Annotated in this window: 49 protein-coding genes (1 of these 49 running past the window's edge); 18 read left to right on the forward strand and 31 right to left on the reverse strand. The window is 70.8% G+C overall.

What is annotated here, in order from left to right; genetic code table 11:
- Positions 1–257 precede the first annotated feature (257 nt).
- Complete coding sequence (locus ACIBVN_RS50485) at positions 258–563, reverse strand: hypothetical protein (RefSeq protein WP_397148320.1); 306 nt, start codon at positions 561–563, stop codon at positions 258–260.
- Positions 564–691: 128 nt separating this feature from the next.
- Here ACIBVN_RS50485 and ACIBVN_RS50490 point away from each other — a divergent pair, with 128 nt between their 5' ends.
- The 3 genes from ACIBVN_RS50490 (at position 692) to ACIBVN_RS50500 (ending at position 7923) form a co-directional block, all read left to right on the forward strand.
- Complete coding sequence (locus ACIBVN_RS50490) at positions 692–1099, forward strand: YbaB/EbfC family nucleoid-associated protein (RefSeq protein WP_397148322.1); 408 nt, start codon at positions 692–694, stop codon at positions 1097–1099.
- A gap of 49 nt (positions 1100–1148) precedes the next feature.
- Entirely contained in the window at positions 1149–7367 is a 6219-nt protein-coding gene (locus ACIBVN_RS50495) for an NUDIX domain-containing protein (RefSeq protein WP_397148324.1), read from the forward strand.
- 127 nt (positions 7368–7494) lie between these two features.
- On the forward strand, positions 7495–7923 hold the full coding sequence (locus ACIBVN_RS50500) for a hypothetical protein (RefSeq protein WP_397148326.1): 429 nt from the start codon (positions 7495–7497) through the stop codon (positions 7921–7923).
- A 124-nt stretch (positions 7924–8047) separates the two neighbouring features.
- Here ACIBVN_RS50500 and ACIBVN_RS50505 read toward each other — a convergent pair whose 3' ends face one another.
- The gene (locus ACIBVN_RS50505) at positions 8048–8254 is read right to left on the reverse strand and encodes a cold-shock protein (protein ID WP_349453914.1); all 207 of its coding nucleotides are present in this window, start codon (positions 8252–8254) and stop codon (positions 8048–8050) included.
- A gap of 425 nt (positions 8255–8679) precedes the next feature.
- Between ACIBVN_RS50505 and ACIBVN_RS50510 the strand changes: the two genes are divergently transcribed.
- Positions 8680–9552: an LLM class F420-dependent oxidoreductase gene (locus tag ACIBVN_RS50510; protein ID WP_397148329.1), complete on the forward strand. Its 873-nt coding sequence runs from the start codon at positions 8680–8682 to the stop codon at positions 9550–9552.
- Between the two features lie 45 nt (positions 9553–9597).
- On the opposite strand, the gene ACIBVN_RS50515 is transcribed toward ACIBVN_RS50510, so the two are convergent.
- Complete coding sequence (locus ACIBVN_RS50515; RefSeq protein WP_397148331.1) at positions 9598–10749, reverse strand: YeiH family protein; 1152 nt, start codon at positions 10747–10749, stop codon at positions 9598–9600.
- A gap of 70 nt (positions 10750–10819) precedes the next feature.
- On the opposite strand from ACIBVN_RS50515, the gene ACIBVN_RS50520 reads away from it, so the two are divergent.
- Positions 10820–11716: a LysR family transcriptional regulator gene (locus tag ACIBVN_RS50520; RefSeq protein WP_397148333.1), complete on the forward strand. Its 897-nt coding sequence runs from the start codon at positions 10820–10822 to the stop codon at positions 11714–11716.
- A gap of 195 nt (positions 11717–11911) precedes the next feature.
- On the opposite strand, the gene ACIBVN_RS50525 is transcribed toward ACIBVN_RS50520, so the two are convergent.
- The gene (locus ACIBVN_RS50525; protein ID WP_397148335.1) at positions 11912–13261 is read right to left on the reverse strand and encodes a mannitol dehydrogenase family protein; all 1350 of its coding nucleotides are present in this window, start codon (positions 13259–13261) and stop codon (positions 11912–11914) included.
- A gap of 158 nt (positions 13262–13419) precedes the next feature.
- Here ACIBVN_RS50525 and ACIBVN_RS50530 point away from each other — a divergent pair, with 158 nt between their 5' ends.
- Positions 13420–15438 (forward strand): GxGYxYP domain-containing protein, encoded by a 2019-nt coding sequence (locus ACIBVN_RS50530; RefSeq protein WP_397148337.1) that lies wholly within the window; start codon positions 13420–13422, stop codon positions 15436–15438.
- A gap of 68 nt (positions 15439–15506) precedes the next feature.
- Here the strand turns inward: ACIBVN_RS50530 and lanL are convergent, their stop codons facing one another.
- Positions 15507–18164, reverse strand: a complete 2658-nt coding sequence (gene lanL, locus ACIBVN_RS50535) for a class IV lanthionine synthetase LanL (RefSeq protein ID WP_397148339.1) — start codon at positions 18162–18164, stop codon at positions 15507–15509.
- Between the two features lie 125 nt (positions 18165–18289).
- Entirely contained in the window at positions 18290–18460 is a 171-nt protein-coding gene (locus ACIBVN_RS50540) for an SflA family class IV lanthipeptide (protein ID WP_165974944.1), read from the reverse strand.
- A 293-nt stretch (positions 18461–18753) separates the two neighbouring features.
- Between ACIBVN_RS50540 and ACIBVN_RS50545 the strand changes: the two genes are divergently transcribed.
- Positions 18754–20679: an ABC transporter ATP-binding protein gene (locus ACIBVN_RS50545; protein WP_397148341.1), complete on the forward strand. Its 1926-nt coding sequence runs from the start codon at positions 18754–18756 to the stop codon at positions 20677–20679.
- Positions 20676–21515 (forward strand): MauE/DoxX family redox-associated membrane protein, encoded by an 840-nt coding sequence (locus tag ACIBVN_RS50550; protein WP_397148343.1) that lies wholly within the window; start codon positions 20676–20678, stop codon positions 21513–21515. The genes ACIBVN_RS50545 and ACIBVN_RS50550 overlap by 4 nt, the downstream gene beginning before the upstream one ends.
- Before the next feature lie 78 nt (positions 21516–21593).
- Here the strand turns inward: ACIBVN_RS50550 and ACIBVN_RS50555 are convergent, their stop codons facing one another.
- Positions 21594–22619: a LacI family DNA-binding transcriptional regulator gene (locus ACIBVN_RS50555; RefSeq protein ID WP_397148345.1), complete on the reverse strand. Its 1026-nt coding sequence runs from the start codon at positions 22617–22619 to the stop codon at positions 21594–21596.
- Between the two features lie 253 nt (positions 22620–22872).
- On the opposite strand from ACIBVN_RS50555, the gene ACIBVN_RS50560 reads away from it, so the two are divergent.
- The 5 genes from ACIBVN_RS50560 (at position 22873) to ACIBVN_RS50580 (ending at position 28730) form a co-directional block, all read left to right on the forward strand.
- Positions 22873–24150, forward strand: coding sequence for an extracellular solute-binding protein (locus tag ACIBVN_RS50560; RefSeq protein ID WP_397148347.1), 1278 nt, complete (start codon positions 22873–22875; stop codon positions 24148–24150).
- A gap of 73 nt (positions 24151–24223) precedes the next feature.
- Entirely contained in the window at positions 24224–25105 is an 882-nt protein-coding gene (locus ACIBVN_RS50565; RefSeq protein WP_397148349.1) for a carbohydrate ABC transporter permease, read from the forward strand.
- Positions 25106–25125: 20 nt separating this feature from the next.
- The gene (locus ACIBVN_RS50570) at positions 25126–25932 is read left to right on the forward strand and encodes a carbohydrate ABC transporter permease (protein WP_397148351.1); all 807 of its coding nucleotides are present in this window, start codon (positions 25126–25128) and stop codon (positions 25930–25932) included.
- Positions 25933–25949: 17 nt separating this feature from the next.
- Complete coding sequence (locus tag ACIBVN_RS50575) at positions 25950–27614, forward strand: amylo-alpha-1,6-glucosidase (protein WP_397148353.1); 1665 nt, start codon at positions 25950–25952, stop codon at positions 27612–27614.
- A 195-nt stretch (positions 27615–27809) separates the two neighbouring features.
- The gene (locus tag ACIBVN_RS50580) at positions 27810–28730 is read left to right on the forward strand and encodes a VOC family protein (RefSeq protein WP_397148355.1); all 921 of its coding nucleotides are present in this window, start codon (positions 27810–27812) and stop codon (positions 28728–28730) included.
- A gap of 36 nt (positions 28731–28766) precedes the next feature.
- On the opposite strand, the gene ACIBVN_RS50585 is transcribed toward ACIBVN_RS50580, so the two are convergent.
- From ACIBVN_RS50585 to ACIBVN_RS50625, 9 genes are all read right to left on the reverse strand, one after another.
- Entirely contained in the window at positions 28767–30605 is a 1839-nt protein-coding gene (locus ACIBVN_RS50585; RefSeq protein WP_397148357.1) for an RICIN domain-containing protein, read from the reverse strand.
- Between the two features lie 275 nt (positions 30606–30880).
- Complete coding sequence (locus tag ACIBVN_RS50590; protein ID WP_397148359.1) at positions 30881–31315, reverse strand: cupin domain-containing protein; 435 nt, start codon at positions 31313–31315, stop codon at positions 30881–30883.
- Positions 31316–31344: 29 nt separating this feature from the next.
- Entirely contained in the window at positions 31345–31809 is a 465-nt protein-coding gene (locus tag ACIBVN_RS50595; RefSeq protein ID WP_397148361.1) for a cupin domain-containing protein, read from the reverse strand.
- A gap of 163 nt (positions 31810–31972) precedes the next feature.
- Positions 31973–32269, reverse strand: coding sequence for a zinc-binding dehydrogenase (locus ACIBVN_RS50600; RefSeq protein ID WP_397148363.1), 297 nt, complete (start codon positions 32267–32269; stop codon positions 31973–31975).
- Complete coding sequence (locus ACIBVN_RS50605) at positions 32257–32895, reverse strand: NADP-dependent oxidoreductase (RefSeq protein ID WP_397148365.1); 639 nt, start codon at positions 32893–32895, stop codon at positions 32257–32259. Before ACIBVN_RS50605 ends, ACIBVN_RS50600 begins: the two co-directional genes overlap by 13 nt.
- Before the next feature lie 107 nt (positions 32896–33002).
- Complete coding sequence (locus tag ACIBVN_RS50610) at positions 33003–33887, reverse strand: alpha/beta fold hydrolase (protein WP_397148367.1); 885 nt, start codon at positions 33885–33887, stop codon at positions 33003–33005.
- A 285-nt stretch (positions 33888–34172) separates the two neighbouring features.
- A complete protein-coding gene (locus ACIBVN_RS50615) occupies positions 34173–34403 on the reverse strand; it encodes a hypothetical protein (protein WP_397148369.1) in 231 nt (76 codons plus the stop codon).
- Positions 34400–35173 (reverse strand): hypothetical protein, encoded by a 774-nt coding sequence (locus ACIBVN_RS50620; RefSeq protein WP_397148371.1) that lies wholly within the window; start codon positions 35171–35173, stop codon positions 34400–34402. The genes ACIBVN_RS50615 and ACIBVN_RS50620 overlap by 4 nt, the downstream gene beginning before the upstream one ends.
- A gap of 117 nt (positions 35174–35290) precedes the next feature.
- The gene (locus tag ACIBVN_RS50625; protein WP_397148373.1) at positions 35291–35938 is read right to left on the reverse strand and encodes a TetR/AcrR family transcriptional regulator; all 648 of its coding nucleotides are present in this window, start codon (positions 35936–35938) and stop codon (positions 35291–35293) included.
- 129 nt (positions 35939–36067) lie between these two features.
- Between ACIBVN_RS50625 and ACIBVN_RS50630 the strand changes: the two genes are divergently transcribed.
- Complete coding sequence (locus tag ACIBVN_RS50630; protein WP_397148375.1) at positions 36068–37120, forward strand: aldo/keto reductase; 1053 nt, start codon at positions 36068–36070, stop codon at positions 37118–37120.
- Between the two features lie 21 nt (positions 37121–37141).
- Here ACIBVN_RS50630 and ACIBVN_RS50635 read toward each other — a convergent pair whose 3' ends face one another.
- From ACIBVN_RS50635 to ACIBVN_RS50645, 3 genes are read right to left on the reverse strand one after another with little or no spacing between them, the layout of a single operon-like run.
- Complete coding sequence (locus ACIBVN_RS50635; protein WP_397148377.1) at positions 37142–37654, reverse strand: hypothetical protein; 513 nt, start codon at positions 37652–37654, stop codon at positions 37142–37144.
- Positions 37651–39120: an ATP-binding protein gene (locus ACIBVN_RS50640; protein WP_397148379.1), complete on the reverse strand. Its 1470-nt coding sequence runs from the start codon at positions 39118–39120 to the stop codon at positions 37651–37653. The genes ACIBVN_RS50635 and ACIBVN_RS50640 overlap by 4 nt, the downstream gene beginning before the upstream one ends.
- A 7-nt stretch (positions 39121–39127) precedes the next feature.
- Positions 39128–39802, reverse strand: coding sequence for a response regulator (locus tag ACIBVN_RS50645; protein WP_397148381.1), 675 nt, complete (start codon positions 39800–39802; stop codon positions 39128–39130).
- A gap of 213 nt (positions 39803–40015) precedes the next feature.
- Between ACIBVN_RS50645 and vanY-N the strand changes: the two genes are divergently transcribed.
- The gene (vanY-N, locus tag ACIBVN_RS50650; RefSeq protein ID WP_397148382.1) at positions 40016–40588 is read left to right on the forward strand and encodes a D,D-peptidase/D,D-carboxypeptidase VanY-N; all 573 of its coding nucleotides are present in this window, start codon (positions 40016–40018) and stop codon (positions 40586–40588) included.
- 64 nt (positions 40589–40652) lie between these two features.
- On the opposite strand, the gene ACIBVN_RS50655 is transcribed toward vanY-N, so the two are convergent.
- The 7 genes from ACIBVN_RS50655 to ACIBVN_RS50685 form a co-directional block, all read right to left on the reverse strand.
- Positions 40653–41360 carry an FkbM family methyltransferase gene (locus tag ACIBVN_RS50655; protein WP_397148384.1) on the reverse strand — a complete coding sequence of 236 codons (708 nt, stop codon included), beginning with the start codon at positions 41358–41360 and terminating at the stop codon, positions 40653–40655.
- A gap of 42 nt (positions 41361–41402) precedes the next feature.
- Positions 41403–42098 (reverse strand): response regulator, encoded by a 696-nt coding sequence (locus ACIBVN_RS50660; protein WP_397148386.1) that lies wholly within the window; start codon positions 42096–42098, stop codon positions 41403–41405.
- Positions 42095–43237, reverse strand: coding sequence for a sensor histidine kinase (locus ACIBVN_RS50665; RefSeq protein ID WP_397148388.1), 1143 nt, complete (start codon positions 43235–43237; stop codon positions 42095–42097). Before ACIBVN_RS50665 ends, ACIBVN_RS50660 begins: the two co-directional genes overlap by 4 nt.
- A 285-nt stretch (positions 43238–43522) precedes the next feature.
- Positions 43523–43765 (reverse strand): hypothetical protein, encoded by a 243-nt coding sequence (locus tag ACIBVN_RS50670; RefSeq protein ID WP_397148390.1) that lies wholly within the window; start codon positions 43763–43765, stop codon positions 43523–43525.
- Positions 43766–43775: 10 nt separating this feature from the next.
- Entirely contained in the window at positions 43776–45953 is a 2178-nt protein-coding gene (locus ACIBVN_RS50675) for a hypothetical protein (RefSeq protein ID WP_397148392.1), read from the reverse strand.
- Positions 45950–47536, reverse strand: coding sequence for a peroxidase family protein (locus ACIBVN_RS50680; protein WP_397148394.1), 1587 nt, complete (start codon positions 47534–47536; stop codon positions 45950–45952). The genes ACIBVN_RS50675 and ACIBVN_RS50680 overlap by 4 nt, the downstream gene beginning before the upstream one ends.
- 2 nt (positions 47537–47538) lie before the next feature.
- On the reverse strand, positions 47539–48936 hold the full coding sequence (locus ACIBVN_RS50685) for a cytochrome P450 (protein ID WP_397148396.1): 1398 nt from the start codon (positions 48934–48936) through the stop codon (positions 47539–47541).
- Between the two features lie 187 nt (positions 48937–49123).
- Here ACIBVN_RS50685 and ACIBVN_RS50690 point away from each other — a divergent pair, with 187 nt between their 5' ends.
- Both ACIBVN_RS50690 and ACIBVN_RS50695 read left to right on the forward strand, forming a co-directional pair.
- Complete coding sequence (locus tag ACIBVN_RS50690) at positions 49124–50074, forward strand: acyl-CoA desaturase (protein WP_397148436.1); 951 nt, start codon at positions 49124–49126, stop codon at positions 50072–50074.
- Between the two features lie 665 nt (positions 50075–50739).
- Positions 50740–51933: a hypothetical protein gene (locus ACIBVN_RS50695; RefSeq protein ID WP_397148398.1), complete on the forward strand. Its 1194-nt coding sequence runs from the start codon at positions 50740–50742 to the stop codon at positions 51931–51933.
- Between the two features lie 181 nt (positions 51934–52114).
- Here the strand turns inward: ACIBVN_RS50695 and ACIBVN_RS50700 are convergent, their stop codons facing one another.
- The 5 genes from ACIBVN_RS50700 to ACIBVN_RS50720 all read right to left on the reverse strand — a co-directional run bounded on the left by ACIBVN_RS50700 (position 52115) and on the right by ACIBVN_RS50720 (position 57199).
- Positions 52115–53707 (reverse strand): ABC transporter permease, encoded by a 1593-nt coding sequence (locus ACIBVN_RS50700; RefSeq protein ID WP_397148400.1) that lies wholly within the window; start codon positions 53705–53707, stop codon positions 52115–52117.
- A gap of 35 nt (positions 53708–53742) precedes the next feature.
- Positions 53743–54627, reverse strand: coding sequence for an ATP-binding cassette domain-containing protein (locus tag ACIBVN_RS50705; protein ID WP_397148402.1), 885 nt, complete (start codon positions 54625–54627; stop codon positions 53743–53745).
- 114 nt (positions 54628–54741) lie between these two features.
- Positions 54742–55473 (reverse strand): glycosyltransferase, encoded by a 732-nt coding sequence (locus ACIBVN_RS50710; RefSeq protein ID WP_397148404.1) that lies wholly within the window; start codon positions 55471–55473, stop codon positions 54742–54744.
- Positions 55470–56759, reverse strand: coding sequence for an ArsB/NhaD family transporter (locus tag ACIBVN_RS50715; RefSeq protein ID WP_397148406.1), 1290 nt, complete (start codon positions 56757–56759; stop codon positions 55470–55472). Before ACIBVN_RS50715 ends, ACIBVN_RS50710 begins: the two co-directional genes overlap by 4 nt.
- The gene (locus tag ACIBVN_RS50720; RefSeq protein ID WP_397148408.1) at positions 56756–57199 is read right to left on the reverse strand and encodes a CBS domain-containing protein; all 444 of its coding nucleotides are present in this window, start codon (positions 57197–57199) and stop codon (positions 56756–56758) included. Before ACIBVN_RS50720 ends, ACIBVN_RS50715 begins: the two co-directional genes overlap by 4 nt.
- Before the next feature lie 227 nt (positions 57200–57426).
- Between ACIBVN_RS50720 and ACIBVN_RS50725 the strand changes: the two genes are divergently transcribed.
- On the forward strand, positions 57427–57671 hold the start of the coding sequence (locus ACIBVN_RS50725; RefSeq protein ID WP_397148410.1) for a cation:proton antiporter. The gene runs 1039 nt beyond the window's last position; the window shows 245 of its 1284 coding nt (coding positions 1–245); the start codon lies at positions 57427–57429; its stop codon lies beyond the right edge, outside the window.

The raw sequence follows: 57671 nt of genomic DNA on the forward strand, positions 1-57671 counted from the left end.
CGGGCCAGCTGCGCCTGCGCGATGACCGAGCCGGGCAGCAGCGTCCCGGACAGGATCAGCTCCTTGACGCGGAGGTACGCGAAGTCCGCCTTGGTCGTGTAGAGCTCGGCTGCTGATTCGCTCATCGCTGTCCTGTCGCGTCGCTGATCGGTTATAACCTACACCACTGCCCATCGCTGCCTATCTCGGCGGTGTCGACCGACGGATGGGTCGTAGGTTATAAGCAAGTGTCGCGCTCGCCGGAGCGCGACGTCGGCTCAGGTACGCAAGGTGCTGGCGTCATTGCCGGCCTTGTACGTCTTCGACGCCCGCTGAAGCTTGGCCGCCTCCTCCCGGAGCGCGGTCGCCAGCAGTTCGAGCCCGGCGCCGATGCTCTCCATCCGCCGGCCGTGTGTCTGCCAGTACATGCGGGCGTAGTCGTCGTCGCCGAGGGCGGCGCGGGCCCCGCCCGACGAGGTCTCGAACCGGATGTGGGCCGCTGACACGTCGTCGGCCATGCAGTCCGCCGTGTCCGAGAGCCGGTGAAGGTGGCCATGGCTGTAGGCGACGCCGTTGAGCTCCACGGCTGGGCAGCCTAGCGGGCACGCGTGGACATCGGCGCGCTCAATATCGATATTTCGGTAAGAATGTTGGACAGAATGGTGCTTCTGAGGCCTTTGATGCTGGATGCGATCAGATGTGAGGGACGGGGATGACGACGGACGAGCACTGGCGGCTGCTGGAGCAACTCGTCCAGGAGGTCAACCAGCAGACCGAACAGCTCAAGAAAATGCAGGAGAAGGTACGGGACCTGTCGGCGACGGTCACGTCGGAGGACGACATGGTGACCGTGACCGTCGGCCCACGCGGTGAGGTGCGGGGGATCGAGCTGGACCCCCGGGTTTACCGCAAGCTGTCCCCGTCTGAGCTGTCCGCCTCGATCGTGGCGCAGATCGGGCGGGCGACCCGCCAGGTTTCCGGTGAGATGAAGGAGTTGATGGAGCCCTTCGGCGTGCCGGATCTTCCGTTCGAGGACCTGTTCGGCGAGGGAACGAGCTTCGAGTCATTCCTGCCGCACCCCGGCACGCCGGAGCCGGGGGCTCCGCGGTCGCCGTCGTGATCAGCCCGTGCCGATCACGACGATCGACCGAGAGGGATGACACCGGCTGATGGGGCTTGATCTCAGCCTGGTGCCCGACCTGGTGAAGCCGATGGCGCTGCCGTTGACGGGAGGGGCCTTCCCCGAAGCCTTCGTCGGCGGGGTCATCGACGAAGCGCAGGCGCTGGAGAACGTGGCGGACTTCCTGGCCAAGCTCAATACGGACGACGCCTCCGCGATCGTGCGGTTGCTGCGCGGCCACGAATGGCAGGGCGCCGCCAAGGAGGCGTTCGAGCAGGTGTTCGCCGCGCTCGGCGGGCAGCCGGAAGGGGACGACCCCCACTCGGAGGGGACGCTGCTCGACCTGCTGGAGCGGGCGCTCCGGGACGAGGCGAAGTCTCTGCGCGAGCACGGCGTGCGGATGCAGCACACCGAGTGGATGATCTATGCCTCCCTGGCGCTGCTCGGCGCGGTGATCGTCAAGCTGCTGGTCTGGATCTACGTCAACGGCCCGGCCGTTCTCCGGCTGATCCAGCACAACACGCTGCTGACCCAGGTGAACATCCAGACGATGAAGCGGCTCGTCCTCGTCAGCATGCTGAAGTTCGCGGGCATCATGGGCGGCCTGGACTTCGGCGTGCAGGTGGCGCAGCAGATCTGGGGGGATCGCGAAGAGGGGGACTTCGACCTCGCCTCGCTGGCGATGTCGCTCGGCAGCGGCGCCCTGACCGGTGCCCTGTTCGCCGGTGCGAACGTGGGGCTTTCGCGCCTGCTGAGCCGGGAGATGGTGTACGTCGCCTCCGAGGCCGAACTGGCCGTGCGTGACAAGATCGTGGCGATCGGGCAGAGCATGTACGGCCAGGCGCTGCTGGGCGGTGTGGCGGGCACCGCCGGCGCCGTCCCCGGGCTGGCGCTCAGCGGGCAACTCGACGCCTCGCACCTGGCCTACACCTTCATCGCCGGCGTCGCCGGCGGCCTCGACGTCCCCGCCTCGGCGCGGGTGAGCTACATCCCGATCAGGGCGGTCGCAGAGATCGGCGACACCCCGTCCACCAAAATCCCACACGCCGACACCGACCCGCCGCGCCAGCCCCCGCCCTCTCTCACTGCCGCACCGCACGATCCATCCGGAGCGCAGCCTCCGCCTCCTCCCAGTGGCGTGCCGCACGATGCACCCGGGGAGCAGCCTCCGCCTCCTCCCAGTGCCGTGCCGCACGACCCATCCGGCGGCGACATGCTGCCGGCTGCGGGGCACGACACCGCTGCCCTGGCGTTCCACCTCCGGCCCGAACGCCACGCCGACGTCGACACCCTGATCAACCGGCAGCCGTCCGAACCGGGCGCCAACCCGCTCCAGCCGCACTCGGACCGGGTGATCGTGGGCGAGGTCATCCGGCGCCATGACACACTCCTGGACGGTCCGGCCGGGGACGGAGCCGAACAGGGCGGAGCACCCGTACGACCCCCGCAGAACCTCCCGGCCGAGCGAACCCCGAGCGGCGAGACCGCCCCCGCCGCTCCGCGGACCCAGGCCGTGGTTCCGGGTGACCTCCCCCGCGGCTCACTGCTCCCGGCCACCGTCCCGGCGATCGTCACCGCGCCCCCCGACGACGCAGGCACCCCCGAACACAACGCCGCACAGGCAAGCCGTCATGGCCAGGAGAACGCGGATCCCAAGACCGCCGAAACGCGGCCCGCGACGCCCGACGCGGCCGATCCGGCGTCCACCGGTCAGAGCAGGCCGGAACGGCCGCAGCAGTCCCACGCCGACGACTCCGCGCTCCCCGCGTCTCACCCGCCACGCGAGCACAGCACACCACCGGTGAGCGATCCGCAGACATCGACGCTCTCGAGGATCCCCCAGGACCGGACGGGGCCGGCCCTGGAGCCCGCGCCGGGCCCGGTGGCGGGCACGGCCGCCGCTCGCCCTGTGACGGGTCACGGTGACCGGCCTGCCGAGGCGATGCCCGCGGCTCCCGCGCCGATCGCCGATGCGGCGGCGTCCGCCCGTCCGCACTCCTCCGAGCGCGGTGAACGCCCTGCGGAGGGGCCTGGTTCAGGCGCCACGGCCGACACGCCGCGTACGGGCCTCCAGGGCGACGCGAGCGTGCCCGTCGCCCGGTCCAGCGCATTGCCCGAGAACCCTCGCGGGCTCGAGCCGGTGGTGAGGCGGGTGGCGGACCTGCTCAGCCGGGACGGCCAACACGACCCGATCAGCGCCGCCGGCTGGCAGGCCGCCCATGCCGCGACGGTGAAGATGCTGATGGACACGATGCTGTCCCCGACGAAGGACATGCTCGGCGTGGGGCGCAAGCGGAATCTGCGGCAGGCGCTCGGCAACCCCGAGTACGATCTCGTCCTGAGCGAGCTCCCCTTCATGGGCAGAACCATAAGGACCTGGCAGGCGGTCGAACGGAGCTCCATCGCGTCCTTCGTGGAAGGCTCCCGCAAGTACGCGGACGTGCCACGCCGGATAATCCGCCAGATACCGTTCGACTCGCCCGAAGCGCACGACATAGTGAGACGGCTGGCCGCCGAGGAGCTCCTGCGGACATGGGGATACGGCGCCAGTGAGATGCTGCCGGAGCGGCTGGCCATGCACATGGCCGCGCGCGAGGAGTTCGGGCTGACCGGGGTTCTCGACCTGGAGGCGTACGGTGATCCCAACCGCAACATGACCGCCAGGGACGTGCACGCCCGTAGCGGGGACATGCTGCGCGACTTCCTCCGGCAGCAGTACGCGCAGACGCAGCGCGAACTGGAAAGCCGCGGGATCGATGAGCTGGTGCTCTACCGGGGAATAGCGTTCGACCCACGGCATCCGGTCCCGAGCTTGGCGGACGCCGCCGACGGCGATGTCGTGCAGGCTCCGCCCGCACTGCCGCTGCAGTCCTGGAGCGCCATCCCCGGAGTCGCCAAGCGGTACACCGGTCTGGGGGACGGGGCGGTCATGGCAGGGGTCTTCCCCGCCTCCCAGGTGTTGTCCACTCCGTGGACCGGCATGGGCCAGCTACCCCTCAACGAGTTCGTCGTGCTCGCCACGCCCGGCGAGGTCACCGTGCTGCGACCGCCGCACATCGTTGTGACCGGTCCCGGCATGTCCGGAGCGCATCCCACCCTTCCACCCGGCTGGCAGGTCCGGAGGTCCACCGACGCATGGACACAGTGCGAGCAAGGGCACAGGCACTGGGGAACAGAAGGCGGGGCAGGTCTGCTGCTCTTCCACCGCCTTCCTGACGGTGAGGTTCGCGTCCTCATGCAACTCCGCTCCATGGAGACGCACCACGGAGGGACCTGGGGACCGCCCGGTGGCGCCCGCCACAGCGGCGAAGGCCCGATCGATGCCGGTCTGCGTGAACCCCGCGAGGAGAACAGGCTGAACACGGACGAGGTGAACGTGCGGGGAGTGCATCACGACGATCACGGCGGCTGGACGTTCGACACCGTCATCGGCGAGATGCCGTACCTGGCCGACGTGTGGCCCGCATCCCGCGAGTCCCTCGACAACGCATGGGTACCGCTGGAGGAGGTGTCGCGCCTCAATCTGCACCCCGACTTCGCCCGAGCGTGGCCCGAGGTACGCGCGGAGCTCGAACGCATCCTGGCGGACTCCGACACCGGTTCCCGCCCACCGGCGCCCCCGGCTCCGCCCACATCCCCGGCGGCGACGCACCAGGTGCCCGCCCCACCGAACACCGCAACCGGTCTGTCTTCTGTGGCGGACGCGCGGCCACGGAACTTCGCCGAGGCCGCGGCGATCTTCTACCGCTGGACGCCTGACAACGGGAACACTCCAGACCCGAACCGCCGAGACGCTTCCGGCTCGCCGCCGCCGGCCGTGCCGGACGCGGAGCTCCTGGCAGAAGGCCGGCGCCTGTCAGCCCAGCTGCGTGTCCTCGACCCCGGCGAGACGACAACCAGGGCTCTGGCATTGATGGCCCGGACCATCGGCGGAGCGAACCCGTCGGGCGAGATTTCCGAAGTGGCGGCCGCACTTGGCTTGCCCCACGACATCGATGCCCTGGTCGAAGTGTTCAACGACGCCCGGCGGTATGGCATGTCCCCAGACAGCGCGACCGACCGCGCAGCCCTGACCGACATCCTCAGGAGGTCCATGGAGGTAGACCCTTATCGCTGGACGGGGCACCGGTACCAAACCCTGGTCGGTCTCCTCGCCGCGAATGTCAGGCAAGCACGCGCGGTCGGGCTCATGGTGAAGATGATGGGGGACACTGTCACCTACAAGAAGGCTCGAGATCTCGTCAGACCCGTGCTCCAGCGGTACGGCATCAGCGACGTCCAGCAATTACTCCCGGTCATCCATGCGGCCCACCAGAATGGCTACTTCCCCAGCGGAGCGACCGGGGAGCCGGCATTCCGCGCGGGCCTGGATGAGTTCTGGCGGCAAGACGCGCACCTGTGGGCCGGCGTGCTGCTCGCCGAACAGCTTTCCCTGCCCGATCTCCGCGACTCGACAGCACGATTGGTCGCGCGCCTGTACGAGATCGTCACAGGACTGGCCCTGGACAGGTTCCGCACCGGCGAGCCGCTGGAGTACCTGGCCGGCGATGTCGGGCAAGGACGCTCCGTTGAGCAGTTCGTCCGCCTGGCCGAGGAGGCGCAGGCGCACGGTGCCGACCTCGCGCGGGCGCCCAGCCGTCAGGAGATCGTCGACCGCCTCATCGCCTACCGGGCGCGAGATCCGCATCTTTGGGACGGACTGCGGGTCGCGGCCGAGCGCGACGTCATGCGTCCAAGCGACGACGAGGCGCGAGCGCTTTCGCGCCTGGCTGAGATCACCAGCTCCGAGGCGCCATCCTCTCTGTGGGTGTTCGACCCGTTGCGCCGGCTGGCGGGAGAGGCGGGTCTCGACCATTCCGTCGAACGGCTGGCCCAGCGGGCGGTCGAGGTCCAGCGGGACGGCTTCGACCTCTTCGGGCCGGTCGACCGGCGGCAGGTGCTCGACGCCCTCACCCAGCACGCCGGCCGTCCCGTGACCGGCCGGCAGCCGGACACGCCGCACGTACCGCCGGGGCTGCACGATCTCGCCCCCTCGATCGTCCGGGACGCCCGGCAGGCCGCGATCCAGGAGCACGCCACGGCGCGGCAGGCGTATCGCCAGGCCCACCCTCCCCTGCGCCGCTCCCTGTCACGGCTCGCCGGCCCCGACCCGCTGGCCGTGGCGGAGCAGCAACGGGTCGCCTCGCTGGAGGCCCGGGTCCACGCGTGGCAGCGCTGGCCGGAGGTCCCTGAGGTGTCCTATGTGAAAGATTTCGCGGCGTTCCGGCGCGCGTACGACCAGGCGGTGGAACGCGCCGCCAGGGGAGAGGCGGTGATTCCCTACATGCGGAAGAACGCCACCGCATCCCTGGCGGCCCGTGACGGCGGGCGCGGGTTCGGGCTGGAGCTCGAGTTCGACCTGCCGATCGGCGACGCCCGCCCCCGAGCCATGCAGGCCATAGCCCGTGACCTGTACAGGGCAGGTCTGACCAGCGACCCCCAGGTGCACGACTACCACACCATGCAGGCGCAGGGCTACCGTTCGGGACGCAACGGCGGGCGCGGTCTCTGGAGGCTGGAGCAGGACGGCTCGGTCGCGGGCGAACTGGTCTCACCTATTCTGTACGACGAGCCTGCGACCTGGGAGAACCTCCAGCTCGCCTGCGAGATCATCCAAGCGTATGGCGGCACGGCCAGCGCCAGCACCGGCGGGCACATCCACGTGAGCACATACGACTACGACCACATCGTGGAGAACTACACCAGCGTGGTGGACTACGTGGACCATCACAGCGATACGTTCTTCAGACTCGGGCACAATCCGGAGCGGGAAAGCCACCGGGGCCTCAAGTATTGCCGCCCCAACCGGCGGCCCGCAGCGGGCTACAAGTCGATAGCCCCGGTGCGGGATCACAACAGCAGGGGCAGCGCCGACCACGGGTTCGCGGTGAACCTGGAGAGCATAACCGGATCTCCGGAGGACCATATCGAGTTCCGCCTGTATGACGGCTCGCTCTACGCCCCATTGATCCAGTCCCAGGTGAAGGTATCGGTCGCGGCGGTGGATGCGGCGTTCCGCAACGTGACGCTGGGCCAGCCTCCCAACCGGGGGCAGCGCGACCTGCTGGGCACCCACGCCGAGCTCCTCAAGCTGGATCCGGCGTTCGACCTCACCGAGCGGGGAAGCCTCTCCTTCCGCTGTCTGATGGACGAGCTGTTCTGGCGGGCCGCCGACAAGGAGCAGGTCACCGCCGTGTACGCCGCCACTCGCTGGTTGCTCACGGCATGACGACGCAGAACGACCTCACCACGAAACGGGATGCCATCCAGTGGCCGTGATCATCCGTAACACCTCAGCGACGGAGCCGCCTCCGGCCGCACCGATCAAAGGCGATGGCCGGCCGTACCGCTATGAGATGATCTATGCAGGCGGGACCTACCGTGGCTACGCCGACGATTTCGCCGAGCTGGTCGAGATGCTCGTCCCCGGCTACGCCTCGCTCGCCACCGACGGCGAGCGCGCGTCGGCGCGTGTCCGCCTCGCCATGGACATGCAGGTCAGGACGCAGGCTCAGCTCGCGGCCGGAGGGCAACTCGATGCGTGCAGCGAGGCCGAGCGGGTCGTGATCCTCGGCGGCCGGCACGAACCACCGGCCCCCGCTCGATGGGAGGCGCCGGTGCCCCTGGTCCTGGTCTCGACCTTCTATGAGCCCGCCGGGGTGCTGCCGAGACCGTCGGGGCCCGCAGACCTGCAGGTCTGGCTCGACCCGGCCGACGACAGGACATTGCTGACCAGCCTGCACATGGCCGGCGTGATCGTTGTGGGCACGCAGGACGGGGCGTGAGCTTCCCGGGGGATCCTGGTCGCGCCGGCTGTGACCGTCCTGCCGTCGCCGCGCCTGCCGGGGAAAGCGGACCGGGCCTGACCCCCGGTGAGGGGGCAGGCCCGGCCTTGTGACACGCCTGAGGTCAGGCGGGGACGATGTTCTCCGCCTGCGGGCCCTTCTGGCCCTGGACGATGTCGAAGGACACCTTCTGGCCCTCGGTCAGCTCACGGTAGCCGCCGTTGGAGACGATGTTGGAGTAGTGCGCGAAGACGTCGGCGCCGCCGCCGTCCTGCGCGATGAAGCCGAAGCCCTTTTCGGAGTTGAACCACTTCACGGTTCCGGTAGCCATGTCGATCTCCTTCAGATACGTGCAGGTAACGGAATTCGCGCCTTGCGAAATCCGTGTCGCCGCGATGAGCCCATCCGGAAATGACCGGCAAACAAAAACGCGCCCGAATTTTACTCTGGCAGGCGCGCGCAAAGTCTCTATGGGAACCATAACTGCAACACCCGACAGGCTAGCACACGCTTGCGGTGGTGCCGGTGACACGGCCGTTCACAGTGAGGCTTCCACCATAATCTGCGCTCCCGTCCGGTTTCGAATGCATGGCGGGAAACCTGAATGGAGGTGTCATATGACCCGGTATGTCGTTGATCGCAGAGGCGGCCGGGCAGGTACGGGGCGGTGATGCCCGGACCATGGATCTTGGCTCGTGACCGGCCGAGTGGCGCTCTGTAGGCTGGCCGGTGGATGCCGACGTTCAGGGAGCCGCTATGAAGCTCGGTCTGCACATTCCCGATTTCACCTGGCCGGGCGGGGCCGGCAGGCTCGGACCCGACCTCGCCGACGTGGTGAAGAGCGCCGAGGAGGCGGGCTTCGACCGGATCAGCGTCATGGACCACGTCTGGCAGATCGGGGTGGTCGGTCCGGCCGAGCACGAGATGCTGGAGGCCTACACCACGCTCGGTTTCCTGGCCGCGCACACCACCAGGGTCAAGCTGCTGACCCTCGTCACCGGCGTCGTCTACCGCGATCCCGGGCTGCTGGCCAAGATGGTGACCACGCTCGACGTGCTGTCCGGCGGCCGCGCCATGCTCGGCATCGGGGCGGCCTGGAACGAGGAAGAGGCCCGTGGACTGGGGCTCTTCTTCCCGCCCCTGGCCGAGCGGTTCGAGCGGCTGGAGGAGACGCTGCAGATCTGCCTGCAGATGTGGGCCGAGACCGAGCGGCCGTACGACGGAGAGCATTACCACCTCGGGCGCACGCTCAACTCGCCGCAGCCGATCTCCCGCCCGCATCCGCCGATCCTCATCGGCGGGTCCGGCGAGAAGAAGACGCTGCGCCTGGTGGCGAAGTACGCCCAGGCGTGCAACCTGTTCCCGGGCCCTGAGCTGGCTCGCAAGCTCGAGGTGTTGCGCGCGCACTGCGAGCGCGAGGGCACCGACTACGACGCGATCGAGAAGACCGTGCTGTTCAACTTCGACGTCGGCGAGAAGGGCGAGAACGTCCCGCAGATCATCGACTCGCTGGGATCCCTGGCCGGGCAGGGATTCAGCGTCGCGCACGGGCGGGTCGCCGGGGTCTCCGGGATCACTCCGCTGGAGATCATCGGCAGCGAGGTGGTCCCGGCGATCGCCAACCTCTAGCCTCGGCCGGAGACCGCCCGGCCGGCATCGCGGCACACGCCGGAGTCAGCCGAGCAGTGACACCCCCGCCAGCGAGATCGCTCCGATGAGCACGGTGGCGATGCCCCCGAGCAGCATGACCCGCCCGCCCTTGAGCAGGTTCCGCAGGTTGATACCGGTGCCGAGGGCGAACAGGGCGGCGGCCATCAGTACGTTCGTGACCGCGGGCACGTGCTCGGTCACCGCCGACGGCAGCAGCCCCGTGCTCCGCACCACCACCATCGCCAGGAACCCGGCCACGAACAGCGGCATGATCGCAGGCCTCTTCCGTCCGCCCGCCGCCGTGGGCGCGGCGGGCGGTGCCCCAGCGGGGGCGGCGGCTGGCGGTGCCGCAGAGGGGGCGGTGCCGCGCACGGACGCGGGCACCGTCGTACCGGCGGGCACAACCACGGGCATCCGGCCGGCGTCCGACGTGCCGGCAGGCGTCCTGGCGTCCGGCGCGCCGGCAGGTGGTGCCGCGCGGCGGCGCAGGGACGTGGTGACGGCGACGATGGGGGCGAGCAGGACGACCCGGCCCAGCTTCACCGTCACCGCCGTCACGAGGGTGCCCGAGGCGGCGCCGATCGCCGCCACCTGGGCGACCTCGTGCACGGCGGCTCCCGCCCACACCCCGAGCTGGTCGGGCGAGAGGCCCAGCCTGGACGCCAGCAGCGGCAGCACCACGATGGCAGCGCTGCCGTAGAGAACCACCACGGCGAGCGCGCCGGCAGCGTCATCGTCCGAACTGTCGGTGCTGTCGTGCATGGCCGCGATCGCCGACGCACCGCAGATCGACACGCCCGTGGCGACCAGCAGCGACGTCCCGGGCGGAAGGCCGAGGCGGCGGCCGGCCAGCGGGGTGAGGACGAACGTGAGCCCCGTGGCGGCGGCGACGACCGCGAGCGACTGCCATCCGAGCGCGAGGATCTGCGGCACCGCGATCTGCAGCCCGAGCAGTACGATCGCCGCGCGCAGCACCCGCCTGGAGACGAACAGGAGCCCGGGGCGCAGCCGCGCGTGGATCGCCCCGGCGGTGGCCAGTGCCGATCCCAAGGCCACGGCGGCGGTGGCGGGACTGAGCCCCGGCACGAACCGGTTGGCCACCAGAGAGGCCGCCACCGCCAGCGCGCACGCCGCGATGCCCGGCAGAAGGTGTGCCTTGGCGGGGGCGAGAATCATGATCCCAGTCTTCGGGGCCATCGAGAGGGCCGGTAGCCGCGCGTTGCCTGGGAGGTCATAGCCTACGGCTATGACCCCGTTGCCCGATCTCGACTCGCTCAAGCTCCTGGTGGACGTGGGCGAGCTCGGCAGCCTCGGCCAGGCGGCCAAGCTGGCGGGCATCGCGCAGCCGTCCGCGAGCAAGCGCATCGCCCAGTTGGAACGGCGTCTCGGCCTGCCGCTGCTGGAGCGGACGCCGCGCGGCTCCACACTCACCGCCGAGGGCAAGATGGTCGCGGGCTGGGCCACCCAGGTGCTCGCGGCCGCACAGGAACTCATGCGGGCCGCCGAAGCCGTCCGGCACAGCGAGGCGGCGCACCTGCGGGTGGCCGCCAGCATGACGGTGGCCGAGTACCTGGTGCCGCGCTGGCTCGGGGAGTTCCAGAGCCGCGAGCCCGGGGTCCAGGTCGGCCTGGACGTGCTGAACTCCGCCGACGTCGCGGCGCTGGTGTTGTCCGGGACCGGGGCCGTGGAGCTGGGGTTCGTGGAGGGGCCCAACGTGCCGGACGGGCTGGCCAGCCGAGTGGTGGGCACCGACAGGCTGGTCGTCGTGGTGGCCCCGGGACATCCCTGGGCACGCCGCCGCACGTTGCTCAGGGGCCCGGAGCTGGCCGCCACGCCGCTGGTCGTACGCGAGCAAGGCTCCGGCACCCGCGAGACCCTGGACGTCGCCTTCGCCGGGCACCACCGGGCCAGCCCGCGCCTGGAGCTCGGGTCGAACTCGGCCGTCAAGGGCGCCGCCCAGGCGGGCGCGGCCCCGGCGGTGCTCAGCTGGTACGCGGTGGAAGCCGAACTGGCCACCGGCCGCCTCGTCGAGGTGCCGCTGGCGGGCCTCAACCTGGTCAGGAACATGCGCGCGGTCTGGCGCCGTGGCCGCCCCCTCGCGGGCCCTGCCGCGACCCTCCTGGCCATCGCCAGCCGCCCCTGACCCGCGCCGACTGTCGCCAGCCGCCTCTGACCCGCGCCGACCTTCGCCCAACACCCAGAGCGTCACCCGCTCGGCCACGGTCACTGCCGGGTGCCTGCCGTATTCCGGGTGAACGTCCCACGGGCCGGTCAGCCGGAGCGTCTCGGCGGTGCTCGACCGGCGTCTCCCGCTCGCGGTCCGGTACGCCGGGATCCATCACGGCGGGCCGGCATCGAGTGCGCGGAGGGTGGCGGGGACGCCGTCGGCGTTGAGCCGCTCCAGGGAGTCGGTGACCAGTTCGCGGAAGACCCGGTTCTCCTTGAGGTCGGCGCCGAAGATCTCCTCGATCGCCAGCAGGCGGTTCACGGTCGCCGCGGCGGAGGCCGTCCCGTCTCCGCGCAGCCGCTCGGCCAGCGGGTCGTCCAGCTCGCGTGACGTGGTGACGTGCCGCATCCACCCGGCCACGGCCAGCGCGATCCACCGGGGTTCGTGCCTGTGGGCCAGCCGGTCGCGCGCCGGGTCCAGCAGGCGCTGCGGCAGCTTCTGCGAGCCGTCCACCGCGATCTGCGCGACGCGGTGCCGCAGGCCGGGATTGGCGAACCTGACCAGCAGCGAGTCCTTGTATCCCGCGAGGTCGAACCCGTCCAGCCCGTCCAAGGTGGGCGAGAGGTCGTCGTCCATCAGCCGGCGCAGGAACCCGGCGAACGCGGGTTCGCCCACGGCGTCGGACACGTGCGCCGCGCCCGACAGATAGGCGATGGCCGAATGGCTGCCGTTGAGCAGGCGCAGCTTCATGCGCTCGTACGGCCGGACGTCACCCACCAGGAGCGCGCCCGCCTTGTCCCAGGCCGGCCGGTCCCCGGCGAAGGAATCCTCGATCACCCACTGCGTGAACGGCTCGGTGACGACCGCGCCCAGATCGGTCACGCCGAGCCTGGCGGCCATGTCATCCACGTCGGCCCGCGTGGTCGCGGGGACGATCCGGTCCACCATGGACGCGGGGAAGCTGACGTTCTCCTCGACCCACGCGAGCAGCGGCGGTTCGCACAGCTCTGCCACGAGTCCGGCGAGAGTCGCGCCGTTGCCGGGGAGGTTGTCGCAGGAAACGACGCTGAGCGGGCCCGCGTCCGCGGCGGCACGGGCGCGCAGCCCGGCGACGAGCCTCCCGATCGCGCCGGGCAGCGCGTCGCGGCGGTACGCCTTCTCGGTGATGGTCAGCGTGACGACCGCGGTCTCCGGTGCGGCCAGCCGTACGGCGAGGTTGTCACCGGGGGCGAGCACCTCGCGCACCGATCCGACCACGCGGACCTCGTCGCCGGCGCGCACGCCGTAGAGGCAGTCCTGGGGGCGGAGCCGGTCGGCCACGTCGGCGCTGCGCTGGCTGGCTCCGCAGATGCCCCAGCGGTCGTCGCCGGTCGCGGCCATGGCGCGCTCGGTGTAGACGGCCTGGTGTGCCCGGTGGAAGGCGCCGATGCCCAGGTGCACGACGCCGGTGACGCGCGGTTCCGCGAGCGGGCGCGCGGCGGGCGCGACCCTGGACAGGGTGGCGCGGCTGAGCCTTGTCAATGGTGCTGCTCCCGTCTGTCAGCCGACGCCGTACTCGAGATCGAAGGGGTTCCCGACCGCGTCTTACAGCATGGACAACATCACGTCACGTTGTTACGTTCGAGGGCAGTTGACAGCGGTGTCAATCCTTGGCCCCCCACGAGGAGCGGAGATCGTTGATGGTGTCACGACGCAGTTTCCTGCGGGCGAACGGCGTGGTCCTCGCGGCCGGCGGCCTCGGCCTCACCCTACAGGCGCCCGCCGCCGCCGGAACTCGCCCCACCGCCCCCCTCCTTCCGAACTTCGGCCGTCCCACCCACCTCGACTTCGCCGACATCAGCACCCTCCACGGCGACGACCAGCTGCTCCTGACCACCCTCCAGGGCGTCGTCAACCGCCGCCGCCCGCGCCTCTACTTCAACTACGACGCCGCCGGCTACGACCGGCGCTGGTTATCCAGCACCGGCGCCGCGGTCACCCGCCACGACCGCCCCCTCGACCTGGTCGCCCGCTACCGCGCCGAGGTGCGCGGCGCGATCCTGCACGACCCGGACGTCCCCGACTCGGTCAACGTGGCCACCACCCTGGCCGGCCTGGAGAACGCCGTCGCCGCCACCGCCGAGCAGGCCGCCGCGCACGGCCTGCGGACCGTCGCGGACCTGCGCGGCCGCTTCGACCCCGGCGACGTCCTGGCCACGTACCGCTGGCAACTCGACCACCTGTTCCCCCGCTGCGGCCACGCCCTGCTCGCCGGGCTCCCGCCCACCAGGACGGTGCGGGTGGACGGCGTGCGGTGGCGCGAGCTCGCGCGAGAGACCGAGCGCGTGCGCGACTCCGCCAACCGGGCGGTGCACACGTTCGACCTGAGCCCGGAATTGCCGGCCGCCCAGGACGGCGTCTATCTGCGCTTCCAGGACTCGCTCGGCGACGACGGCTGGGGTGCGTCGGTGGGCTCGGTGAAGGTGACCGCGGACGGGACACAGATCGCGGCGTTCACCCCCGGCACGGACGCCGAGGCCCCCTACCTCTTCGACGGCCTCAACTCCGCCATCGGCGGCGACGGCAACCGCTTCGCCGACGGCGGCAACTACTTCATCTACCGCTTCACCGCCCCCGCCGGCGCCCGGCAACTGCTCGTCGAGGTGGACCTGTGGAACCAGTACCTGGTCACCGCCGCCACCACCGCCCCCACCAGGGTCGAGCCGTTCCCCTACTTCCGCGACTACGCGGTGGCGACCCGGGCCATGGTCTTCTGGCTGCCGCCCACCGGCGGGACCGGTGAGCTGCTCGACGAGATCTTCGGCCGGGTCGAGCCCACCACGCCGTACGCGGGCTGGTTCTCCAACGACGTGGCAGGAGAGTGGGGCGGCGTGGACCGGGCCTCCCAGCACGCCGTCGAGGTGGTCCCCGCCGACTACTACATGAACGCCACCGTCCACGCCGGGGTCTCCGCCAGGATCTCCGACCAGGTGCGCCCGCGACCGCCGGCCAGGCTGCGCAACCGCGTCTACCTCACGCTCACGGTCGGCGAGGGCGACAACATCCAGTACTGCCAGCGCCGGATGCGCGAGATCTGGGACGACCCCAAGCGCGGCGTCGCGCCGGTCAACTGGACGGTCAGCCCGCTGCTTGCCGACATCGGGCCCGCACTGCTGGCGTACTACCAGCGCACGGCCACCGCCAACGACCTGCTCGTCGCCGGCCCGTCCGGCGCCGGCTACACCTACCCGGGGTCGTGGCCGGCGGCGGATTGGGCCGCGTACACGCAGCTCACCGGCCGTTTCCTGCGCCGCACCGGGATGGACCTCGTCTACGCATACAACCACCGCAAGCCCGAGGGCGACGGCTGGGTGGCCTTCGACGAGCGCATCGTCGCCGCGTACCGGCGTGACACCCCGGTACGCGGCATCATCCAGTCGTGGGAGTCCGGCGACCTGCTGATCGACCCGGCGGGCCTGCCCGTGATCGGGAACTTCTCGCCGCAGGGCAAGGCGCAGGAGTACCGGGACACGCTGGTGCGGCGGATCGAGGGATGGGACGGGGGCGAGCCGCTGTTCATCGCCGGCGCGGTCAACGCCTGGAACTGGACGCCGGCCGACATCGCCGAGCTCGCCGGCCTCCTGCGGGACCCGTTCGAGCTCGTCCGCGGCGACACGTTCTTCGCGCTGCTGCGCGAACACCTGTCGGGCGCCGCGTAGAAGCCGGATCACCGGCGCGATCCCGATCCGGCGTCGCGCTGGTGATCCGGGCCGGCTGGTGATCCGGGCTATTCGGGCAGCCGCCAGCCGGCCGTCCACAGGCGCGTGCCCGAGCGGCGGTCGAGGCGGCGCAGGAACGACAGGACGCCCGCGCTGCCGGTGCTCCAGGTGTAGGCCGGCTTGTCGAGGTCGTTGCCGGGGAAGACCGGCTGCGCCGGCTCGCCGCCGGCCCGCACCAGCATCAGCTCGGCGATCTCCTCCGCGCCGCGCCAGTAGCCGCCGTCGCCCGTGACCATCGCCAGGTCGATCAGCGCCTCGCCGATGCCCGCCAGGCCGCAGCACTGCGAGACCACCCACGCCTGCGGCGCGACGACGAGGCACGCCCGCGCGCCCCGCTCGGCGAGGTCCAGGTAGCGGTCCTCGCCGTACGCGCGGGCCGCGTGCGCCAGCGCGCCGACGATGCCCGACATGCCCTGGCACCAGGACGCCCCCATCGCCCGCGCATCCGGGCCGTGCAGCTCGCCGATCAGCGCCTCGGCCCGTACGGCCAGCGCCGCGAACCGTTCCCTGGCCGCCTCGCCGGCCGCCGGGTCGCCGGTGGCCTCGTGGTAGGAGAGCAGGAAGTCCGCGCAGCCGGCGTCGCCGTGGGCGTACGCAGTGTCGACGGACACACCGGAGCCGGGCTGCGCGGGCGCCACGGCGTCCTCCGACCGCGTGACGTCACCGGAGACCAGCAGCCGGGCGCACTCGTCGGCGATGCTCAGGTGCCGGGCGTCGCCCGGTTCGGCGGCTGCCAGCGCCAGATGGCCCGAGCCGATGCCTGCCACGCCGTGCGCCTGGTCGGCCCGCTGCGGGCCGTCGAGGGTGACAGGGTCCGGCGCCGCCAGCTCCGGCACGGCGGTCAGGCGGGCCGCGGTCAGGAACAGCGTGGTGCCGGTACGGCCGAAGTACAGCGAGGGCGGGAGCTTGGCGGGTGGCATCACGCGGGCCGTCCACCGGGCCAGGTCGGCGGCGACGGCCTTGGCCTCAGGGTGGTGCAGCAGCTCCATGCCGACCCCGGCGCAGCCGCCGTAGACGTTCGTCACCGGCGGGCTCTCCCGGCGGGCGTCCTCGGGGGCGGCCATCAGCCGCTCGGCGAAGGCCGCGCACTCGCGCACGGTGTGGTCGAGCGCCTTGGACAGCAGTTCCCCGGTGAGCTTCGGCGTGGCGGGCAGGCTCCACCGCCCCGCCGGTGGGCGCTCGGCGGCGGGCCGCCCTTCGCCGGACCTGATCTCGGCGGCGGCCGCGGTGCGGTCGGCGGGGTCGAGGCTCAACAGGCCGGGCAGCAGGCCGACGACGCCCGTCGTGACGTCCGGGAACATCCGTGCCAGGCACATGAGCGTGCGCTCGACGTTACGGACCGGGTCCGGGCCGATCATGATCGGGTTCATCCCGGTGGCCGCGAAGAACAGCGTGGCGCCCATCGAGAAGTAGTCGTCGGCGGGCACGGACTCACGGTCGGTGTGCTGGTCGGGCACGCTGTAGCCGCGGCTCCAGCCGGGCAGCTGCAGTCCCTCGTACCTGCTGTTGCCGAAGTCGATGAGGGTGCAGCGGCCGTCCTCGCCGAGCACGACGTTCTTGGGCGAAAGGTCACGGATGACGACGCCGCGCGAGTGCACCGCGTCGATCACCTCCAGCAGCCGGGCGGCCAGCGCGCCGAGGTCGCGCTCGCCGTCGGCGGGCTCCGTGGTGAACAGGCCGTTCTCCGCGACGAACCGGTTGAGGTCGCGGCTGCCCTCGTCGGTCATGACGAGGAACTCGTCCTCGCCGTGCCGGAAGTGGTCGATCGGCTCCGGTATGCCCGTCACGCCCTTGAGCGCCTGGAGGATGCGCAGCTCGTTGCGGAGGTACATCCGCAGGTCCCAGCCCTCGACGTTCTCCCCGACGTACGCGCGGGCCTCCTTGACCACGACCCGCCGGCCGGCGGCGTCGGTGGCGCGGTAGACGTTGCCGCGCGGGCCACGCACGACGCCGGACGTCACCCGGTACCGGCCGCCGATGACCCGGCCGGTGCCCCGCTCGGCGGCTCGTCCCGCCGTCTCCGCGGGTGGCAGCGTTCCCAGTGACGGCCGTGCACCGGGCTGCTGCGCGTCCGGCGGGCGGGCCTCGGCGGGGTCCGCGGGGCGGAACGGGTCCGTCGCCCAGGGCGGGCAGGTGAACTCCGGGCCGGCCGCGCCCGGCAGTTGCTCGCCGTCCGGACCGATCACGATCAGCTCGAAGTCGCCGTTCTCGTCCACCCGGTATTGCGGGGCGAACGGGGCGTACCTGTAGTAGACCGGAGCGTCGGGGCGTACCCGGCGATCGCTGACGATGCGCGGGGCCGACAGCCCGGACAGGGCGTCGGCGAGGGCGTGGCCCAGCTCGACCACTGCGTCCTGCTCCGGGTAGACCGTCATGGCCTTGCCCACGGCTCCGGGGTCGACGTCGCCGGAGTTGAGCTCCATGAGCCTGTGGGCGGAGCGGGCGACCTTGAAGGCGCAGCCGGTGCCCGCCAGGATCGGCAACACGCGGTCAAGGGTGTCGGCGAGGGTGCCGGGACGTGCGGAAACGTGGATTTTCCAGCCCTGTAATGGAATGTCCGTGTGAGGGTCGTGAACGCTGATCCACGTGTCGTCCTCGTATAGTTCCCTACCATTCGAATCTGCAAATTGGGTAAGGCGGTCGAGCACATTACTATCCACGGTCACCCCTCAATAATGGAGCGCATGTTCTGATACGAGAAAAGGCCACCAGAACAGCACCGATGGCCTTTCCCCAGCGCTTTGCATCACCACGCGTCACCGCGTGACAACAGGCGCTTCACATACGGGCGTCACACGATGGACGGGCAGCACGGGAAGCTGCTGCACACCGTCCGCTTGCAGGTGTTGACGCAGGCCTGAGGGCCGTGGAGCAGCTTGTTCAGCTCGCCTTCGAAGTCGACGGCGAGGTCTTCGTACTCCAGGACTCCGGCGTCGCGGGGCTCAAGGGCGAGGACCGACATAAGGGCTCCTTCCTTGGCCGCCTTTGGGCGGCCGACGTGGGGATCCGAGCGTCGGGATAGCACCGGTAGGCGCCTTTCCCGTGCCCTGCCCACGACCGGCGAATCGTTTACACGTTCCCCCGTCGCGAGCAAACGGACGCATTATGTGCATATATCCAGAAGTCTGTCCAGGGGTGGCCGTTAACGGCCATAAATGTGTTGACATGCTCCTTTACAGCGGGAGTTCGATCTTCTAGATTGGCGTGCGTGATGGGGGGATCTTCGGCGTGCCTGCCACGAAACGGCGCCCTCGCGTGAAGCTCTGGCGGCGCCGGCGCGGTACGAGCGTCCCGGACGACAGGTCGGGGCTCGTGGTCGCGTACTGGGAGAGCCATGACGAGCACCTGCTGACCGCCACCCTCGGCACGATCGCCCGCAGGCTGCCGTCCCTGGTGGCCGCCGCGCTGCGGATGGCGTGGCAGGCCAGTCCCCGCGACACCGCCGTGGCCCTGGCGGGAAATCTCGCGGCGGGGGTCTTCACCGTCTTCGGCCTGGTGGCCACCTCCGATGTGCTGGCCTCGCTGTTCGCCGCCGGTCCGACGCCCGACCGGGTGTGGAGCGCGCTGCCCTCGCTGCTGCTCGTGGCCGCCGCCGCGGGGCTGCGCGGCGCGCTGCTGGCCGGCGCCGGGTGGGCGCAGGCGCGGCTCAAGCCGCAGGTCGAACGGCTGGCCGAGACCCGTCTGTTCGAGCTGACCACCCGGGTGGAGCTGGCCGCGTTCGACGACCACGACTTCCACAACGCGATGCGGCGGGCCCGCGACAGCGGCGTACCCGACACCGCCACCGTGGTGGAGATGACGATCGCCGTGGTCACCGGTGCGGTCGGCGTGCTCGCCTCAGCCGTGGCACTCGGCCTGCTGCACCCGCTGCTCATGCCGTTGCTGCTGGTCACCGCCGTGCCGGCGGGATGGGCCGCGGTGCGCATGGCCCGGCTGGGCTATCAGGCGTTCTACCGGCTGTCCGCCGCGCGGCGGCGCAAGTTCATGTTGTCGGACCTGATGGCCGAGCGGCAGCCCGCCGCCGAGGTGCGGGCGTTCACGCTGCGGGACTTCCTGCTCGGCGAGTACGGCAGGGTGGCCGACCTGGAGCAGGACGTTCAGCTCGACGTGGCACGGCGGCGGGCCGCGACCAAGGCGGGCGGCGACCTGCTGACCGGCGTGGCCACGGCCGGCGTGTACGTGGTGCTCGGTGTGCTGCTGGCCGCCGGCGTGATCCCGTTGTCGGTGGCCGGCGCGGCCGTGCTGGCGATCAGGACCGGGCAGATGTCGCTCACCGCCCTGATCCAGACCATGAACCGGCTCTACGAGGCCGGCCTCTACTTCGGTGACTACCTGACCTTCTGCGAACTCGCGCGGGAGCGCGTCCCCGCGCCGCCGACCGCGCTCCCGCCCGCCGCGCTCGCGCCCGCCGCTGAGCCGGCTCCGTTCAGCCTGCTCACTGCCGAGAACGTCACATTCACCTATCCCGGCGCTGACCGGCCCGCGCTGTCGGGCGTCAGTGTGAGCGTCGGCCGGGGCGAGGTCATCGCCCTGGTCGGCGAGAACGGCTCGGGCAAGACGACCCTGGCCAAGCTGCTGGCCGGGCTGTACCGGCCGCAGGAGGGCACGATCCGCTGGGACGGCGTCGATCTCGACGCGTTCGACGGTGACGCCCTGCGGCGGCAGATCTCCGTGATCGCCCAGGACCACACCCGCTGGCCGCTCACCGTCCGCGAGAACATCCTCATGGGACGCCCCCTGGAGGAGGACCGGCTCGCCGCCGCCTCCGCCGCGGCAGGCGCCGACGAGGTGGTGGCGAGGCTGTCCGACGGCTACGACGCGTTGCTCGACCGCCGCTTCCGCGGCGGCCACGACCTGTCGGGCGGCCAGTGGCAGCGCATCGCCGTGGCACGCGGGTTCTACCGCGACGCCGCGCTGGTCATCTTCGACGAGCCGACCTCGGCCCTGGACGCCCGCGCCGAGCACGCCCTGTTCGAACGGATCCGCGGCCACGCCGACGGCCGCACCATCGTCCTCATCACGCACCGGCTGGCCAGCGTCCGCTACGCCGACCGCATCTACGTGCTCGACGGCGGCACGGTCGCCGAGCAGGGCACGCACACCGAGCTGATGGAACGCGACGGCCTGTACGCCGGCCTGTACGAGCTGCAGGCCTCGGCCTTCCAGCAGACGGTGCCATGATCGTCGCCGAGTCGGCGTACCTCGCCGTGGCCGCGATGCTGCTGGTGGCGGCGCTGGGCAAGCTGCGCGACGTGCGCGGCTTCGCCGGGTCGGTGGCCGGCTACCGGCTGCTGCCTGGTCGGCTGGCCGGTCCGGCGGCGGTGGCCGTGCTCGCGGCCGAGCTCGTCGCCGCCGGGCTGCTGCTCGCGCCGGGCGGTCAGCGGTGGGGAGCGGTGGTGGCGGCGGCCCTGTTCGCCGCGTTCCTGGCGGCCATGGCGTCGGTGCTGCGGCGGGGGATGGCCGTGGACTGCGGTTGCTTCGGCGGCCGTGACCTCGTCGGTGCCGGCACGCTGCTGCGTACCGGCCTGCTGCTGGTCCTCGCGGTGACGGCGACCCTGACCGGGCCGGTCGCGTTCGCGCCCGTCCAGCTCCCGGTGGCGGCGGCCCTGCTCGGGCTGGCCTTCCTGCCCGCACGACTGCTGCGGGCCGAGAGACCCTCGGCCGGACCGCGTCCCGGCGCCCGCTTCGCGCTGGCCGGCGCGCCGGAGCCGGCCGGTGACCTGGTGATGTACGCGTTGGTCTCACCGGCGTGCGGGTTGTGCAAGACGATGCTGCCGGAGTTCGCCGCGACGGCCGCCCGCCTGGAGGTCGTGCTGGTCAGCGCGGTGGACGGGTACGGCGGCGCCGGGCTGCCCGTGGTCGTGGACCCGGACGTCTTCGACCGCAACGACATCCCGTGGCCGCCGTACGTGGTGGTGACCGACCGCGCCCGCACCGTCCTGGCGGCGGGCGGCGCGGCCGAGCCGGCACAGCTGGAGCAGGTCCTGTCCCGCGCCGGCGCGGCCGCTCCCAATTGAGAAATCGTCGATGCCGCTCGTAGCGAGGTGTCACTTGGCGAGCGGTGGCGAGTCGAATCGATTCGACTACATGATAGGTCAGATGGCGCGCCGGTGGCCGGGCGCGGGGCCGGTCGTGCTGCGGAGTGAGATCGGCGGGGCGGCCAGGAGGTGGCGGTGCGCCGTGGCCGGGTCGGCGATGCGCTGGATGAGCAGCTCGACGGCGCGGGCGCCCATCTCGTCGGCCGGGACGTCGGCGGCGGTGAGCGGCGGGTGCAGGTTCTCGGCCCAGTGCCGGGCCGCCACGCCCGCGATGGAGAAGTCCCCGGGCACGGTCAAGCCCGCCTCGGCCAGCGCGCGGTACATGCCGGACACCGCAGCCTCGTTGATCGTGGCGATGGCGGTCAACTCAGGGTGCTCGGCGAGGAGTTGCTGGAGGCAGGACTGTCCGGCCTGCGCGTCGTCGCCGCAGCAGACCTGCACGCCGCGCAGGCCGCGTTCGGCGATGGCGCGGTCGAAGCCGGCCTGCGCGCGGTGACCGGGGCCGTATCCGGCGGCGACCAGCTCGGCGTTGCGGTTGACCAGCGCCAGCTGCCGGTGGCCGAGGGCGGCCAGGTGGTGGACGCACTTGGCGATGAGCGCCTCATAGTCGACGTCCACCCAGGACATGTCCTCCGGGTGGCGGGTGCGGCCGATGCCGACGAACGGCAGGCCGCTCGCCTGCAGCCGGGCGACCCGGTCGTCCTCCAGGCGGATCTCCATGAGGATCACACCGTCCACCCGCCGCCCGGTGACGACGCGCTCGAAGGAGCGGTCATGCTCGCCGCCCGAGGGTGACAGCAGGACGTCCAGGTCGGCGCGGGCGGCGGCGTCGACCACGCTGGCCACGAAGCCGAGCTGCATGTCGGTCAGGCGCTGGCCGGCCGGCGGAATGACCAGGCCGATCGTGCGGGTGCGGCCCTCCTTCAGCGCTCTGGCGGCGGCGTTGGGCCGGTAGCCCAGCTCGTCGATGACCGCCAGGATGCGGCGCTTGGTCTCCTCCGACACCGGGCGCCTGCCGGTGAGCGCGTACGAGACGGTGCTGCGTGACACGCCCGCCCGCTTGGCGATCTCTCCGATGTTCACCCGTGCTCCTCGTCCGATCCGCCGGCCGGCGACCATCGTAGGTCGAACCGGTTCATGATGGGTACGCTGCCGGTTTCCGCGGCGACGACGTGCCGTGTGCCGCACATCGCGCGCGACGTTCCGGAAAACCGTACCGCACCGCCCATTGACGCCCAGGGTGGAGCGGGCCTATCTTCGGTCGAACCGATTCGCCGAATCGATTCGACATCGTTCGGAAACAGCCGCGTAACGCCTGTCAGCGGAGGTCAGCTCAATGAGATCAGCGGCAAGGAGCCGGCGTGCGGCCGGCGCGAGTCTGGCGGTCCTGGCCGCCGTGGGCGGGCTGGCGGCCTGCTCGTCATCGTCCGGCGGCGACGGCGGCGGTTCGGCGAGCGCGAGCCGGTCCGCCGGGGGCGGGACGTACACGATCTGGGACCCGTATCCGCAGTACGACAAGAGCTCGGAGTGGGTGCGCCTGCTGGAGAAGTGCGGCACCGACGCCGGGGTGAAGGTCGAGCGCACCGGTTACGACACCAGCGACCTGACGAACAAGGCGCTGCTGGCGGCTCAGCAGGGCAACTCGCCGGACGTGCTGATCGTCGACAATCCGGTCGTCTCCACGCTGGCCGAGGCGGGGGTGCTCACCACCACCGAGGAGAACAAGCTCGACGTCTCCGCGATCGCGCCGAACCTGCTGGCGGCAGGCCAGAGCGGCGGCAAGACCTACGGCGTCCCGATCGGCGCCAACACGCTCGCCCTGTACTACAACAAGGAGGTTCTGAAGGAGGCCGGGGTGGACATCGCCTCGGTGAAGGACTGGGCATCCCTGACGGCGGCGCTGGCGAAGGTGAAGGCGGCGGGCAAGAAGGGCATCACGTTCTCGGCGATCGGCACCGAGGAAGGCAGTTTCCAGTTCCTGCCCTGGTTCTGGGGCTCCGGCGCCGCTCTCACCAAGCTCGACTCGCCCGAGGGCGTCTCGGCCGTGGCGCTGTGGACCGACTGGCTGAAGAAGGGGTACGCCCCGAACTCCGTCATCAACAACACCCAGACCACCAGCTGGCAGGAGTTCGCCGGCGGCGATTACGCCTTCGCCGAGAACGGCACCTGGCAGCTCGCCAACGCCAAGAAAGCCGGCTTCGACTACGGCATCATCCCGGTCCCCGGCAAGGGCGGCGGCACCGCGCCCGCCCCCACCGGCGGCGAGTTCGTCAGCATCCCCGTGCAGTCCGACACCGGCCGCTACGCCACCTCCCAGAAGCTGGTGACCTGCCTGACCAGCACCGACAACTCGCTGACCACGACCACCACCCTGTCCTACGTCGCGCCCACGGAGGCGGTGCAGGCCAAGCAGGTGGCGGCCACGCCCGACCTGAAGGTGTGGGTGGAGGCGGTCAAGGCGGCCAAGGGACGCACCAGCGACGATCTGGGCACCAAGTATCCGAAGATCTCCGAGCCGATGTGGGGCGCGGTGCAGGCGGCACTGAGCGGGTCCAAGTCTCCCCAGGAGGCGATGGCGGCGGCGCAGTCGGCTGCGGCGAGCGCGACCCAGTAGCAGCATGAGCCGAGTCATCCAGGCGCCGGCGCGTCCCGCCCGAACGACGGCACGAGGTCATCGGGCGGCACGCGTGCGATCAGGCCAGTGGGCAGCATGGGCCTTTCTCGCCCCGGTGGTGCTCTACCTGCTGGTGTTCTACGCCTACCCGCTCTACCGCAACGTCGAGTTGAGCCTGCGCAACTACACCGTGCGCTCGTTCGTGCAGGGGGACGCCCCGTTCGCCGGGTTCGCCAACTACGCGAAGGTGTTCGCCGACGCGACCTTCGGGCCCGCGCTGTGGCACACGGTGGTGTTCACGCTGGTGTCGCTGGCCTTCCAGTTCGGCATCGGGCTCGCGCTGGCGCTGTTCTTCCAGAAGAACTTCCGGCTGTCGGCCACGCTCAGGGGACTGTTCCTGGTGCCGTGGCTGTTGCCGCTGATCGTCTCCGGCTCGACCTGGTCGTGGATGCTCAACAGCGACTCCGGCGTGGTCAACGCCGTCCTGGCCTGGCTCGGGATCGGGCCGGTCAACTGGCTGACCTCGCCTGACTGGTCGCTGTGGTCGGTCGTCATCGCCAACATCTGGATCGGCATCCCGTTCAACCTCGTGGTGCTCTACTCCGGGCTGCAGGCGATCTCACCGGCCATCTACGAGGCCGCCGCGCTGGACGGCGCCAATGGCCGGCAGCGGTTCTGGAAGGTGACGTTCCCGCTGCTGCGGCCGGTGTCGGCGATCACGCTGCTGCTCGGCCTGGTCTACACGCTGAAGGTGTTCGACATCATCTGGATCATGACCAAGGGCGGGCCGAGCGGCGCGTCCACCACGTTCGCGACCTGGTCGTACCGGCTCGGGTTCGGCAACCTCATGCCCTCCTTCGGGCCCGGCGCCGCGGTCGGCAACCTGCTGATCGTGACGGCGCTGGCCTTCGGGTTGGTCTACATCCGCGTGCAGCGAAGGCAGGGCCCGATATGAGGCCCGATACGAGGCGCGGCATGAGGCGGCTCAAGACCGCGACCGGGCTGGTGCTGACCGCCGTGATGTTGTTCCCGGTCTACTGGATGATCAACGTGTCGTTCACTCGTGACCAGGACATGCGCAAGAGCCCGCCGAACTGGTTCCCGGTCGACGGCACCCTGGACGGTTACCGGGCGGTGCTGGACCAGCAGCTGCCCTACCTGGGGGTGAGCCTGGTCGTCGGGCTGGGCACGGTGGCGCTGACCCTGCTGCTCGCGGCGCCGGCGGCGTACTCGCTGGCCAAGCTGCGCCCGCGCGGGGGCGGGGCGCTGAGCTTCGTGCTGCTCATCGCGCAGATGATCCCCGGGATCATCATGGCGATGGGCTTCTACGCCATCTTCCTGTCCACCGGCGTGCTCAACACCGTTCCCGGGCTGATCGTGGCCGACTCCACCCTCGCCGTGCCGTTCGCGGTGCTCATCCTGACCACGTTCATGTCCGGCATCCCCGAGGAGCTGCTGCAGGCCGCCCGCACCGACGGCGCCGGGGTGGTGCGTACGTTCATCTCGATCGTGCTGCCCGTCAGCCGCAACTCCATCATCACCGTGTCGCTGTTCGCATTCCTGTGGGCGTGGTCGGACTTCATCTTCGCCTCCACCCTCGATCAGGGCGGCGACCACCAGCCGATCACCCTCGGCATCTACCACTACATCGGCAACAACAACCAGGAGTGGAACGCCATCATGGCCACCGCCGTGATCGCCTCCATCCCGGCCACCATCCTGCTCGTCGTCGCCCAGCGCTACGTCGCCGCCGGCGTCACCGCGGGCGCCGTCAAAGACTGAGAAGGGACCTTCGCTTCATGACCGCCGCCGCTTCAGGCCCGGTGTTCTCCCTGCGGGAAATCCCGTTCAGCTACCGCGGATCCTGGTTCGGCTTCTCGCCCGTGGTGGCGGAGAAGACCTACGCCGAGGACGTGCACCTGGTCTCGCACCAGACCGGCATGCACGCGATCCTGCGGCTGATCCCCACCGCCGAGGCCGCCATCACCGCCACCCCGCACCAGCTCACCTGGAGCCGCGACGACGGCCGGATCGACCTCGCCTACGAGAACCCCGACACCGTACGGGTCAAAGGCCGCGGCCTCGGGCTCCGCCTGCTGGCCGCCGACCCCGTACTGACGCCGTTCAGCGGCCCGTACTTCTACCAGGACCCCGTCGACGGCTCGTACGTCTTCACCGTCTACCAGACCGGCCGCCGCTACCGGATCACCCTCCTGGCCGGGCAGGCCGAACACCGCGGCACGCAGGCGCTGGGCAGCGGCGAACGCGGTCTCGTCCTCGGCGGCGACTGGGAGATCGCCATCGAGGAGTACGAGACCGCCCGCGCCCCCTACGCCGGCACAGACGCCTTCGAGCAGGTGGCCAAGGCGGCGCGGGCCGAGTTCGACGCGTTCGCCGCGGCGGTCGCGCCCTGGCGCAGCGACCGCACGCCCGCCGCCGAACTGGCCGCCTACGTGCTGTGGTCGGCCACCGTCCGCCCGGCCGGGTTCGTCACCCGGCCGGCCGTGCTCATGTCCAAGCACTGGATGGACAAGGTGTGGAGCTGGGACCACTGCTTCAACGCCATCGCCCTCGCAGGCGGCCTGCCCGACCTGGCCTGGGACCAGTTCCTGCTGCCCTTCGACCACCAGGACGCCGCCGGCGCGCTGCCCGACTCCGTCACCCACTCCGAGCTCCTCTACAACTTCGTCAAGCCCCCCATCCACGGCTGGGCCCTGCGCCACCTCCCTCCTCCGGCGCCCGACGTCTATCCACTGCTGGAACGCTGGACCACGTTCTGGCTCGACGCCCGGCGTGCCCCGGGCCGGGCGCTGCCGCACTACCAGCACGGCAACGACAGCGGCTGGGACAACGCCACCACCTTCGACCCCGAGCGCGTCGTCGAGACCGCCGACCTGGCCGCCTTCCTCGTCCTCCAGATGCGCGAACTGGCCCGCCTGGCCACCGACCAGGACGCGTCCGCCCGATGGAGCGAACAGGCCGACCGGATGCGCGACGCCCTCCTCGCCGAGCTGTGGGACGGCGAACGGTTCGTCGCCCGCGGCGCGCACTCCGGACGCACCTGGTCCAGCTCCAGCCTGCTCGACCTCATGCCGATCACACTGGGGGAGGAGCTGCCGCACCCCGTCCGCACGGCCCTGGCCGCCCGGATCGAGCAGCACCTGACCGCGTTCGGCCCCGCCACGGAGCTGCCTGACTCTGAGCACTACCAGGACGACGGCTACTGGCGTGGCCCCATCTGGGCGCCCTCGACCGTCCTGATCGAGGACGGTCTGCGCCGCGCCGGGCACCCGGAGCTGGCCGACCAGATCAGCGCCCGCTTCCGCGCGCTGTGCGAGAAGTCGGGGTTCGCCGAGAACTTCGACGCCCGCACCGGCGAGGGCCTGCGCGATCGCGCCTACACCTGGACGGCCGGCGCCTACCTCATCCTCGCCGCCGCCCACGAGAGGCGAACCAGGACGTGATCCGGCTTTGACAGGTCAGGGGCGCACCTTCGTGTTGATCGCCAGCACGATCGACCCGACGAGGAGCAGGTTCGTGGCCATCAGCGCGTAGGCGGTGGCGCCCGCGAGGATGTCGACCGCTGCCGGCGACGATCTCGTGTCCTACATTCAAGGCATCGGCGAGCTCCGCCAGACCTTTGTCGAAGGAGGCGCGTGATGGCGCTGCACCGGCTCAGCTCGATCACCATCGGGGTGCCCAACCCCGCGGAAACCATCGCCTACTACACCGAGTTCGGCCTGCGGCCCGGCGCGGACGGATGGCTGGCCACGACCGACGGTGGTGACCAGCTCCGTGTGGTCACGGCTCCGACCCGGCGCCTGGTCGAGGTGCGGATCGGCGCCGACGACCACGACGACCTGGCAGCCGCCGCCTCCCGGCTGCGTGCCCTGGACGTCCCCGCCCAGCTCGGTCCCGCCCGGCTCGTCGCCAACGACCTGGTCACCGGGGTTCGCGCCGTCGTCCAGATCGAGGACCGCCTCGCCCAGGACCCTCGGGCGGGCACGCCGTACAACGGCCCTGGCCGCCATGACCGCATCGGCACCCGCGCGCCCGGAATCCTGCGCACCGACCCCGTACGGCCCCGCAAGCTCGGACACGCCGTGCTGGCGACCACCGACCTCACCGTCACCACGGCCTTCTTCCGCGACGGGCTCGGCTTCAAGGCCAGCGACTACGTCAAGGACGCCGGGGCGTTCCTGCGCTGCTCGACCGACCACCACAACATGCTGGTCCTCAAGGCTCCCATCACCTTCCTGCACCACACTTCCTGGCAGGTCGACGACATCGACGACATCGGCCGCGGCGCGACGCGCATGCTGGAAGACCACCCCGAACGGCACGTATGGGGGCTGGGCCGGCACCACGCCGGGTCCAACTTCTTCTGGTACCTCAAAGACCCCGCGGGCAACTTCAGCGAGTACTACTCCGACATGGACTGCATCATCGACGACCAACTCTGGACCCCGGAGACCCTCGAAGGCGCCCTCGGCCTGTTCAACTGGGGCCCACCACCGCCCCCGTCGTTCCTGCACCCCGAAGACCTGGCCGCGCTCATGACCGGGGCGCACAGCACATAGATCCGTGCCGCCGAGGATCACCGGCGACCGGAGTGGTCACCGGCCCCAGAGCCGCCAGGTCTGGTTGAGCGGACTGGCCTGGCCCGCCGGGTTGCAGGTCCACTGGTGGATGGGAGCCCTGGGCGCGGTCGAGATGGTGCTGACGTCGACGCACTTGCCGCTGTGACGGGCGACGAGCTGGTGGTCCCGGGGATCGTTGCCCGCATAGGTGACCCTGCGCAGGGTGAACTGCTGGTTCTGCGCTCCGCTGCCGCACGCCCACTGGCGTACCGGCGCGCCGTCAGCCGTGGACGACGCGCTCACGTCAAGGCACTTCCCGCTCTGCTGGTTGACCAGCGTGTAGGTGCCGGCCACGCCGGCGACCGGCCGGAAGTTCCACAGCTGCTGATCGCCGCCCTCACAGAAGAACTGCTGCTGCACGTTGCCGTCGGCGGTGCTGAGGTCGGTGTTGTCCAGGCACTGCTGGGAGTGCTGCGCGACCGCGACGGAGGAGAAGCCGCCCTCCGACGGAGGCAGCAGCGTGATGGTGAACGTCTCGTCGGCGTTGGTGTGGGGCAGGTTCAGCGTGGCGCCGTTGCCGGACAGCGTCAGGACCGTGTTCTGTACGGTGATCGGCCCCTGCACGGCGCCGCCGCCGTTGTACGGGATGCGTTGGACGACCGCGCGGACCTGGTTGTTCTGCACGATGCCGCTGGTGGTGTCGAGCCGCCGGAGATTGACGGCGATGTTGCCGGTCGTCCCGCCGCCGCCCACCAGGATCTTGGCCATGCCGGTCGTCTTGGTGGCGAAGGCGTCGTACGACGCGCTCGGGGTCACCGACACGACCTGGCCGGTCTGGGAGGCGTAGAAGCGGTAGACCCACCATTCGCCCTTGGGTAGGTGCTGACCTGCGCTGTTGCGGACGAGCAGGCTCGCGAGATCGTTGTGCAGGTTGCCGGCGCTCGCCCAGTTGGCGCGCAGCCCGTCGGCGCCTGCCCGTTCCAGCCGGGCGATGTACCACGACCCGTCTCCCGGGTTCTGCTCGTTGGCCGCGGCGTATTCGTTGATCTGGTACGGCCGTGGGTGCGGGATGCCGCGGGCGTCGAGCGTGGTGTTGGCGGCCGACACGTTGGCCACCGGGTCGCCGGGCAGGGAGTGCCAGCTGACGATGTCGGGGACGACGTTGTTGGCGCGGACGAAGTCGAGGTAGGCGTTCCACCAGCTGTGTGTGGTGGAGGGTACGCAGGCGCAGCTGGGGCCGACGATCAGGTGGTTCGGGAAGGCGGCGCGGATGCGCTGGTGGCTGCGGCGCCACAGCTCGAAGTACTGGGCCTGCGGGCGGTTCCAGAACAGGGAGAGGTTCGGCTCGTTCCAGATGTCCCACTGCACGGTGATCCCGGCGGCCCGCACGTCGTTGATCAGGCGGGTGAGGAAGGCGTCGTAGTCGGACCAGTTGCCGCCGTCGCCGGGAAAGCGCGAGATCGGGTATCCGTCGGCGCCCCACAGGTCGTGCGGGAGGATGATGAACTGGCCGCCGAGCGCGATCGTCCGGCGCGCCTGGGCCAGCGTCGCGTTCCACCTGCGCTCGTAGGCGCCCGACACCCAGCCGCCGGGTGAGCCGAGCTGGGCGCCGCCGGCCCGCATGTACCGGAACTTCACGTCACGGAAGAAGTGGTCCGCCGGCCCGGACGCGTTCTCCGTCATGCCGTAGATCCACCCGGACGCGCGGTAGGCCGGGGCGCCGCCGGCCACGGCGAAGTCGACGCTGATGGATTCGTCCGCGGCCTGCGCCGGCGCCGGGGTGGCCGGGAGGATGGCGGCGATGAGCATCCCGGCCAGGAGCCGGGAGACGAGTGCGAGGCGTCTGCCGGGCGGTCGTTGCGTGGTCGTCCTCATGGGTGGCTCCTAGGGGAGTGGGGGACCCAACGATTTGCAACGGGACTGAGAACCGATTCGAACGCATGCAGCCAAGAACAACCGAGGCGTGCGAGCTAGCTTCGCGGGCCCACTAGCGAATCGATTCGACCGGATCGTAGATCTCCTGATGGAGACGTGTCAATGGCATGTCAGGAGCAGTCGGGTACTCCGGCGAGGATGTCGATCTCACTTGACGGGCATCGCAGCGGCATGTGCTGCTTACCCGGTCCCGGAAGCCGGCCTCCGCGCAGTGGTCAAGGGCGAGGCGCTCGGCGGTCCCGCCGCTCTTCGAGCTCTTCCGCGCTCACCGGGATGAGCATCGGCTGCCCGGCCACACCGAACATCGTGACAACGAACTCGGTTTCGGCGTCCGGGAGATTATTGGCGTCCTGGTAATGGATGAGGTCGCCGCCCGGCTCCCAGAACGACTCTCCGGCCTTGATGACGCGCTGCGGTTCGCCTTCCAATTCGAAGATCATCTCACCTCGGATGAGGTACCCGAACGCCGGACCGGTGTGGCGGTGCGGCGGGTTTCCCTCACTGCCCGGCGGCAGAGTGACCAGGATCGTCATCGCCTCGGCGTTGTCGGGCATCGGCGGCGGCGCCGGCACCGACGAGATGAGTTCGATCCTCGGCGGCGGAGTAGTCGCGTTGGGGTTCTCGAGGTGGTGCGAATGTTCGAAGCTCATGGGAGTCCTTTCGTCAGCTCTGGCGGCGGCTAGTTCGGCGGGTCCTCGACCTTGAGCTCATCTCCTGTGTCGGAGATGAAGGTCACCAGCAGCTTCGCGTGCTTTGTCCTGCTGGTGTTCTCGGTGAGCACATGGTGGGCGCCCGGTGGCTCGACCCAGCTCTCGCCTTGGCGGTACGTGCGTACGGGCTCGCCGGCCAGCTGGCTGCGTACGGTGCCCTCAAGCACGTACGCGTGCACGAAAGCGTTGCCGTGCCGATGCGGCACCGCACGTGCAGCGGGCGGGAAGTCGGCGATCGCCGAGGTGAACGTCTTGCCTTTGACATTCGGCAGCGCCCGTTCCAGCAGAGGCGTCAGGGTCTCGGAAGGTGGTTGCGATTGCGTGGCGGTAACCGGCACCGTGCCGGTCGCATGCACAGTTGGGGGAGCGCATCCGACGGTTGCCGCGACCATGCCGGCAGCCAGAAAGCCACAGGCATACCGTATTCGGATCATGACGGCTCTCCTGCCCAGACGGAGTGGAGTTGCCTGAGTACGCTGCCCCAGGTGTTTCGAGGCCGGCCAAGGACGGGTTCAAGCCTTCGTCACGGTCTGCCCAGGCGCAGCCGGTCCTGGACCGCGTCGGAGGAGAGCGCCACACCGCCGCGTACGTGGCCGGCTATTCGTCTTCCGCGACCCGGATGATCGTCTTGCCGCGGGTGCGCTGGCCGGGGGCGAACGCGGATGACGCCTCGGCGAGTGTCCGCACGGCCCCGACGATCGGGCGCAGCCGCCCGTCCCGGAGCCGCCGGCCCAGGTCCGCGAGCTGGGCGCGGTCGGGCTCGACGACGAAGAAGATCGCCCGCCCGTCCCGGGGCCGGACCGTGGGCGGCGAGGCGATGGTGACGAGCGTGCCGCCGGCTCGCACGAGCGCCGCCGAGCGGTCCAGGATGTCGCCGCCGATCACGTCGAACACCACGTCGACCTGGCCGGCGTCCTCCAGGGATCGGACTGCAGGTCCAGGAAGGCATCCACGCCGAGACGGAGTGCGGTGTCCCTGTCGCCGGTCCTGCCGGTGCCGATCACTCGGGCTCCTGCCTCGCGTGCGAGCTGCACCGCGATGGAACCGACGCCGCCCGCGGCGCCGTGGATCAGGACGGTCTGGCCGGCAGCGAGGTGGCCGTGGTCGAACAACCCCTGCCATGCGGTCAGCCCTGAGATCGGCAGCGCCGCGGCCACGGTGTGGTCGACGCCGGCCGGCAGCGGCGCGAGGTTGCGCGCCTCCACTGCCACGTACTCGGCCAATGAACCGTTGCGGGCCCAGTCGGTCACGCCGAACACCCGCTGGCCGACGGTCAGGCCGGTGGTTCCGTACCCCAACTCGGCGACGACACCGGACACGTCATGCCCGGGCACACTCGGCGTACGGTCGCGGCCCGCGCGATCGGACCACGTCGCCGGCCAGTCGAGCTCCCCGCGGGTGAACCCGGCAGCGTGCACCCGCACGATGACGTCGTTCTCGGCGGCGCGGGGGTACGGCACTTCCGCCAGGGAAAGCCCGGCTAGGCCGGCGGAGCGGTCTCGGACCGTGATGGCTTGCATGACAGGGCCTCGTTCATGGCGGAGATGGCGAACACGACGAACGTACCCGGAAGGCGGGGGCACCATCCGCAGCGGCGGATGCGCCGGCTGACTCTGGGCTGGCCTGCTCAGTTCGGTTGTGCGGGGGTGAAGAAGCGGCGTAGGGCGGGGGCCACCGTGTGGGGGTTGCCGCTGCGGTCGGTGTTCCAGGCCGCGCCGTGGCCGACGCCGGCCAGTTCGATGCGTTCCGCTGTGGGGAGGGTGTTGGCCAGGGTGTCCAGTGCCGCTCGCATGTACGGCGGGCTTTGTTCGGCGCCGAGGAGCAGGACTTCGGCGTCGATGGCGCTGTAGTGGGTGATGTCCTGGAGTTGCTCGACGACGGCGATGTCATAGGGCAGGGCTCGGGCCAGTTCAGCCGTCGAGGCATAACGCCCTGGCTTCCCCCGAGCCTCGCGGCGCAGAACGAGGCGCATGGCGGCCTCCAGGAGGAGCCGGGGAATGAGCTCGACCGGGCGCGGGGCGAGGCCGGTGAGTTTCATGGCGGTGATCAGCATGGCGGGCAGGTCGTCGCGGATGGTCTCGCGGTGGAAGCGCGCGATGAGCTCGGTCGGCAGGCCGTCGAGGTAGATGGGGGGTTCGAAGGCCGCGACGCGCCGGATGTTGGGGAGTGTGCGGGCGGCTTCGAGGGCCAGCAGGGCGCCGGTGCTGAGTCCGAAGATGTCGGTGGCGCCGGTGGCGTTGAGCACGGCGGCGAGATCTTCGATGTCCCGGGCGGCCTGATAGCCGGGCTCGAACGGGCGTGGGCTGAGGCCGCGGCCGCGGCGGTCGGGCAGGATCACGGTGAAGGAGCCGGAGAGCAGGCCGGCGAGCTCGGTGAAGTTCTCGCAGGTGCCCATGGCGCCCTGGACCAGGACGAGGTTCGGTCCGGTGCCTACGGTGCGGTAGCCGATGCGGGTCTGGTCAGCCGAGACGGCGGCCGGATCCGTGATGGTGGGTAAGGGTGATGTAGGCATGGAAGCACCTTTCGCTCGTTCATCTGGTCGGTCAGTCCATGTGTCGCCGACAGCCGGGAGCATGGATCGGCCTCGCCGTTACTCCTCCTCCAGCAGGAACTGGCGGTGAAGGCCTCGATGCCCGTCCAAGTGAAGCCGGGCGCCGGCCAGTCGCGCTTGAAGGCCGATGGCGCGGCGTTCGAGCCGAACTCGAGCATCGCCGGGAGGCAGCCCGAAGAGCATCGACACCGCGGTCGGGCAACTTGCCACGGGCCGTGGACAGCTCGTCCGCCCCCGCCCGGCGGTTCACTTGTCGTACGACAGACCGCCTCTTCGAGGCCGGGCGTCGCGGCGGTGCGGTAGCGGATGGCGGCCGTTCGAGGCGGAGCGGTTGGCGGTGCGCAGGTCCTCGGTGCGGGTGAGCTTCGCGCCGAGCCGGTTGATCGTCTCGTGCCGGCCGACGACGGACTTGAACGTCATGGTGGTCTCGATCCAGTGCTGGAGCGCGACCTCGTGCGCCTGGCCTGCGCACATCATTCTTCCCCCTCGTACGGGAGGGGTGGTCGCTCGAGCAGCAGCAGGCGCGGCATCGTGCCCACGATGGCCAGGTGGACGGCCAGGATGACCAGGTTGTAGGCCACGTGTACGGCGATCGCCAGCGGGAGGCCGTGCTCGAACATGATCAGGAACAGGAACATCCCCATGTACCAGGACCAGGCGAAGCCGAGAAGCCCCTGGTAGGCGTGGCCGTTGCGGAACCGGCCGTTGCTGGTGAGCATGGCGGCGGCCACCGTCCATGGGCCGGCGGTGAGCACCTCGTGCAGCCGCCCGGCGGTGGCCCAGTCGGCGGCCGGGATCAGCAGCTCGGTGAAGAACCATCGGACCGGGTGGAGCTCGGCGAACCCGAGCACGATGTAGTCCATCGCCACCGCGCCGGCGATCGCCGCGTAGAACAGCAGCCACCGGAAGACGACCTCCTCCAGCGCGCTGTTGAAGAGGACCGCACCGGGGCCGAGCGTGACCACCCGGCCCTCCGGCGCGCCGTACAGAGCCAGGTGGCGCTGTTGCTGCCGCTTGGCGGGGAGGAAGATCAGCGTCATCAGCACCCCGGCGGCGAGCACGGGCCAGGATTGCACGATCGAGTCGCCGAAGGCCGTCCAGAAGGGCTGCCGGACCGCCCAGAAGGTGCCCAGCTCGAACGGGATCACGTCCGGCGCCAGCCATTCGAGGACCAATACGATCAGGACAGACAGGCCCAGCCCGAAAGGAAGCAGTGAGCACGGCACGATAAGCCCGAACTTAGGCATGCGGGACACCCTTCGGAGGGAGGTCGGCTCGCTCCCATCATGACCGGGAAATCGCAGCCGTCCAGGCTCCGTGCCAAGGGCACTCGCAAGACCGGCGCAACCGGTCTGTGTACGGCTTCAGGAGCGAGCCTGGCTCGTGCCGGCGCCGTAGCGTAGTCCGTCGATGAGCAGCGCGACCATGCGCTGGCTGTAGGCGACGCCCTCGTCCGTCACCGGCATGCACAGATTGGCGACGGCGTACAGGAGGTCCTTGGGGCTGATGCCGGCACGGATCTCGCCACTTGCTGTCGCGGCTTCGAGCAGTGACCCAAGGGCGGGGCCGAGTCGCTGCATGAAGTAGCCGGGCAGGGCGTCGAAGGCCGGATCGCCCGAGTGGAGGGCTGCGGCGAGTCCTCGTTTGGTCGCGATGAACTCGGTGTACCGGTGGAGCCACTTCGCGAGTGCTACCACTGGCTCGTGCGCTGCGCTCAGCGCCGGAGCCGCGTCGGCGCAGGCATCCACCTCGCGCTGAAACACGGCCTTGACCAGGTCTGAGCGCTGCGGGAAGTGCCGGTACAGCGTTCCGACTCCGACGCCGGCCAGATCGGCGATCTCCTTGGCGGGCGCGTCCACGCCTGACGTGCCGAAGACCGCCTTCGCTGCTTCGAGCAAGGAGTCGATGTTGCGTTGCGCGTCGGCGCGCAGCCGACGCGACCCGCGTCCGGGTCCGCCCGCATCCGCCGAGCCGGTCGAGTCCACTCCGGCCGGCGCCGTGTTCTCCGTCACAGCACTCCTTCGCTTGCTTAACCGGAAAGCCTTTCCGTATAGTTCCGGAAAGGCGTTCCGCTTCGTTCAGCGTACGGCATCCCGAACGAGCCCTCACCACACCTCGACCACAACCCCAGGAGAAGCGTCATGCAGTACCGCACTCTGGGCCGGACCGGCATCAAGGTCAGCCCCTACGCGCTCGGCGCGATGATGTTCGGCGCCGTCGGCAACCCTGACCACGACGACTCGATCAAGATCATCCACAAGGCCCTGGACGCGGGGATCAACTTCATCGACACCGCCGACATGTACTCCCACGGCGAGTCCGAGGAGATCGTGGGCAAGGCCCTCAAGGGGCGCCGCGACGACATGGTGCTCGCCACCAAGGCCCGCTTTCCCGTGGACTACGACCCCAGCGGCGCCACCCCGGTCGTTCCCAACCGGTCGGGCGCCTCACGCCGCTGGCTGGTCCGCGCCCTGGACGGCTCGCTGCGCCGCCTGGGCACCGACTACGTCGACCTGTTCCAGATTCACCGGCCCGACCCCGACACCGACATCGAGGAGACTCTGTCGGCGCTCACCGACCTGGTGCGTGCCGGCAAGGTCCGGGCCATCGGCACCTCCTCGCTGCCGGCCTCGGACATCGTCCAGTCCCACTGGGTCGCCGAGCGGCGCGGGCTGACCCGGCTGCGCACCGAGCAGCCTCCGTACTCGATACTCAACCGCGGCATCGAGCGCGAGGTCCTCCCCGTGGTCCAGCAGTACGGCATGGGCACCCTGGTCTGGAGCCCGCTCGCCGGAGGCCTGCTCACCGGCCGCTACCGCAAGAATCAGCAGAACACCACACACCGGTCCCGGTTCGGCTTCAGGCACCTGAGCGACGAGCGCCGTCTGGACGCTGTCGAGCAGCTCATCCCGCTCGCCCAGGACGCCGGGATGCCGCTGACCCACTTGGCCATGGCTTTCGCGATCGCCCACCCCGGCGTCACGTCCGCGATCACCGGACCGCGCACCATGGAGCACCTCGACGACCTGCTCGCCGGCGTCGACGTCACGCTCACCGACGAGATCCTCGACCGGATCGACGAGATCGTGCCACCCGGCACCGACATCGGCACGCTCGACATGGCCTACAACCCACCCGCCATCGAGCACGCGCGCCTGCGCCGGCGGCCGCTCGACGAACGCGCTGCCGCCTGACCGCAGTAGAGGGCCAGGTCGCTACCGTTGCCCCGGGCATTTCCGGGGGCCGACGCTCTGCCCGGCACCGGTGACGGTGACCTGGGCAGGGCTTTCCGGCGCCGTGGCGGCGGCCGTGCACACGATCTGCTTGACGGCCAGTGCGGACAGTTCGCCGGCCGGAGTGGACAGGGCCACCACCAGGTGGCCGGCCGGCTTGGCGGTCACCGAGAACGGGCCGGCTTCGGGCGGGACGTCGGTGGTGAGTCCCTGCGCCCGTTCCGTCGCGGTGAGTCCGGCTGCCAGCAGCGCGAGCGTGTCCGCCTGGAACATCGGACGAGAAGTGGGCCGCGTCACCGCGCTGAGCCGGCCCTTCTTCACCAGATAGAGGGTGATCGTCGCGGGTGGTACGGCGCGTCCGTTCGGCGGGGCGACGCGTCCGCTCGGCGGGTCGCCGGCGGGGATGACATCGCTGGGGCGCACGCCGCAGCCGGCCACGGCGACGAGCGAGACGAGGCCCGCGGCGAGCATGCGGCGGGCGAGCCGGGGCCTCACTCGGGGCCTCCGTCCGGATCGTGTGCCCGGCGTGGCAGGCGCAGCGTGAACATGGCGCCGCCGTCCAGGGCGTTGGCGACGGTGAGGTCGCCTCGGTGCAGACGCGCGTTCTCCCGCGCGATGGCCAGGCCGAGGCCGCTGCCCTCGGACCTGGCCCTGGCCGCGCTGGCCTTGTAGAACCGGTCGAACACGTGCGGCAGCACCGCTTCGTCCAGCCCCGGTCCGTGGTCGCGGACCTCGAGAGTGACCCGGTCCGCCTCGGCGCGAAGCCGTACCGACACCGGTGGCTCGCCGTGCCGCAGGGCGTTGCCGACCAGGTTCGCGAGGATGACGTCCACCCGGCGCGGGTCCAGCCGTGCCGTCACTCCGGGTGGGAGCTCGGTGTCCACCTGCTCCGACCAGCCCCGGGTACGCAGGGTCGCGCGCACCAGCTCGGCCACGTCGATCTCGTTCAGCGCGAGGGCCGCGACGCCGGAGTCGAACCTGCTGATCTCGATGAGGTCGTTCACCAGCCCGGTGAGGTTGAGCGTCTCCTGGCTGACCAGCCTGGCGGCCCTGCCGGCGGGCTCGGGCAGCCGGGCCGCCTCCTCGTCGAGTACGTCGGCGACCGCGGCGAGCGCGGCCAGCGGGGTGCGCAGCTCGTGGGACACGTCGGCCACGAACCGGCGGGCGTCGGCCTCCATCTCGCGCAGCTGCTTGACGTGCCGTTCCAGCTCCGCGGCGGTGTTGTTGAACGTGCGTGCCACGTCGGCCAGCTCGTCGGAGCCGCGCACCGCGATCCTGGTCCGCAGCTGCCCCTCGCCCAGCAGGCGTGCCGCCCGGCCGAGCTCGCGCACCGGGCGCAGCACGCCACGGGAGGCCAGCAACGCGAGGACGACCGCGAACGCCAGGGCCGCCCCGCCGGTGAGCCAGGCGCGTGCGGCGAGCTCGTCGATGCTGTGCTGTTCGGGAAACAGGCTGCGTACGACGTAGACCTCGATGCCGGACACCCACCACTTCCCGTCCCCCTCGACGATCACCAACGGCGTGCCCATGATCAGGTAGGGCGCCCCCTGCCACACCACGCGCTGCCACGCGACGTCGCCGCCGGCCACCACCCGCCGCAGCCCCGGTGGAATCGCCCCGACAGTCAGGACCGGCGCGTTCTCGCCCGGCCTCCAGCGCCCCGGCGGGCCGGCCAGCGCGTGCTCCTCCTGGTAGACGGCGACCGCGAAGCTGTACTTGTCGGTCACGGCGGCGGCGAGCTCGCCGAGCTCGGCCTGGTCCGGCGTCGCACTCCGCAACGGGTAGAGCGCCTGCAGGCGGCTTGTCATCGCCTGCACCGCGGCATCCTGGGCCCGCTGCAGGATGGCGGTGCGGGCCTCGACATAGATCCAGCCGCCCACCGCGGCCGCGGTGACCACACACAGCAGTGCGAACGCGAACAGCAGCCGGGCATGCAGCCCCAGGCTCGGCCGAGGTGCCACGGGCGGCTCACACCGGCCCGAACCGGTACCCGAACCCACGCACCGTCTGCACGTAGACGGGCGCCGCCGAGTCGTCCTCGATCTTCGCGCGCAACCGCTGCACGCATGCGTCCACGAGACGCGAGTCGCCGAAATACCCATGCTCCCACACCGACTCCAGCAGCTGCTGGCGGCTGTGCACCCGGCCCGGCGTGCCGGAGAGCTCGAGCAGCAGGCGCAGCTCGGTCGGGGCGAGGCTGACCGGCACGCCGCGGTTGGCGACCACCAGCCCGGCCCGATCGATGGTCAGGTCCCCGTACCGCTCCAGCTCCGCCTGGTCCCGGCCGATCCGCCGGAGCACCGCGCGAATGCGTGCGTCGAGCACCCTGGGCTGCACCGGCTTGACCACGTAGTCGTCGGCGCCCGCCTCCAACCCGGCCACCACGTCCATGTCGTCGCCGCGCGCGGTCAGCATGATGATCGGCACCTCCCCGGTGGCCCGGATGCGGCGGCAGACCTCGAACCCGTCCATGCCAGGCAGCATCAGATCGAGCACGACGACGTCGGGAAGGTCCGCACGCAGCCGGTCCAGCCCCTGCTCGCCGGACTCCACCGCGCGCACCCGGTGCCCATGCCGGGTCAGGGCCAGCTCGAGGCCCTCCCGCACGGCCGGGTCATCCTCGATCAACAACACTCGCGACACGCCGCCGAGTTTCACAGCACGCTCCGTAATCCGCCCGCCGGTCAACCCATCCACTGTCGGCCGGCCGTGTCTCCGCCGCGTCCGCTCCGTGTCATGGTTGTGTCACGGTCGCGCCGACAGCCGCGCCGAGGGTCGCGCCGACGGTCGCCGCCGTCGAGAAACGGTGACATGCGGCTGACAACGCACGCACATTCGGCGCCAATCGTAGTCGTCATGGACGAACCACGCACCCTCCCACCTCGGCCCCGAGACCGGCTGTACGCCGCGGTCACGTTGGTGCTGGCCGTGCTCCTGCTGCCCGCGGCCTTCGCCCGCCATCCCGGCCGTGCCCGCGAACTGGCCTGCCGCTGGGCGTTACGGATGCGATTCCCCGCCGAGGACCTCACCGGGCTCACCGACGGTGCCATGGCGGCGTTCACCGCGGCGCGCACCGAGGCGCTCTGGCGTCACGGCCAGCTCATCGGCCTCACCTCGGGCTACCGCGACCCCGTTGTCCAACAACGCATGTTCGACGAAGAGGTGCGCCGCTCCGGCTCCCCGGCCTCGGCACGAATGCTCGTGCTGCCACCGGCTGAATCCAGCCACGTCAAGGGCATCGCGCTGGACGTGCGCCCCCACGAAGGCGCGCGCTGGCTCGAGGAACACGGCGCCCGCTACGACCTCTACCGCATGTACGACAACGAGTGGTGGCACTTCGAGTACCGCCCAGAAAGCGGCGGCACGCCACCACGGCGACGACCCCACCCCGGCGTGCGCTACGTCATCGAGAACGGGGACCAGCTGTAGCCCAGGTCCGGGTCCAGGGCGCAGAACCTCACCCGTGACCCCATCGATCCGGTCCAGCCCGATGTCAGGAAAGCCGGCTGCTGAACAGGTAGTTGCGGCGCCGATGGTCTGTCGCGTCGGTCCTCTGCCAGCGGCCGCGCCGCCAGATGTACATGCGGTATCCCATCCTCAGCAGCGGCTCCGTCACGTCGGCCGCGCTCATGCCGTACTTGTCGAGATGACGGTCCTCGATCTCCAGCAGGAGGTTGGGCCGGTGGCGCTCGATCGTGCGGCGCCCGCCTTCCAGGACCGCCGACTCGAACCCCTCCACGTCCACCTTCATGAAGTCGACCCACGGAATCCTGCGGGTCTCACACACGTGGTCGATGGTGTAAACGGGCACCTCCAGGGTCTTGCCCCCGGAATCACCCGGACGTTTCAACCCCACCTGCAGGTGAGCCCAGCCGTGGTTGGGCAGCCCGAACCGGTACGGCAAGCGGAGCCTCTGCCGCCCGTTGGCGGGGCCGAGCGCGGCATTGGTGGTGATCACGTGGCGTGCCCCCGCGGCCTGCCGTGCCGACTCCAGGATCTGGTACGGCAGGCGCAGCGGCTCGAAGCTGTGCACCCGCCCGGTGCGCCCCACCAGGCGGGCGAGGGGAAAGGTGTACATCCCGTAGGCGGCGCCGATGTCCAGGCACACGTCGCCACGCCCCACTAGCTGCGACAACCCGCGCAGTTCGGACTCCCGGGAGAGTGTGCGGGCCACCATGGCCGCCGTCGACAATCTGATCATGCCGAGGACGGTAGGAGTGAGATCGGCGTAAGCGGATCACCCTCAGGAGCGCAACCGTCTGCTCCGCCGTGCCTCTGCGGAGTGACGCCCGGCCACCACCAGGCCGCTCTCATAGGCCAGCACCACGGCCTGCGCGCGATCGCGCAGGTGGAGCTTGCCGAGGATCCGCCCCACGTGAGACTTGACGGTCTCCTCCGCGATCGTCAGGCTGCGCGCGATGTCGGCGTTGGACTGGCCGTCGGCGATGAGCCTGAGCACGTCGAGCTCGCGGGGCGTGAGCACGTTCAGCCGCAACGCCTCGCGCTCGTCGATCGACTGCCTGCTCGTGAACTCCTCGATGAGCCGCCGGGTCACCGACGGCGCCAGCAACGCCTCTCCCGCGGCCACCACGCGCACCGCGCTGATCAGATCGGCCGGCGGCGCGTCCTTCAGCAGGAAGCCGCTGGCCCCGGCGCGCAGCGCCGTGTACACGTAGTCGTCGATGTCGAACGTGGTCAGGATCACCACCTTGGTGCCGGGAACGCTCTCGACCACCCGCCGGGTGGCCTCCAGCCCGTCGAGATGCGGCATGCGGACATCCATGAGAGCCACGTCCGGCCGCGTCCTCCTGGCCAGGTCCACCGCCTCCAGGCCGTCCGCGGCCTCGCCGACGACCGCGACATCGGGTTGCGCCGACAGCAGCGCCGCGAACCCTGCCCTGACCATCGCCTGATCGTCCGCGACCAGAACGGAGATCATTTCTCCCCCTGCGGCAGTACGGCCCGCACGGCGTAACGCCCGTCGGCCAGCGTTCCAGCGAACAGTTCGCCACCTGCCAGGGCCACCCGCTCGCGCATGCCCACCAGCCCGTACCCGGACCCGGACCCGGGCACCGACTCCGCCCCCGCCTCATTGACCACCTCGACCACGAGGTTCCGGCCGTCCAGGGCGATCGTCACCGCTGTCGCGGCACCGTTGGCGTGCTTGATCACGTTGCTCAGCGCCTCCTGCACGATCCGATACACCGTGAGCGACATGGCCGCGCCGACCTCGGGAGTGTGCTCCGGCAGCTCCATGTGGACCGGCGTGCCCGCCCGCCGCGCCGACTCCACCAGTTCGGCAAGCCCGTCGAGGCTCGGTTGCGGTGCTGTCAGCGGGTCGTCCCGATCGCCCCGCAGCACGCCGAGGAGCTGCCGCAGCTCAGTCAGCGAGGTGCTCGCGGCGGCGTTGATGTCGCGGAACTCCCGCAGCACCTCCTCCGACGCCCCGCCCTTGATCCGGTACGGGGCCGTCGAGGCCTGCACCGCGATGACCGACATGTGATGAGCCACCAGATCGTGCAGCTCACGGGCGATCCGCGCGCGCTCCTCCAGCAGCCGCCGCTTGCCGTACTCCTCCGCGACCCGCAGGGTGCTCAGCCGCCGCATCCTGTAGCTGTGCCCGATCATCGTCACAGCCAGCAGCTCCAGGCTCCAGCTCACCATGGCCTGCACCACGTGCGGCGACTCGGGCCGTACCCAGAGCACTGACAACACCCCCGCCGCCAGCGTGGTCAGGAACGCCGCGGTCGTGACCCGCCGCGCGGACACCAGCGCCAGGGTGAACATCACCGGCGCCTGCGCCACCGACTCACTCAGGAGCCAGGGCCGCCAGTCGGCGACGCTGAGCGCCGTCGCCAGGAGAAGCAGCCCCAGCATGAGCCACCACGCGACCATCGGCCGGTACCACGCCACAACCACCGGCAGCCCGTATAACGCCCCGACCAGCACCCCGGGAGCGCCCGCCCCGAGAACGACCGCGAACGCCCATCCATTGAGCAGGGCGGCCAACCCGGCGGCGACGAAGTACAGACCTCGCGGCACCATAGGCTTGCCCGGGTCGGCCGGGGAAGCGGGCACCCGAGCACGATGAGCGCTATGGACGATGCTCAACACCTCACAAACCCTACGAGATCATCGAATCCGGCCGGCGACCCGCCGGCGGCGTCGAAGAGGTGATCCTGCTGGTGAGGGCAGGCGCATGACCGGCGCCAAACCCTCGGCCGCATCCACGCCACCGAACTGCTCACCCCCGCCCGCGGCGCCGCCGGCGCGACCATGATCGCGCTGGCCCTCTCCACGGCCTGCAAACCTCGCCGCCACGGTGGCGTCCGTGCCCGCCGGTCATCTCGCCGACCGCCCCGGTCATGGGCTCGCCTCGTCCGCGTAGCGGCTCAGGCGCTGCGCGGCCGTCTCCAGGTCGGCGGCGGCCGCCGCGCAGGCGGCGAGGTGGGCGGTCACCGAGGCGTGCAGCCAATGCGGTGCCCCGCCGCCGGCCTTCAGCCCCGCCTCGATCGCGCGCAGGCGCTCGGCGCAGGCAGCAAGAGCGCGGGCGTCCGAACGCAGGACTTCGGCGTGGGCGATGATCGCGGCGATCTGGGCGGACATGGCTCCTCCGTCAGGCGTGCGGCACCGGGACGGCGGCGTCCCGGAGCGTCTGGCGGGTGGTGGCCGACAGGCACAGCAGCGGGCGGGCGCCGTCGAGCGCCAGCTCGCGGAGCTGGTCGGCCAGCGGGTGGGTCGAGTGCGGCTCGACGACCAGCCGCAGTGACGGCGCCGCGTGCAGCCGGGCCTGCCCGCGGGTCCGGACGCAGGACCGCAGCACGGCACCGGCCTCGCGTGTGTAGCCGACCAGGCCGGGATCGCTCAGAGGCAGTCCCGGACCGAGCCGTCCACGCAGAGTGAGGAGCTGGCCGACGGCGAGGTGGGCGGACCGGGTGCCGAGCCGGAGTTCCAGGGGCGTCAGGTACGTCTCGCCGCCCCACAGCCGCGGGCCGAGGGCGCGAACGATCGTGGTGTCGACTGCGGAGCCGACGAGGAAGCTGCCGGAGCGGCGCAGGTCCGCCGCCCGCAGCAGGTCAGGCCAGACGGAAAGGCCGGAGCGTCGCCTCATCAGGTCGGACTGGACGGGAGAACGGGGGCGTCGACGGAACGGGCCGGGCACGACGATGCCGACATGCAACTCCCCGTAGCCGCCCGCACTGGTGTGCCGGTTCCAGGCTGCGTGCACGGCGACCAGCGCACGGCCCGCCACCTGAACGGCCGGGCCGAGCCCCGTGCCCTCCAGCAGGCCGGCCGCCGCTGTCGCGCTCACGGCGAAGTACGCCGTGAGCGCGTTGCCGTCGCGGCACCTGATCGGCAGTTCGACGGTGCCCTCGGGACTGTCCACGGCGCGGGTGGGCACGGTCAGGAAGGGGAACTCCTCCGGGTCGGGCGGGTGGTCGAACAGCAGGTACGCCTGGGAACGCACGACCTGCCCCCGGAACGGCGTAAGCCGCTCCTCGATGAGATCGCGAGCCTCGGGCAGGTCGTCGGCGAGGTTAGCGAGGTACTGCTCGATGCTGTGGCAGTGCGGGAACAGGTGGGTGGAATCGCCGTAATCGACCACGTACCAGTCGGGGTGCAGGTCGAAGCAGGTGCCGGCGCCCTGCCCGTCGAGGGTGGGAATGATGTCGTGCTGGTTGGTGACGCTGGCCACCCAGGTGCGCGGGTCGGCGGGGCGTTTGAAGTCGACGGGTGAGCCGACGGCGACGGCGTGGGTGACCGTGTGACGGGCGCAGAAGTCGGGGTCCTGCGCCAGGTTCATGATCGCCGCCCCGCCCGCGCTGTGTCCGACGAGCGCCAGCTCGGCGCCCGGAGGCAGCCCGTAGTCGGCGACGGCCTCGGTCAGGGCGCGGCTGTAGGGGCTGCTGGCCAGGACGGCGCTGCTGAACGCGCCGAGCAGGTCCTGGGGCGATTCGCCGTCGGGACGTCCCACTCGCATGCCCGGCGCCTGGAGGATGTGGCGGATCACACCGTCGGGTCCTTCGACGCTCTGGATGAGGGCCCGCCCGGTGGTGCCGATCGTGCTGATGTTGCCCAGGAAGCCGAGCAGCGACCCCCGCGTGCACAGCCGGGCCGACTCGGCCGCGGTCAGCTCGATCCGGCGCGCGGCGCCTTCCCCGGCGTCGAGGACGGCGATGGCCCTGTTGCTCATGCCGGTGATCGGATCGGCGGTGGCGAAGCCCTTTCCCGTAGCAATGAGCCAGGCGGCGGCGTCGTTGAGCGGGTTCTCGTCCAGCAGCGCGCGCAGCGCGAGAACCTCGCCGAAGACCGGGGCGAGCTGGCTGAGCGCGTGCACCGCACCACGGTCCTTGAGCAGGGCGCGCAGGGCCCGGACGGCCTCCAGATCGCGGTCGGCGGCGGCCGCGTCGATGAGCCGGGCGAGCATGGGGTCCCCGGTCAGCTCGGGGTGAGCGACCGCCACGGCTGCCACGCGCAACCGCAGCGACGTGGCCAGCACACGTACGGCCAGACTCTCGGCCCCAAGCATGGCACCGGCCTTGACGGCCGCGGTGGCCAGCCGGCCACCGGTGAACGCGCACCCGAGGCCCCGACTGTTCGTCGTGGCCCGTAGCAGCGCGCGGTAGGCGGGCCGGGCCGCCGAGGGAGCGTGCGGCAGGGCGCGCAGCAGCGCGCCGTCGGTGAGCGCGGCCGTGGCGTGAGCCGCCGCGTCCTGGATCGTGACTGCGATGTCCACCAGCTCGCGGGCTGCGGCGCGCAGCGGCCCGGCGGCCGGATCGTTCTCCCCGGTCATGACCGGGTCCGCCGGGACATGCTGACGAGGCGGGGGCTCGGGTCCTCCGGCGTGTTGCGGCGCAGCACGTCCGACAGCGTGCGCGTGGCCGCGATGACCCGCACGCCCTCCGGGGAGAACGTGGCGGCGTTGAAGATCCGCGGAGCCAGCAGCGGGTTGGTGAGTGCCTGGGAGAAGGCGTCAATAGCGATGATCTTGGTCAGCAGGGGAGGCAGGATCGCGGTGGGGGATCCGGGTTCCTCGGCGAACAGCCCGACGTACAGGTCGACGTCGTCCACGTCGCGGTAGAGCTCGCGCAGCGCGCCGCTGACCCGCCGATCGCTGGAGATCTGCTCGAAGGCACGCACTCTGGGGAAGCGGCAGTGCTCGCGGTAGCTGTTGTACGGGGCCAGGCCTAGCGCCCGGGAGTCGGCGATGCTGGCCACGTCGACCTCCTGCAGGACGGGGTCGGTGTTGAACAGTCCGATGCGGCCGGCCCGCTGGCGGGAGGCGTCCTCAAAGAGCCGCCCGAGGCCGGGACCGGGGATCAGCGCGCTGCCGAAAAAGGTTTGGGCCATCGGCAGGTCACGCCCGCCCACCGACAGGTGGGACGGGATCAGGCTGTGCCAGCGGTAGACGAGGTTGAACTCCACCGAGGCCCAGTTCTGCCGGTGCCAGGGCGCGTGGGCCAGCATCGCCGACAGCCGCGGGTCCAGGGCGAACCGGAAGTGGTAGGGGGTGATGTGGTTGATGTACTCCTCGACGACCAGTTTGATCAGCAGCACGATGAGGATGTTGCGGGCCGTCTGGAAGATCCGCTCGTCGTCCCAGCGCGGATGTTCCCGGGCGAGCAGCCGCGCCACCCTGTTGTGCTCGCGCAGGAACAGCACCGTGAGCATGGTGAAGCCGATCTGGCCGTTGCCCCGGTCGCTGCCGGTGGCGAACAGCGTGTCGCGTTGCGCATCGGAGAGCTGGTCGAAGCGGATGACGCTCAGCGGGGCGAACTCCGGCTTGATCTTGCCGTTCTCGCACAGGTAGGGCGGGAACTCGCCGCCGTTGATGAGCTGGCTCTTGAGCAGCCCGCCGTCGAACGTGCGCAGTGCGGCCGTCGCCGCCTCGTCGAGGCCGTACACCTGGTTCAGGTCGATGTGATGGTTGGAGCTGTTCTTGCGCGGGTCGCGCGGGATGTTGGTGTCGCCGCGCAGGAAACCGTCGGTGAACCATTGGGCGAAGTACGCGAAAAGCACCGTGGAGCGCGGGCAGGGGATCATGGACTCGCCGCGGGTGAACAGGCCGCCGGCGCTCTCGGGAGTGGGACGGTTCCCCGCGTCGACGGGGGCCGGAGGCAGGTGCCTGCCGCTGTAGGTGCGGTCGGTCAAGGAGGCCCACGAGGTGTAGTCAGCCATGGTGCTCAACGGCTCGGGGCGCGGCGGCATCTCGCGGATCGCATGGTCGATCAGCGAGGCGTTGATCCGGCGCCGGACCGGCTGGCTTCTCTGTACGAGGTCCCAGAACGGTCGGCCGTTGGTCAGGGCCAGGAACCTGAGCCGGTTGGCGAGACCATCCGTGGCGATGCTGCGTGCGCGTGCTCGGCTCGCCGCCATCGTCAGCCCTCCCGCCCGTCGATGCCGAGCCGCTCTTCGGTGCCGAGCCCTTCGGCGGCGACCCGCCCCTCGGTGCCGAGCCCGAGGGCGAAGGTGTCGGGGAAGATCCCGAGTGTCCGCTCGACGCGGCCCGCCGGTGGCGGGAGCGGACGCACGCCGGGACGCAGCAGCAGGCGGCGTACGGTCTCGGCGATCACCGCGCCGGCCAGGTGCACGCCGAGGCAGGCGTGATGACCGGAGCCGAAGAACAGCTGATGGTGGCGAGGGCGGTCGAGGCGGAACTCGTCCGGCTCCGGCACCACGGCCGCGTCGAACATGGCGGAGGCCGGTGCCGCGAGCACGAACGTGCCCGCGGGGATCACGGTGCTGCGCGGGGTGCCGGCGGCCAGGACATGGTCACGCTCGCACAGCCGGGGAAGCAGCTTGAAGAACGGGCTGAACCGCAGTGCCTCCCAGACGTACGGATCGAACCGTTCGGGGTCTCCGGCGACGGCCGCGGCCTCCGCGAGCACCCGCGGGCGCAGTAGGAGCTGCTCGACCGCCTCGACCATGGCCCCTGGCGCGCTCTCCACGAAGCCCAGCGGCAGTCCGGCCATGTTGATCACGATGCGGTCGTCAGTCACGTCGGCCCCGGCGGGCAGGGAGGAGCGGACAAGGCGGGCGAAGACGTCGTCGGGGAGATCCCGTCCGGCCCGCAGCGTGGCCCGGTGCTCGGCGAGGCGTTCTCGCAGGTATCCGACCAGCTCGGTGCCCGCTCTGACGGACGCGGCCTGGATCTCCGGATCTCCGAGGAAGTTGGCGAAGCCGTCGGCGACGATGGCCCGCGTCCACCGGCCCAGCGTCTGCGGATCGGGGCCGGGAACGCCGAAATACCGCGCGCACACGCCGAGGGCGACAGGGCGGAACAGCCCGTTGACCGCTTCGAGGCGTCCGTCGGGCCAGGCGGCGTCGAGCAGTTCGTCGGCGAGGCAGCCGGTCAGCTCGCGCACGTCGGCCGCGTCCCGCGGGTCGAGCATGAGCTGCATCAGGCCCTTTTCCCGCCAGTTCATCGGCGTGGCGTCCCTGCCCAGCATGAACGGGGCGCCCAGCGCGGCGTCGAGGCGCGGACCGAAGGCACGTACCGAGAAGACCTGCTCGTGGGAGAGCACCTCGGTGACGTCGGCGAAGCGGGTCACGACCGTGAAGGCGGGTGTGACGAAGATGGGGCGCCGCTCGCGCAACTCGGCGAACAGGCTCCGCCAGTCGGTACGCATCCACTCCCGGACCAGGCTGAACGCGGACATCGGGTCCCGGGCCAGCGCCTCGTCGTATCTCTCCAGATGGCCGCCCGTGGTCGCCTGATCGACAGCACCCATTCCGTAGCCCTTCCGCCTGATGCCGGAGCGCACAACGATGATCACGATGTGCAATCACAATCTAGGGAGGCATCACACCTTTTCTTCATGACAACCGAGTGCATTGTTGTACTTCCGCACAGTAACTACTCCGTGACTGTCAGGGCATTGCCTCACTCCATGGGCCTGGCCGTTGAATAAGGAGCCTGATCGTCCTGTACCGCTCATGGGAGGAAACGTGACGTCATCACCCATGCCGCAGCCGGGCTCGGCGGAGACGGTGACGGTCACCACCGGCCGCCGGACCGCCTATCTGGTCGTCCTGGTCGTCCTCCCCGTGTTGCTGCTGGCCCTCGCGGTGCCGGCCGCCTGGGGCTGGGGCATCGGCCCCCGCGACCTGGTCATCGCGGTCGCGATGTACCTGGTCAGCATCTTCGGGATCGCCATCGGCTACCACCGCCTCTTCACCCACCGCGCCTTCAAGGCCAACCGGGCGCTACGGATCGCGCTCATGCTGGCCGGCGGCATGGCCGTCGAGGGCCCCCTCACGCTGTGGGCCGCCGAGCATCGCCGCCACCACAAGTACGCCGACCGCGAAGGTGACCCGCACTCGCCGTGGCGCTACGGCGACAGCGGCCTGGCGCTGCTGCGCGGCATGCTGCACGCCCACATCGGCTGGTTCTACTCGGCCCGTCACCGCTCCAGCCGCCGGCACTGGGTGCCGGACCTGCTGACCGACCCGGACGTGCGGCGTTTCGACGCCGCCTACCCGGCGGTCGTTCTCATGTCGTTCGCGCTCCCGGCCGCCGCCGGCGGGCTGTGGTCGATGTCGTGGTCGGGTGCGTGGAGCGCGCTCCTGTGGGGCGGTCTGGTCCGCTACGCCGTGGTGCACCACGTCACCTGGTCGGTGAACTCGATCGCCCACACCTTCGGCGACCGCCCGTTCCGCACCCGGGACCGTTCGTCCAACGTGTGGTGGGTGGCGATGCTGACGCTCGGCGAAGGCTGGCACAACTGGCACCATGTGGAGCCGACCTGCGCCCGGCACGGCGTGCTCAAGGGCCAGTTCGACCCCAGCGCGCGGCTGATCCGCTGGTTCGAGCGGGCGGGCTGGGCCCACGGCGTACGCTGGCCGAACCCCGACCGCCTGACGACCCACCGCACCGACCACAGTCCCGACCACGGTGCCGACTCCCTGCGATGACACGGCGAGCCTGCCGCCCATGTGTGTTTCCCGCTGGAGGACATCCCAACTGAGGGTTTGGAAGCCCGCCGACGGCACCTTCGCACCCGTGCGGTGGCGAATATTCATCCGTGCAGGTCGAGGAGGTGATGCGCTCTCTTGAGCTCCCGTCGTGTCGCCTCGCACGGCATGATGGCCCATCGTGTTACTGCGCTTGGTCTACCTGACGTACCGGCATGCCACCTGACCTGGCCGATGATCAATCGGCACCCGCAGAGCCGGCACCGCCCCCGCATGAAACGTTCACGGGCCGCGCCGCGGAATGCTGAGCCGCGAGCTGGTGGCCCGACGCCTGCCTGACACATTGCTTGACACGATCGCCATCCATCCTTAATGTCGCGGTGGCAAGGCGGCATGAAACGTTTTTATCAAAGCTGTGCTCGCTTGGCGGCAAGGCGCGGTCGCCATCTCCCCACCCTCCATCAACGGGAGACGTTCATGCGGTTCAGGAAAGCGCTTACCGTGGCGCAGGTCGACGTGGTCAGTGACTCTGCCTGCGACGGACGCCTCACCCGCCGTCGGTCATGACTGCGGGACTTGTACTAACCACGCCGACAGCCCGGTGTTGAAACGATTTCAGCCCAGCTGCCGCACCCCCGTTTCGCCATCATCCACGGAGAACCCTCATGACGACAGCCACCCCCACGGCGTTACCTCCGTCCAAGGGACGCCCTCGCCTGCTCACCCGACTCATCGCCGCGCTCGCCGCCCTGACGGCCGGCGCCGGGGCCGGTGTCGTGCTCGGCTCGTCCCCGGCGTTCGCCGCCTGCGGAGATGGCACCTTCCAGTCGCAGGTGACGGTCAGCGGCAGCACCTGGACCGCCCGCAACAGCGCCGGCAGCAGCGTCTACACCGGCACCGACTTCCGGGCTGCGGTCCAGGCCGGCATCGGCAGTCTCACGGCCGGGCGCACCTCGATCCAGCGCGTCGTCGTGCGCGGCAACGGCACGATGAGCGCGGGCACCCGGATCTCGCTGCCGAGCTACACCTCCCTGTCGGTCTGCGGCACCATCAACATCACCGGCTCCGGCTCCGGCGACTACGCGCCGGTCTACTCCCGCGGCACCACGAACATCGAGGTCCCCTACCTCAACGTCACAGGCACCCCGGTGTACGGCATTTTCCTGCGCAACGTCACGAATGTCTGGCTCGGCCAGATCGACATGCGGCTCGGCTCGGGCCTGGGCGTGCGCATCGACAACCGCGGCGACACCAGCCAGTGGACCCGCAACGTCCGGGTCGACAACGTGTACGTGCAGGGAGCCAGCTCGCACGCGATGGAGACCTACGGCGTCGACGGCATCACCGTCGGCACCGTGACGGCCCGCAGCGTCGGCGAGTCCGGGCTGCTGCTCAACCAGACCATCAACGCGACGGTCGGCACCGTGGACGCCGACAACGCCGGTGCCGGTACCGGGTACGCGGCCTTCCGAATGGCCAACCGCAACGGCCGGGTCGGCAGCTCCTACCCGAACAACATCCGCGTGGGCACGGTCAAGGCACGCGGTGGCGGCCGGGGCATCTTCTGCGTCTCGGAGAGCGGCGGCGCCACCATCGACCGGGTCGACATCGCCAACACCGGCAACAACTCGGTCCTGGTGGAGAACTGCTACAACGTCGTCATCGCCGGGGTGTCAGGCACGATCAGCGGCGGCGGCGAGGTCCGCATCGCGGCCCGCACGGAGTTCGCTCCGTCGTCGGGCATCCGGTTCCAGAACCTGACGGTCTCCAACACCAACATCAGGTGGAGCCCCTGCACCGGCAGCAACAACACGATCAGCAACGTGACCCGGGTCAACTCGACGCTGACCTGGTGCTGAACCGGCCGCGCCGACAGTCCGCCGCGGCGCTCGGCTCGGCCGCGTAAGCGCCCGGGCCGGCACGGCCGCCACGGTGGCCACCGCCGTTCGGCCAGCCGCCCCGAGCCGAGCACCAGGTGGTCGGCGGCGAGGGCGAGCACGAACAGCCCCAGCACGCTGAGCGCCAGAAGGAGCAGCATGGTCAGTCCCCCCGCAGGTCACGCCGCTGAAAGGCGAGGACACCGGCCAGGACGAGGAGCATGGTGACCGCGCAGAGCCCGAGCAGCGGTTTCAGGTCCACCGGCCCGGGCAGAGCCTGCGGCACGTGGGCGAAGGGCGACAGGCTCCGGATCCGGTCGTCGAGTTGCAGCAGCTCGCCGAGCTGGGCGAGCAGGGCGAAGGCGAGCAGCGCCGCCCAGGCGAGCGCGGTCAGCCGAGGTGCCAGTCCGAACAGCAGCATCGCGATCCCGGCCAGGGTCCAGGTGGCGGGCACCTGGACCAGTGCCGCGCCGAGCAGTCGCGGCACCTGCTGCCCGGGTTCGCCGATCCTGATGCCGTGGGTGACTCCGGCGGCCAGGCCGCCCGCGGCCAGGATCGCGACGCTGCCGGCCAGTGCCACGCCGAGGTGGCCGGCTGTCCACCGCCATCGGGGTACGGCGGTGGCCAGGACGGGCTCGGCCCGGATCGCCGACTCCTCGCCCTGCAGCCGCAGGGTGGCCTGGATCGCGTAGCCGCCGGCGATCAGGCCGAGCACGCCCAGCTCCGCGGCCAGGAACGTGTCGGTCAGCAGGCCCGCGCCGCCGCCCACGCGGGAGAGCAGCCCGGCCAGTTGCGGGTTGTCGCGCACGATGTCGCCGACGCTGTGGGCCAGTGCCCCGAACAAGGCGCCCACGGTCGTGAATGCCACCGTCCAGCTCAGCAGCACACCCCGCTGCAGCCGCCAGGCCAGCGCGACAGGACCCCGAAGAGAGGCGGCGGCGTCGCGCGGGCCGGAACGCGGCGGGAGCAGCCCGGCACCGAGGTCGCGCCGCCTGGCCAGGAGAGCCGCCGCCGCGAGAAGGGTCAGCCCGGTGGCGGCGAACAAGGCGAGCACCCACCAGCGTTCGCCGGCGAAGGCGCGTACGCGCTGGGCCCAGCCAAGCGGGGACAGCCAGGACAGCGGTTCGATCCGGGCCGCGTCGCCGAGGGCGCGCAGCAGGAAGGCCGCGCCTAGGGTCGCGATCGCGATGGCGTTGGCGGTGCGGGCGTGCGCGGTCAGCTGTCCGGCCAGGACGGCGACGCCGGTGAAGGTCCAGCCGGTGCCGCTCACCGCGCCGCCGAACGCGAGCGCGCCCGAGACCGGCAGGCCCTGCGCGGCCAGGCCGAGCGTGATGAGCACGCCGATCAGCAGGTTCGCGCCCGCGGCCACGAGAACCCCGGAGGCGGGCAGCGCGTGCCGGCCGACCGGGCAGGCGCCGACCAGCTCGGCCCGGCCGGTCTCCTCCTCGGCGCGGGTGTGCCGGGTCACCACGAGAATGCTCATCAGCACGGCCAGCACCGAGGCCATGGTGGTCACCCGCCAGGCGGTCAGACCGCCGACCGAGGCAGGGTCATAGACGGGCCCGGTCAGGGCCTGCAGGGCGGGGGCGGAGCCGATGGTGACGCCGAGCGCGATGCGCTGGGCCGCCTGCGGGTACAGCTCGGCGATGGCCGAGGCGCTGGCGGCGATGAGGCCGGCGATGACGACGGCCCAGGCGGGCAGCAGGAGGCGGTCGCGGCGCAGTGCGAGCCGCACCAGCGCCGCCGTGCCGGTCATCGTGGGTCGTAGGAGTGTGCGTGTCGGCGTGGCGGTCATGGCGCGACCTGGTAGTGGCGCAGGAACAGCTCCTCCAGCGTGGGCGGCCGGCAGGTCAGCGCGCGTACGCCGGAGTCCGTCAGCAGCCGCAGCGCCTGCTCCAGGTGGTCCGCCTCGACCTGGAACCGGACCTGCGAGCCTTCGACGGCCAGGTCGTGCACGCCGTCCAGCCGGGCCAGCTTGCCCGGGACGCGGTCGAGATCGGCGCTGATCGCGGTACGGGCGAGGTGACGCAGCCCGGCCAGTGTGCCGGTCTGGACGGCGCGGCCGTCGCGGATGATGGTGACCTGGTCGCACAGGGCCTCCACCTCGGACAGCAGGTGGCTGGACAGCAGCACCGTGCGGCCCCTCGCGTGCTCCTCACGAATCGTCTCGCGGAAGGCCGCCTCCATGAGCGGATCCAGACCCGAGGTCGGCTCGTCGAGCAGCAGCAGCTCGACGTCCGAGGCCAGGGCGGCGATCAGCGCGACCTTCTGCCGGTTGCCCTTGGAGTAGGTGCGGCCCTTGCGGGTGGGGTCGAGGTCGAAGCGCTCCAGCAGAGCCGTCTTGCGGCGCCGGTCGAGGCCGCCGCGCAGCCGGCCGAGCAGGTCGATGGCTTCACCACCGGAGAGAGTGGGCCACAGGACGACGTCGCCGGGCACATACGCCAGCCGCCGGTGCAGCTCGACCGCCTCCCGCCAGGGATGGCCGCCGAGCAGCTCGGCATGCCCGTCGTCGGCGCGCAGCAGGCCGAGCAGGATGCGCAAGGTCGTGGTCTTGCCCGAGCCGTTCGGGCCGAGGAAGCCGTGGACCTCGCCGGTGTGCACAGTGAGGTCGAGCCCGTTCAGCGCCCGAACGTAGCCGAAGCGCTTGACCAGTCCATGGATGAATACGGCAGGCAAGAGCGCCTCCCTGAAGCCGGTCCGATATGACGTTGCCGACCAGACTTCCCGGCGCTCCACCACCGACGGTAACAGCGCCGGATCCACCCCGCCAGACGTTTTTTGACGGATTTGCTACGGTCGCCGTCCTTGCTCGGTCGCGGCCTCGATGGCGGCGGCCAGGCGGCCGGGAGTGAGGCGGCCGGAGACGGGTGCCGGTGCGACGCCGAGGTGGTGCAGGCGCTGGGCCCAGAACGGCTGGTCGCCGAGGAACGGGCGGACCACCTGGGGAACGCCCGCGCCCAGCGCGGCGGCCACCGTGCCGATGCCGCCGTGGTGCACGGCGATCGCCACCCGGGGCAGCAGCCACTCGTGCGGAGCCTCCTCGATCACCAGGACGCCGCCCGGCTCCGTGCCAGGTCGCAGCGCACCCCAGCCGGTGGCCAGGACGGCGCGATGCCCGGTCAGCCGGATGGCCTCCAGCACCATGGAGGTCAGCGCCTCCGGGGTGCCGCTGTAGGAGCTGCCGAAGCCGACGTAGATCGGTGGGTCGCCGTCGTCCAGGAAGCGGGCCAGCCGCTCAGGCGGTGTCCAGTCGCCGGTGGGCATGGTCCAGAAGCCGGTGGGATGCGCCTGAGCGGGCCAGTCGGCGGGAGCCGGAAGCAGGTGCGGGCTCCAGGCGTGCAGCACGCCGCCCGCCTCGACCAGGTCGGCCACCGGCCGGAACCCCTCGCGCAGGCCGAGGGCCCCGGCCCGCCAATTTCGCACTGTGCCCCGGTAGGGGGCCTCGACGGCGGAGGAGATGCGCCAGCGCGCCCGGCCGTTCGCCGGCGAGCGGTGGTGGGTCTTCGTCCTGGCCGCGGTCACATGAGGTAGCGCAGCCACAGGTACGGGGCCACGAGCACCACTGTGACCACGGTGACGACCAGGCCGTACTTGGTGAACTGCCAGAAGCTGATCGGCGTGCCGTTGCGGGCGGCGATGCCGAGCACGACCACGTTGGCCGCCGCCCCGACGGCAGTGGCGTTGCCGCCGAGGTCGGCGCCGAAGGCCAGCGCCCACCACAGCACCTGCGCCGACCCGTTGCCGCCCGCCTGCACCAGCTGCTCGACGATCGGGCTCATGGTGGCGACGTAGGGGATGTTGTCCACGACGGCGGACAGGACGGCCGAGAGGCCGAGGACTCCCATCGTCGTCACCTCGAGCTGCCCGTTGGTGGCGGCGACGGCGGCCCGCGACAGCTCGCCGATGACGCCGGTCTCCACCAGGGCGCCGACCATGACGAACAGCCCCGCGAAGAACACCAGCGTGGGCCACTCCACCTCGGCGATGGCCTGCTCGGTCGTCACCCGGGTGGCGGCCACCAGCACGCCCGCGCCCAGCAGCGCGACCACCGACGGCTCGTAGTGCAGCACCGGATGCAGCACGAACGCGGCCAGCACCAGCGCCAGCACGGCCAGCGACTGCCACAGCAGCCTGCGGTCGGCGATGGCCTCGCGTTCGTTCAGCGCCATGACCTCGGCCGCCCGCTCGGGGTCGTACCGGAATGTCCGGCCGAACAGCAGGTAGCACAGGCCGACGAACACCGCCATCAGCACGATGACCATCGGCGCCATATGGATGAGGAAGTCGTTGAAGCTCAAGCCCGCCCGGCTGGCGATGATGATGTTCGGCGGGTCGCCGACGAGCGTGGCGGCGCCGCCGATGTTGGACGCCATGGCCTCGGCGATGAGGAACGGGATCGGGTTGACCGCAAGCCGTTCGCAGACGAGGAAGGTCACCGGCGCGATGAGCAGCACGGTGGTGACGTTGTCGAGCAACGCCGACGCGCCCGCGGTGATCAGCACCAGCAGCACCATCAGCCGGAACGGCCGCCCGCGGGCGCGTTTGGCGGCCCAGATGGCCAGGTACTCGAAGACCCCGGTCTGCTTCAGCACGCCGACGATGATCATCATGCCGAGCAGCAGGAAGATGACGTTCCAGTCGATGCCGGCGTGCTCGGAGAAGAACGCGGCCTCGGCGCCGGTGGCGTGGATGGCCAGCATGATGCCGGCGCCGCCGAGCGCGGCGGCCACGCGGTGGATCTTCTCGGTGGCGATCAGCGCGTACGCGGCCAGGAACACCGCCACGCTCACCCAGGACAGCACGCTCACGCCGCGAGCACCCGCTCCAGCAGGACCTGCAGCGTCACCGCGCCCAGCAACCGCCCCTCGTCCACGATGGCGGCCAGCGGGCTGCGGGTACGCGCCATCAGAGCAGCGACCTCCAGCACCGTGGCGTCCGGATCGGTGACCGGTAGCTCGCGCGGTCTCTCCGGCAGCGCCTCGCGCACGGTGCGGCCGTCCAGCGCCCGCAGGAACGCGTCGGCGTGCGCCTCGTCCACCACCCGGGCCAGCGCCGGATCATCCAGGCAATAACCGGGCACGGCCAGCCGTAGCACCTGGGTGCCGGGCAGGATGGTGACCGGCAGCCCGTCGTCGCCGGCGACGATGAGACCGGGCAGATCCTGCTCGGCCAGCAACCGCGCGGCCTCGGCCACGGGGGCGTCAAGGGAGACGGTGGGGAAGTCGACCAGCAGGTCACGGGCGCGCACCGGCACATCCTTCGCATGTCAACGGGAAAGGACTTGCCGACCAGACTTCCCGGCGCACCTGTAGAGAACCTATCAAGCACCGTCAAGATCGCATAGGCGGGGGCGGCCCGCCAGCCGGCGTTGCACCGTGATCTGGTAGTGGGGCGCCCGTCAAAATGCGTCTGTCGCCTTGACAGCGCCCCTGCTATGGTGAGCGCGGAGCGCCGGGAAGTCTGGTCGGCAAGATCGTGCAAGCAGATCCGACGGGAAGGCCGTTCCATGACGACCCCCACGCGGCGCCCCTGATGGGCGTGCTGCTGACCGCGTTCGCGTGCGTGCTCCTGCTGGCCGTCCTGCTGTCCAGCCTGGCCCACCGCACCATCCTGTCCACCGCCGCGCTCTTCCTCGTGGCCGGGTTCGTGCTGGGCGACGGCGTGCTCGGCGTCGTCTCGCTGCGTCCCGGCGACGACCTGGTGGCCACGCTGGCCGAGCT

Origin of the sequence: Nonomuraea sp. NPDC049400, assembly GCF_044466425.1 — a bacterium.
Taxonomy (GTDB): Bacteria; Actinomycetota; Actinomycetes; order Streptosporangiales; family Streptosporangiaceae; genus Nonomuraea.

Coding starts and splice junctions, on each gene's coding strand:
- ACIBVN_RS50490 (WP_397148322.1), top strand. CDS start 692: ATGACGACGGACGAGCACTGGCGGCTGCTGGAGCAACTCGTCCAGGAG.
- ACIBVN_RS50495 (WP_397148324.1), top strand. CDS start 1,149: ATGGGGCTTGATCTCAGCCTGGTGCCCGACCTGGTGAAGCCGATGGCG.
- ACIBVN_RS50500 (WP_397148326.1), top strand. CDS start 7,495: ATGATCTATGCAGGCGGGACCTACCGTGGCTACGCCGACGATTTCGCC.
- ACIBVN_RS50505 (WP_349453914.1), bottom strand. CDS start 8,254: ATGGCTACCGGAACCGTGAAGTGGTTCAACTCCGAAAAGGGCTTCGGC.
- ACIBVN_RS50510 (WP_397148329.1), top strand. CDS start 8,680: ATGAAGCTCGGTCTGCACATTCCCGATTTCACCTGGCCGGGCGGGGCC.
- ACIBVN_RS50515 (WP_397148331.1), bottom strand. CDS start 10,749: ATGATTCTCGCCCCCGCCAAGGCACACCTTCTGCCGGGCATCGCGGCG.
- ACIBVN_RS50520 (WP_397148333.1), top strand. CDS start 10,820: ATGACCCCGTTGCCCGATCTCGACTCGCTCAAGCTCCTGGTGGACGTG.
- ACIBVN_RS50530 (WP_397148337.1), top strand. CDS start 13,420: ATGGTGTCACGACGCAGTTTCCTGCGGGCGAACGGCGTGGTCCTCGCG.
- ACIBVN_RS50540 (WP_165974944.1), bottom strand. CDS start 18,460: ATGTCGGTCCTCGCCCTTGAGCCCCGCGACGCCGGAGTCCTGGAGTAC.
- ACIBVN_RS50550 (WP_397148343.1), top strand. CDS start 20,676: ATGATCGTCGCCGAGTCGGCGTACCTCGCCGTGGCCGCGATGCTGCTG.
- ACIBVN_RS50560 (WP_397148347.1), top strand. CDS start 22,873: ATGAGATCAGCGGCAAGGAGCCGGCGTGCGGCCGGCGCGAGTCTGGCG.
- ACIBVN_RS50570 (WP_397148351.1), top strand. CDS start 25,126: ATGAGGCGGCTCAAGACCGCGACCGGGCTGGTGCTGACCGCCGTGATG.
- ACIBVN_RS50575 (WP_397148353.1), top strand. CDS start 25,950: ATGACCGCCGCCGCTTCAGGCCCGGTGTTCTCCCTGCGGGAAATCCCG.
- ACIBVN_RS50580 (WP_397148355.1), top strand. CDS start 27,810: ATGGCGCTGCACCGGCTCAGCTCGATCACCATCGGGGTGCCCAACCCC.
- ACIBVN_RS50585 (WP_397148357.1), bottom strand. CDS start 30,605: ATGAGGACGACCACGCAACGACCGCCCGGCAGACGCCTCGCACTCGTC.
- ACIBVN_RS50590 (WP_397148359.1), bottom strand. CDS start 31,315: ATGAGCTTCGAACATTCGCACCACCTCGAGAACCCCAACGCGACTACT.
- ACIBVN_RS50595 (WP_397148361.1), bottom strand. CDS start 31,809: ATGATCCGAATACGGTATGCCTGTGGCTTTCTGGCTGCCGGCATGGTC.
- ACIBVN_RS50605 (WP_397148365.1), bottom strand. CDS start 32,895: ATGCAAGCCATCACGGTCCGAGACCGCTCCGCCGGCCTAGCCGGGCTT.
- ACIBVN_RS50610 (WP_397148367.1), bottom strand. CDS start 33,887: ATGCCTACATCACCCTTACCCACCATCACGGATCCGGCCGCCGTCTCG.
- ACIBVN_RS50615 (WP_397148369.1), bottom strand. CDS start 34,403: ATGATGTGCGCAGGCCAGGCGCACGAGGTCGCGCTCCAGCACTGGATC.
- ACIBVN_RS50620 (WP_397148371.1), bottom strand. CDS start 35,173: ATGCCTAAGTTCGGGCTTATCGTGCCGTGCTCACTGCTTCCTTTCGGG.
- ACIBVN_RS50630 (WP_397148375.1), top strand. CDS start 36,068: ATGCAGTACCGCACTCTGGGCCGGACCGGCATCAAGGTCAGCCCCTAC.
- vanY-N (WP_397148382.1), top strand. CDS start 40,016: ATGGACGAACCACGCACCCTCCCACCTCGGCCCCGAGACCGGCTGTAC.
- ACIBVN_RS50655 (WP_397148384.1), bottom strand. CDS start 41,360: ATGATCAGATTGTCGACGGCGGCCATGGTGGCCCGCACACTCTCCCGG.
- ACIBVN_RS50660 (WP_397148386.1), bottom strand. CDS start 42,098: ATGATCTCCGTTCTGGTCGCGGACGATCAGGCGATGGTCAGGGCAGGG.
- ACIBVN_RS50670 (WP_397148390.1), bottom strand. CDS start 43,765: ATGTCCGCCCAGATCGCCGCGATCATCGCCCACGCCGAAGTCCTGCGT.
- ACIBVN_RS50675 (WP_397148392.1), bottom strand. CDS start 45,953: ATGACCGGGGAGAACGATCCGGCCGCCGGGCCGCTGCGCGCCGCAGCC.
- ACIBVN_RS50680 (WP_397148394.1), bottom strand. CDS start 47,536: ATGGCGGCGAGCCGAGCACGCGCACGCAGCATCGCCACGGATGGTCTC.
- ACIBVN_RS50690 (WP_397148436.1), top strand. CDS start 49,124: ATGCCGCAGCCGGGCTCGGCGGAGACGGTGACGGTCACCACCGGCCGC.
- ACIBVN_RS50695 (WP_397148398.1), top strand. CDS start 50,740: ATGACGACAGCCACCCCCACGGCGTTACCTCCGTCCAAGGGACGCCCT.
- ACIBVN_RS50700 (WP_397148400.1), bottom strand. CDS start 53,707: ATGACCGGCACGGCGGCGCTGGTGCGGCTCGCACTGCGCCGCGACCGC.